The organism is Acinetobacter higginsii, assembly GCF_000369845.1.
GTDB lineage: Bacteria > Pseudomonadota > Gammaproteobacteria > Pseudomonadales > Moraxellaceae > Acinetobacter > Acinetobacter higginsii.
In genome coordinates, this window is the sequence record NZ_KB850211.1 from 61787 (window position 1) to 119457 (window position 57671).

Sequence of the window (57671 nt, forward strand, 5' to 3'; positions counted from 1 at the left end):
TTTAAATAAAACTGATTTGAATATTCATTTACAGGAAGATTCTAGAGAGGTGGTCCCACATGTTTGAACAACTAAAAGCTTATTTATAAGTGATACTCTGCTCTAGTTAAGCTACCTTATTTTGTTGTGGTAGCTGGTCATAGTAAAACTCATCTGGAGTCATTTTGTCCAGACTCGAATGAGGTCGTTTCAAATTATAAAATTCAAAATATGCGTTTAATTGCTTCTTCGCATCCAAAACATTGCTGTAGGCTTTGAGATACACCTCTTCATATTTAACGCTCCGCCATAATCGTTCAACCATCACATTATCAACCCATCGACCTTTACCATCCATGCTGATTTGGATGTCATTTGATTTCAATACATCAATAAATGCATCACTGGTAAACTGACTGCCTTGGTCTGTATTAAATATTTCAGGTCGACCATATTTTTCAATAGCTTCATTTAATGTTTCTATGCAAAATGTAACCTCCATACTAATCGATACTCTATGCGCAAGTACCTTGCGGCTATGCCAATCAATCACAGCACATAAATAAACAAAGCCTTTTGCCATAGGGATATACGTTATATCCGTAGACCACACTTGATTACTGCGCTGAATAGCCAATCCTTTGAGCAGATATGGATATTTGCGGTGAGCTTGATTAGCCTGGCTTAAATTTGGTTTGCAATATAACGCATTAATGCCCATTTTCTTCATTAAAGTACGTGTATGACGTCGTCCTATATGATGTCCTTGACGATTCAACAAATCACGCATCATACGGCTACCTGCAAAAGGGTATTGCATATGTAACTCATCCATACACCGCATCAGCTTCAGATCTGATGCACTCACAGGTTTTGGGCGATAGTAATAACAACCACGGGAGACTTTCAGCAGCTGAGCTTGCTTAGATACTGAAATCTGAAGTGAGTCATCGATTAACTTTTGTGGTTGAAGCGGCCCAGTTTCTTCAACACACCTTCTAAAAAATCAATTTCTAATGCCTGCTCACCGATTTTTGCATGTAGTTTTTTTAGATCGATGGGTGGTTCTGTTGGAGCTTTTGATTGATCGAAAGCTTGCGAGGAAGCTGAAATCAGTTGATTTTTCCAGTCGATAATTTGGTTTTGATGAACATCAAATTCAGCACTCAATTCAGCAAGTGTTTTTTCTGCTTTAATCGCAGCAAGTGCTACCTTAGCTTTAAAATCATTTGAATGATTTCTTCTTGGTCTACGTGCCATAAAATACTCCATATATTGATGTTTATAACATCATTTGGGGAGCAAAATATCACTTATAAGTGTTGTTCAAATTTCCTGATCCACCTCTCTAGCAAAGAAAATATACTAATACGTTTTGAAATGACAAGCCTTAGAGTACTTGAAAATGAGAGAGAGCGTATCTTTGAAGAAAATTATTCAGGTGATTTAGCACATAGAACTGGTAAGAAAGGTGGAGGTTTAGGACTTTATATATCTAGACAAGTATTGAAATTAACAAAAGGTGAGCTTCAATTTTATCCATCCATTACGTGTCAAACCCAAAAGCCTAAAAAGATGTTACAAGATGAATTTGAGGAAAATAATTTTGTAATAATTTTACCTAAAAAACCGAGCTAAAATTGAATAATATGTACTAGCTCAAACCTGATCTGACAGTTACCCATTTGTTAGCGTGTCTGTCAGGTTAAATTAGAGCTTAAATTTAGAAATTGAGTTATGCTGTTTTGTAACTAACCAAAAAATATATAGAAATACAAAATAAGCAATTTTCATGTGTCCGAATTGACTTCAATCCCCCTCACCATTATTCTTAGCATGCTGACCTACATTGTCAGTTGGTTTTGACAGACCAAGCGTATAGCGTATCAGGTACTTATATTCTTCCTGAGTATAAGTCTTGTGCGAAACCTTCTCGTCCCCCTTTGCGGTAGAACGGGAGGGGGACGCGTTCGCGCGTGCTGGTTCTATATGCCCAGTCTGTCAACCCCTTTTCGTTCTGCCACCATAATCAATTGACAGTGATTCGGTAGAACTTCTAATGCATATAGGAGTCCGTCATGGTCATTCAAAACATTCCCTTACTGTACTGAATTCTATTTCAAACAACTGACTTTTCACTAAGCAGTTGATGGGATTTATTCGTCTCATTTTATTCATATCCGCACATCTTCCTGACTCGGGAGGATGCGTCGTTGTGTCTTAAATTTTGATTTCAATACAGAACAATACCAGAGGGGAGCTTTATGAAAATTCAAACATTCAGCATGCTTGCTGTATTCCTTTTACCTATTTTATCTGCCTGTTCATCTACGGATGCCAAAGACCGTAAAGCCTATATCGAACAATGCATGTATCCCAACGTTGCCATTAAAACCGCAGTTGAAAGTGAAGAGGCCTGTAGCTGTCGCTATGACAGCATTCGTGAACAATACGGCAAGCCATTCTTTACTGTACCGATCACCAATGATGAAGACAGACGTCGTCTGGACTTTGCCAGAGGTTATACCGTGGGCAAATGCAGAGGGTAGAAACATGCAAAACAAAAAATTACTTTTCATCATTGCTGTTGCTTTGCTTACAGGCTGTACCTCCAAACAAGAGAAAGCCTGTCAGGAAGAAGCCAATGTAGCTGAAACTGTGATGCAGGCTCGTTTGACCTATGGCGGCTTTGCCGAGGCGACTTATATGCTTGCAGGCGATAACGATGAGCTGAGAGAACAACTCAGACCGATGATTCATGACGCCTTTGAATATAGTCGAGGTGGTACAGCAACTTTCGAAAAAACCAAACAAGTCTTCAAAGATAAATATTACCAACAATGCATGGATAGACCAGCATCTTGATGTGAATACCTAAGCATATAGGGGAGAGGGAGAAGAGATAAAATGAAAAAGATCATGATGTTGGCAACGATGGCTATGTTCACAGTCGGTTGTGGAAAGCAACCAGAAGCAGCACAAGCACAGAATACTGCAGTGACAACCGAAGCAGTCAAAGCAAAGGCTCAAACAGAAAAACTGACTGAGAAAGAACTACAGGATTTGGAGTCTTTAGAAAAATCGCCCAGTGAAGAAACCGCCAGTCTAGCAGGATACTATCTCAGTAATTTGGAAGTCACACCCGTTGCGGAAATACGAGAATTTATTGCCAAAGGCTGGGATGAATGGGAAACACTGAATAGACAAGAAGCGGAGAAGGACGCACAACAGGCACCATCCGACCAAGGCGATGCTTCAATGCAATATCGTATTGAAATCAAGAATCAGGTATTTGGTGGAAAGCATGAGGTTGAAACTGCCTATCTACATTTAATCTCACTATCCGATAGCATTACATTGGATCGAGTGGTGGTGAATCGGGGTAACTGTAGAGCGGATTATCGTGATGGTGCCAATCCTATTCTGTACGGGAAATCCATGCGCTTCTTCTTAAATTGTGATCCACGCAATGTCAGAGAGGTGGTTGCAGTATTGAAGGATGGACGTGAAATTGTGATGTCACCACAATAAGTTGAATGCGATATTTATTATACATACGCACCACGCACTATACAGTTGAATCGTTGAAGCTTTTGAGCGGATTGAAAGAAATTTCACTTATATAACATAAAGATGAATCAATACAAGAATGTGTTTATTGAACTTATTACATAGGGCTCAATGAGCATATTCACAAGACCAATCTAAATCAGGCTGCTGGGCTTCATTCCAATCAAGGGATGGGGTTCAGTAGCCTTTTTGTTTATAAGGACAAAACTCATGGCACATCAACTTGAACAAATGGCCTATGTAGGCGAAACCCCTTGGCATGGTTTAGGCAATCAACTCAGCCAAAACCAACCGATTGAAGTCTGGGCACAACAGGCAGGCATGGACTGGCGTATTGAATCTTCCAATGTCAGCTATATGGCACAAAATGAACGCAGGCAAAGCATCATTCTGCCCTATGAGGAACAGCGAGTACTTTATCGTTCCGATACCCATGCACCGCTTTCCGTGGTCAGTCAGCGTTATCAGGAAGTACAACCTAAAGAGATTCTACACTTTTATAAAGACCTGACCGAACAATCGGGCTTTGAATTAGAAACCGCAGGGGTACTTAAAGGTGGCAAGAAATTCTGGGCATTGGCACGTACAGGACAGACTTCAGCCTTAAAGGGTAAAGATGTCAGCAATGGCTATATTCTCTTAGCCACCGCTTGTGATGGTACTTTAGCCACCACAGCACAATTCACCAGTATTCGAGTGGTGTGTAACAACACCTTAGCCATAGCCTTGAAAGGACAAAACTCAAGTGCAGGCGTGGTCAAAGTGCCACACAGCACCAAGTTTGATGCTGAGAAGATTAAACAGCAACTCGGGATTTCAGTCCGTGCATGGGAAGAGCACATGTATGAAATGAAGCAACTGAGTCAACGTAAAGTCACCCAACAAGAAGCAGCAGCCTACTTTGATGCCGTGTTTAATAATACCAGTCTGAGTATGGCCGAACAGGATGACAGCATTATTCAGTTCTATCGTAATGTTGCCAGTCAAGCAGATTCCACAAAAGCCGAACCGAATGGACGAGCCATGTCTAAAGTGATGACCATGTTTAATGGACATGGGCGAGGGGCAGAACTGAGTTCAGCCAAAGACACCGCGTATGGGCTACTATGCAGTATCACCGAATTTGCTGACCATGAACGTCGTGCCATGAGTCAGGATCATCGACTGGATTCAGCATGGTTTGGTGCAGGGGCTGGCTTAAAACAACGTGGCTTAGAACAGGCTTTAAGGATGATTGCTTAAGTTTGCTTTAAGTTTTGAGATTAAATTAAAAATTGTCAATCAAGCAAAGTTTATGTTGCACCACCTCCAGAGCATAAACCCTTTATAGCCACATCACATGATGTGGCTTTTTTATGCCCGAAATTTACAAAATAGGAAATCATCATGAATACAGCACTAAACACACCTCTGAATGTAACACCGAGTCCAATGGTTAATATCCATACCCATCGTCCCAAACTGTTTACCGCTAAACGCTTTGTAGACACCAAGAAACTCAGCCAAGCCGAATGGTTAGCAGTACGTCGACAGGGTATCGGCAGTAGTGACTGCGCCGCAGCCTGTGGACTCAATCCTTATATGTCGATGTTGGAATTGTGGATGATTAAAACAGGAAGAATTCAACAATCGATTGAAGATGAAAGCGAAGGACATGCACCGTTGTACTGGGGCAAAAGACTTGAACCTTTAGTCGCTGAATACTACAGCATGCACACCAACTACAAAGTCCGACGGGTCAATGCCGTATTACAACATCCCGAAGCTGATAAACATTTCATGCTCGCCAACTTGGATTATTCGGTGGTGGGTGATGCCGATGTACAAATTCTAGAATGTAAAACCGCAGGGGAATATGGTGCCAAACTGTGGCGAGATGGTGTGCCTTTATACGTGCTGTGTCAGGTACAACATCAATTGGCAGTGACAGGTAAGAAAGCCGCGCATATTTGCGTACTGATTTGTGGACATGAAACTCGCATCTTTAAAGTCACCCGTTCAGAATCGGTGATTCAACACATCATCGATGCGGAGCGTTACTTCTGGGAATGTGTGGAAAAGGATACCCCACCTGAAGCCGATGCCAGTGAATCGGCAGCCAAAGCATTGCAACTACTCTATCCTGAACATGTACCACTCAGCACCACAGACCTCACTGAAGATACGCAAGCCAATCAACAGTTTGAACAATTGATTCAGTCTCGCAACCAAATCGAAAAGTATCAGGAGCAATTCGATCGACTCAAACACCAACTGCAAGCCAAGATGCAGCAGGCTGAACGCGCAACATTCACCAGTGGTTCAGTGACATGGAAAAAGGCTAAAGACTCAATCAGTTTAGACAGCAAGGCATTACTGAAACAGCATCCTGAATATTTGAGTCAATTTCCACAAAGCAAAACAGGCTCACGGCGTTTCAACATTTATGCCAATGATGATTGAAGCCGATTTAGCCTAAGCAAAATACAAGACACCACCTAAAAATCCCATGCCTCAGCGCATGGGATTTTTTATGTCCATTTCATTTTTAACCAAACAACACATTTAAACGACAGAGGAAATTATTATGATTAAAGGTTTAGCAATCACACCACCCATACTTGGCAGAATCAGTATCGGCAAGGTCGTGGAGAAGAATGGCAAACGACTGCCCGAAAAGGATGACCAATTTACCATTACTAGCCAAATTCAAGGCAAAGAAGGTTGGGTCAAGCATCCACTCGATGAACAACTTCGTGCGAAAGCACCGAACCAAAAGCTCAGAACCATACCAGTCCGTATGATCTTTAATGATCCTGAACTCAATCTACGTGCAGAGTACAGTTTATTTGATCGTCAAACAGGGCGTCCTGTTTGTGTGGGTAATGGAGAAACTTGCCAACGATTGACCAATCAAGGGGTGGAACAACATCCATGCCCATCACCTGATCTCTGTCCTTTGGCACAAGGTGGTCACTGTAAACCTTATGGGCGCTTGCATGTCAATTTAGATGAGTCGGATGAACTAGGGACATTCATTTTTAGAACCACGGGCTTTAACAGTATCAGAACTTTGGCTGCACGATTGTCTTATTACCATGCAGCATCGAATGGTTTACTTTCATGCCTACCAATGCAATTGACCTTGAGAGGCAAGTCCACGACGCAAAGCTATCGCACGCCTGTGTATTACGTGGATTTGACACTTAGGGATGGTGTCAATCTGCAACAAGCCATTCAAGTGGCGAAGGAGATTGACCAACAAAGCAAAACTTTAGGATTTAATCAACAGGCTTTAGATCAGACGGCATGGCAGGGTTATGGTAATGCACGGTTTGAGGTGAATTCAGAGGAAGGATTAGATTTGGTGGAGGAGTTTTATACAGATGAGCTTGTTGAATCTGAACAAATGAAACCTGAGTCGAAACCCAAGGTTAAAGCAAAGTTCAATCATGGGGATGGTTTTGTGCAGGATATTCAGCAAGGGTTGCAGGGGAGTGTGAGGGCAGTGAATTGAAGCTAATCGTAAAGAATCATTAGATTCTTTACGAGTTATACACTCGATTTATTTTTTATCATATTTAGTATCAATAGCTTATAGAGCTATCGTATTAAGTCTAAACTTTGTCTTTATTCAAGCTAAATTTTTCAATACACCACATCTATCAACTGTGCATGAACCATCGCATGTCTTTCTTATATCTAATAATTGTTCAATTAGTTTTTGCTGATTTTTGATACTTTCTTGTACATCTACAATATGTGCGTCAATTAATTCATTTACTTCTGAACAGTTTTGGGTGGGTAAATCTTTATAAGAAAGCAATCTTTTGATTTCATTAAGATTCATATTTAGAGAGCGGCAATTAACTATAAATTTTAATCGGTCGATATAAGCTTCGGAGTACATTCTATAGTTCCCCTCAGTTCTTTCAGGCTGAGGAATAAGACCCTCCTTCTCATAGAATCTAATAGTTAGTACTGAACAAGAAGTTTTCTCAGATAACTCACCTATTTTTAAAAACATTGAAATCAACCAAATCTAGCTTGACTCTATAGTAGCTATAGGGATTCTAATATGCAATAAGTGAAAATATGACTATAGGCACATCTATGAGTGGTTGCGGTTGTAATGACGGTTCTTGTGAAGACACTAAACCCAAACAAAATATATCTGAAACCGATTCTTGTAGTGGTACAGATTTAAATACTGAAACAAATAAAAAGTCTTGTTGTGATAAAGGTATTGCTAGCGAGTCTAAAGAGCAGATCACTGTAGATGCTTGTGGTGGTAGTCAGCCTTGTTCAGCAAAGGCTAAATCATGCTGTGGAACTGATACAAGTAATCAGCAACAAAATATAAATAAAGAAACAGGCAGAGCAGCCCTCATTAGCGACTATACCATTCCTAAAATGGATTGTTCCGCAGAGGAGCAGATGGTCAGAATGTCTTTGTCCTCTTTAGAAAGCGTTAATAGTTTAATTTTTGACTTACCAAATCGAAATCTAAAAGTTTTGCATGAAGGCAATACTGATTTAATTACGTCAAAACTTGAAGCACTCGGATTTGGAGCAAAGTTAAATTCAACTGAAATCTATAATGATAATAAAAACTCGAAACAGACCAGTACCTATATTATCCCTAAAATGGATTGTTCCGCAGAAGAGCAAATGGTGCGAATGGCTTTAGCACCATTGAGTGAGGTAAAAGCCTTAGTTTTTGATCTTCCGAATAGAAAATTACAGGTTTTCCATACCGATGGAATTTCAGAAATCACAACGAAACTTGAGGGACTCGGTTTTGGAGCTAAGCTTGAAAGTACTGTTGAATCAATAAGAACTTTACCAGATAGTCCTGATCCAACTCGGCAAGCTAAAGTGCTCAAAATACTACTCGCAATTAATGCAGTGCTTTTTGTCATTGAATTTATTAGTGGCATTATTGCCGCTTCCACAGGGTTAATTGCAGACTCTCTTGATATGTTTGCTGATGCTGCCGTTTATGGCATTGCACTTTATGCAGTAGGTAAAGCAGCAAAATATCAAGTGCGGGCAGCTCATTTCGCTGGTTGGATTCAGCTCATACTCGCTGTAATTGTAATTGTTGATGTCGTTAGACGATTTATGTTTGGAAGTGAACCTGAATCTAATCTTATGATTATTATCGGATTCTTTGCACTTATAGCGAATGTCAGTTGTTTGTATCTCATATCAGGGCATAAAGATGGTGGAGCTCATATGAAGGCAAGTTGGATTTTCTCAGCGAATGATGTGATCGTTAACATGGGCGTAATCCTCGCAGGCGCACTCGTTGCTTGGACAGGTTCAGCTTACCCTGACTTGATTATTGGAATTATTGTTTCTTTATTCGTGCTGAATGGTGCTCGAAAAATTTTGGCTTTGAAATAGGACGATTAATCATGAACTTATTTCAAGTGAAACCTAATCAGTTTGCAAAAATTATTGATCTCAAAAAAGGGGAACAATACAGCAACAACGATCCTGTACTTGAAAGGCTTGAGTTACTGGGTTTTAGAGTTGGTGAATCGCTGAAAGTCCTCGAAAAAGGTCTATTCGGTGGTGATCCGATCTTAGTCCAAATTGAAACATCGCGCTTTGCCCTAAGAAAAAATGAAGCTGAACGAATTTTTGTAGAGATTGTCAATGAACACTAAAAATATTGCACTCATTGGTAATCCCAATTGTGGTAAAACCTCACTGTTTAACACCCTTACTGGTACTCGGCAAAAAGTTGCAAACTATGCAGGTGTGACTGTTGAACGTAAGGAAGGTTTCTTTAAGTTACCTTCAGGAGACACTGTTCGAGTATTGGATTTGCCCGGGACTTATAGTTTAAAACCAAGTAGCTTAGATGAAGAAGTAACAAGAGCTGTCTGCTTCGGTGAGCTAAAAGGTGAAGTATTACCTGACATTTTTGTTTGTGTTGTTGATGCTACAAATCTTCACCTTCATTTAAGCCTAGTACTAGAGGTCAGAGCGTTAAATAGACCGATGTTACTCGTCTTGAATATGATGGATGAAGTAAAAAAACGTGGAATTTCAATTGACACCTCAAAACTATCACAACTTTTAGGAGTGCCTGTTGTTGAATCCGTCGCTGTGAAAACAAAAGGGATTCAGGAGCTATTAACGCAGTTAGATCAAAAAAATCTATTTGTTGCACCTTATCATTCTGAGCTAAATCATTTTGATCAGATTAAATACATTACTAAGCAAGTTATTTTAAAAAATGACAGTGGTGATAAACGAACTGCATTTTTAGACAAAATATTTTTACATCCTGTCTTTGGCCTACTAATTTTAACGCTGACCATGTTTGTCATGTTTCAGGCCGTTTTTATTTGGGCACAGCCTTTCATTGCTTTTATTGAAGACTCAATTACTTGGCTAAGTGGTGCAATTGGCCCCTTGATTTCGCATCCACTATTAAGAAGTTTGATTGTTGATGGTGTGATTGCGGGTGCAGGCAGCGTTCTAGCCTATATGCCTCAAATTCTTATCCTTTTCTTCTTTATTTTGATCTTAGAGGAATCGGGTTATTTGCCAAGAGCAGCCTTCTTATTAGACAAACTTATGTCTAAAGCAGGGTTAAGCGGTCGTTCATTCATTCCATTACTTTCCAGTTTCGCTTGTGCTATTCCCGGAGTCATGGCAACAAGAAGTATTAGCTCTGAACGAGATCGTTTAGCAACGATTATGATTGCGCCATTAATGACATGTTCTGCTCGACTACCTGTATATGCTTTATTAATAGCCGCGTTCATTCCTAATAAGTTGGTTTATGGGTGGCTCAGCTTACAAGGTTTAGTCCTGTTTGGACTTTACATGTCAGGAATCATATCTGCGCTATTGGTTTCTTTATTTTTAAAGTTAGTTCGAAAAGATAAAACTGAAAGCATTTTTATTTTTGAATTACCAACTTACCGTTTACCAGATATTAGAAATGTTGCATTAGGCCTATATGACAGAGCAACAATTTTCTTAAAGCGAGTTGGTGGAATTATTGTCGCTTTATCAATTTTGTTATGGGTACTCGTGACATTCCCTCAGCCACCAGATAACGCCACAATGCCTGCAATTAATTACAGCCTAGCAGGGCAATTGGGGCACATCATTCACCCTATTTTTGCCCCAATCGGCTTTACATGGGAAATTTGTATTGCGCTCATTCCTGCAATGGCAGCCCGTGAAGTAATTATTGCTGCATTAGGTGTGATTTACGCTATGTCTGGGGATGAAGATACAGTCACACAAACTCTGCTCAGTCAAATTTCTGGGCCTGATGGATGGGGACTTGCAACAGGCTTATCACTCTTGGTTTGGTTTATTTTTGCACCTCATTGTCTTGCAACATTAGCAACAATCAAGCGTGAAACAGGTAGTTGGAAACAACCAATTATTATGGCTACCTATCTGTTTTCACTAGCATATTTCTTCTCTTTTGTTACGTATCAGATTGCTAGCCGCATATAGTTAAGTTGAAAATCGAACAGCGGTGAAATTATCGCTGTTTGTATCTTCTTAATTAAAGTTAGAATTTTGAAGTAGAAGTTTTATTATGAAAATGGGTATATTGGGAATTGCATATATATGTTTATTCGTATATAAATATATTCAAAGATCCTGTTGAGTTTGAGCAAATGTCTGCTACTCCAAACGTTAAAATTTATCACAACCCTGAATGTGGTACATCACGTAATACATTGGCATTAATTCGTAATGCCAATATTGAACCTGAAGTTATTGAATATCTTGTCAATCCGCCATCTAAAAGTGAGCTTATTCAGCTGATTGCGGATGCGGGTTTAACAGTGAGAGAAGCGATTCGTAAAAATGTTGCTCCATATACAGATTTAGGAATTGATCAAGAGGATTGGACTGAAGATCAATTGCTTAACTTTATGCTTCAGTATCCAATTTTGATTAACCGTCCATTCGTGGTGACTGAACTAGGCACTCGCTTAAGCCGCCCGTCAGAAGTGGTTTTGGATATTTTGCCATTACCGCAAAAGGGTGCTTTCACTAAAGAAGATGGTGAACAAGTGATTGATGAAAATGGTCAGAGAGTAAATTAAAAAATTTAATTTTTGTATATGATTATCTGTATATCCAAATGAATAAATAGGTAGCAAAGATGGATCAAGTTAATTTTTTTAAATGTTTATCAGATGAAACCCGTCTCAATATCGTGACTTTAATTGCTGAGAATAAAGAACTCTGTGTCTGTGATCTGACAGAAAAGCTACAACTGAGCCAACCCAAGATTTCGAGGCATTTGGCGTTATTACGTTCTTCAGGATTGTTGCAGGACAGACGACAAAGCCAATGGGTGTACTACAGCATTAATCCACAACTACCAGCTTGGTGTTTTGAAATTCTAAGCACTTTACAAAAAACATCACCCAATCAAGTTGTGGTCGATACCAATATGTTTCCTATAAATAGTTATTGTGAGTAATAGATTATGAAATTCCTTTTTTTGTGTACTGGAAATAGTTGCCGTAGCATTTTGTCTGAAGTGCTGTTTAACAGTCGTGCGCCTGCAAGTTGGAAAGCGTACAGTGCAGGCAGTAAGCCATCTGGACAGGTACATCCATTGACCATTGAAACGTTAGAAAACTTAGGGCTTTCGACCGATGGTTTGTGGAGCAAAACCATTGATGATTGTGAACAATATCAGCCTGATGTGGTGATTACCGTGTGTGATTCAGCAGCGCAAGAAGCGTGTCCGCTTTATTTGGGTGGAGCGATCAAGGCACATTGGGGCTTGGCTGATCCATCACACTTAGACTTACCTAAAGAAGAAAAACTAAAAGCATTCCAAGTGACTGTAGACCATATCAATCGTCGTTTAGATGCATTGTTGGCACTGGATACAGCGCATATGTCTCGTCCTGAATTGATTGCTGCAATCAATCACATCTCAGATATTGAATGAGAACATCATGGCTCAACAAAGACTGTCATTTTTAGATCGTAACCTCACGCTATGGATTTTCATTGCGATGGGGTTGGGAATTGCGATCGGTGTGTTCTTTCCACAAGCCTCAGTGGCATTGGATAAAATGAGTGTGGATTCCGTCAATATTCCAATTGCGATTGGTTTGATTTTGATGATGTATCCACCTTTGGCAAAAGTGGATTATGCAGCGCTACCACAAGTGTTTAAAGACAAAAAAACCTTAACTTTGTCTTTGGTACAGAACTGGGTGATAGCACCAGTATTGATGTTTGCATTAGCCATTATTTTTCTACATAGCTATCCAGAGTATATGACAGGCTTAATCCTGATAGGACTGGCTCGTTGTATTGCGATGGTCTTGGTGTGGAACGGTTTGGCCTGTGGGGATAACCAATATGTTGCTGCATTGGTGGCCTTTAACAGTATCTTCCAAATTTTATTTTTCAGTACCTATGCTTGGTTGTTCTTGACCTTCTTACCACCGTATTTTGGTGTTGCAGGGCAAGTGATCAATGTGGATTTCTGGACGATTACCCATGCGGTACTGGTGTATTTAGGGATTCCATTTTTTCTTGGCTTTATGACCCGATTCATTTTAGTTCGTGCTAAAGGTTTGGCTTGGTATCAAAATGTCTTCTTACCTAAGATTAGTCCACTGAGTCTACTGGCTTTATTGTTCACGATTGTGGCGATGTTTAGCCTGAAAGGGAACGATGTGGTGAGCTTACCGATGGATGTCTTGCGTATTGCGATTCCATTGACCATTTACTTTATTGTGATGTTCTTCATCAGCTTCTTCATGAGCAAATGGATGGGGAACGATTATCCTAAAACCACAGCAATTTCTTTTACTGCTACGGGAAATAACTTTGAATTGGCACTTGCTGTAGCGATTGCAACTTTTGGTTTAGCCTCACCTGTGGCGTTTACCACTGTAATTGGCCCACTGGTTGAAGTGCCTGTGTTGATTGCTTTAGTTAGCGTGTCTTTATGGCTCAGAAAAAAGTTTTTTAAAGCAGAGGTGTAATTTCTATGACTCTCCCAAATGTAGATATGAATCTTTTGGATCAACCTACTTTAGAAAAAGTACAAGCTAAAGAGTTGGATCATCCACCGCGTATTTTACTGCTGTATGGTTCTAACCGTGAGCGTTCATACAGCCGATTGGCCGTAATGGAAGCAGGACGTATCTTGGAGCAGCTAGGTGCCGAAGTAAAAATCTTTCATCCTAAAGGGCTGCCTTTACCTGAAGATGCGGACACTGAACATCCAAAGGTTAAAGAGTTGCATGATTTACTCGCTTGGGCAGAAGGAATGGTGTGGTGCTCACCTGAACGTCACGGCTCAATGAGTTCAATTTTCAAATCGCAAATTGATTGGATTCCATTGGCAGGTGGTGCGATTCGCGCAACGCAAGGAAAAACTTTGGCATTGATGCAGGTCAGTGGCGGTTCACAGTCTTTTAACAGCCTAAACCAGATGCGTATTTTAGGCCGTTGGATGCGTATGATCACTATTCCGAACCAATCCTCTATTCCAAAAGCTTTTTTAGAGTTTGAAGAAGATGGACGGATGAAACCTTCATCCTTCTATGATCGAATTGTCGATGTCATGGAAGAACTATATAAGTTCACCTTGCTCACTCGTGGGCAAAGTCAGTACCTCACAGACCGTTATTCAGAGCGAAAAGAGTCGGCAGAAGAATTATCTAAGCGTGTCAATCAACGTAGCTTATAAACTTTAGGTGATCAGAAATGCAAAAGAGACATTCTAAATTAGTGATCTTAGGTTCAGGACCTGCGGGTTATAGTGCCGCTGTATATGCAGCACGCGCAAACTTAAAACCCACATTGATTGCAGGTATACAACTTGGTGGTCAATTAACAACGACCACTGAGGTAGATAACTGGCCAGGCGACCCAGAAGGTTTAACTGGTCCTGCACTTATGGAACGAATGCAAGCCCATGCTGAACGCTTTGGCACAGAGATTGTGTATGACCACATTAATGAAGTTGATTTAAGCGTCCGTCCATTTGTGCTTAAAGGTGACATGGAAGAATTTACTTGTGATGCACTGATTATTGCAACAGGTGCGACAGCACAATACTTGGGTCTTGAATCTGAAGCTAAATTCATGGGTCAAGGTGTCAGCGCATGTGCAACTTGTGATGGTTTCTTTTATAAGAATCAAAAAGTCATGGTCGTGGGTGGTGGTAACACAGCAGTTGAAGAAGCACTTTATCTTTCTAATATTGCTGAACATGTCACCTTAGTTCACCGTAGAGACAGTTTACGTTCAGAGAAAATTCTACAAGATCATCTTTTTGCCAAAGAAAAAGAAGGCAAAATTAGTATTCTTTGGAACAATCAAGTTGATGAAGTCTTAGGTGATAATACTGGTGTTACTTCAGTTCGCTTGAAGTCAACTTTGGACGAAAGCATACAAGATGTTGAAGTTCAGGGCTTATTTGTTGCTATTGGTCACAAACCGAATACAGGTATGTTTGACAGTCAACTCACTCTACGTGATGGTTACATTCAAGTACAAAGTGGTACTTCAGGCAATGCAACAGCAACTTCTGTGGCTGGGGTATTTGCTGCGGGTGACGTTGCTGACAGCATTTATCGCCAAGCAATTACTTCGGCAGGCTCAGGTTGTATGGCAGCTTTGGATGCCGAAAAGTATCTTGATCAATTGAGCAATTGAAAGGCTCATTTAAACGCTTGAAAACTGTATGAAATACGCCCAGTCTATTGCAGACTGGGCGTTAAATTTTGATTATGACAATAAATAATAGGAGATATACTTTGACTCAATTACAAGCTGAAGTCGATGTAGTCATTATTGGTGGTGGTCAGGCAGCACTTGCTACAGCTTATTTCCTCAAACGTAAGAAAATTCCATTTATTATTTTAGATGATCAATCTCAGGCGGGCGGTGCATGGTCACATGCTTGGGAATCGCTTCGTCTTTTTTCTCCAAATACTTGGAGCTCTTTGTCAGGTTGGATGATGCCAACAACTGAACAAACCTACCCAACGCGAAATGAAGTGATTGACTACTTGTCGGCATATGAGCAACGCTATCAATTTCCGATTATTCGACCAGTTCATGTCGATCATATCGAACAAAAAGATGGCTACTTAGACGTGTATGCTGGCGATCAATATTGGCGAGCTAAAGCGGTGGTCAGTGCTACAGGGACATGGAGTCAGCCTTATATTCCGCATTATAAAGGACGTGAACGATTTGAAGGATTACAAACGCATTCAGCACATTATGTGAATCCAGATCCTTTTATTAATAAAAAAGTGATCGTAGTTGGTGGTGGTAACTCAGGGGCACAAATTCTTGCCGAAGTCTCAAAGGTTGCAGATACCACTTGGGTCACAGCAACACCACCTCAATTTTTATCAGATGACGTTGATGGGCGGGTCTTGTTTCTTCGGGCAACTGAACGTTTAAAAGCTCAACAGGAAGGTCGTGTGATTGATCAACCCGTTGGTGGTCTGGGTGATATTGTCATGATAGACAGTGTCAAAGAGGCACGTGAACGTGGCGTACTACATAGTCGAGAACCCTTTACCTCATTTGAGGAGCATTCCGTTGTTTGGGCTGATGGTACAAGACAAGCGGTAGATGCTGTAATTTGGTGTACAGGATTCAAGGCTTCACTGGATCACTTAAGAAGTCTGGATGTTGTCAAACCTGATCAGACGGTTGATGTGAATGATGGACGCTCAATAAAAGTAAATAACCTTTGGTTGGTTGGCTATGGGGAGTGGACAGGCATGGCATCCGCTACACTCATTGGGGTTTCTAGAACAGCAAGAGCAGCGGTAGATCAAATATATGCTTATTTGGCTAATGTTTAAGAGCTATGCATTTAAGGCAGTGTATAGAAAGGTTTGCATTACCCCTCAATACTTTATGGATACTTCTTTATTGTGATGTTACTTCATTCAAGAAAATATAAACTCATTGCTGTTATGGGCTTTACACAGATTCTTGCGTGGAGCTCTACATTTTATCTACCCGCAGTACTGGCTAATCTTATTGCCAAAGACACAGGATGGTCTCTAACTTTAGCGATTGTAGGATTGTCTTGGGGATTTATTGTTACAGGTATTTGCTCTCCAAAAGTTGGACGGTTTATCGAGCAATTTGGTGGAAGAAAAGCACTCTCTATTAGTTCAATATTCTTCGCTATCGGACTGTTATGTTTAGGGCTTTCCTCTCATCTATTGGTTTATTATTTTGCATGGACAATGCTCGGTATTGGTATGGCTTTTGGCTTATATGATGCTGCATTTTCAACCTTGGGGCGATTACTTGGTCAAGATGCAAAAACAGCGATAGTAGGAGTAACACTATTAGGTGGCTTAGCCAGTACTATCGGATGGGCGCTCATCGTATTTTTAGAAGGCTTATACGGTTGGAGAATTACTTGCTTCATTCTTGCATTATTTCATCTGCTGCTTGGTTTACCGTTGCATTACTTTTTACTTCCTAGAGAAGAACAAAGCACGGAAGCTCATGCTAAAGAACTCAATAGCCAAACCAATCTACACAAAGAAGGTAATCGACTCTTTATGTTGGTAGCCGTTATTTTGACGGTACAATCTTTTGTTGTGGCGACAATTTCAGTTCATTTATTATCGATGCTAAAAACCATTGGTTTTAGTGTATCAACAGCCCTTGCGATCGGGATGATGATTGGTCCAGCGCAGATCATTGCGAGACTGCTTGAGTTCTCTTTGTTTAAAAACTTACATCCAAGTTGGTCGAGTCGTGTTGGAGTATTGATTAGTTTCTTTGGCATCATTTTTTTGTTTACGGATGGATATGCCTTAGCCTTGCTTGGCGCGGCTTTATATGGCGCAGGCAATGGTATTCTCACTATTATTCGAGGCACATTACCTCTTGCCTTATTTGGGCGAGAAGGCTATGCAACCAGAATGGGCTTATTAGGTCGGCCTATCATGATTGCATTGGCTTTTGGCCCTCTCATCTCTGCATTTATTCTTGAAAAGTGGGGAGTCAATATCTTATTGATAATTTTAACTACGTTAGTTTTTATCGCATTGCTTGGCACGTTGAAATTACCCATTCAGCAGGTCTAAGAAGTAGCAGGCTATACTTTGGCTGAGTTGATCCAATTGGTCGGATTAACCCATCGAGTAACGTTCCAAGGAATTATTTGAATCCTGCAATAGAAGTTGGTTTGGTCAAATGCACTATTCCAGATAAGCCGAAAAGTCCGAAGCAACGCTATAGGTTGAAATGATCAAATTTAGGTGTAGAGTTGAGATAAAATGAGCTAAATGCTACTATATTGATTAATAAACGAGCGCTTAAAATTAAAATAATAGTATAGTGAAATTGGACGAAATATGGACGTTATTTGCGCCTATTTTACGCCTAAAAATTTTAAAATTTCTAATAAGTTTTTGATTTAAATTAAAAATAAAATTTTACTGGTCCAATCCATCATCGGGGCGACGGAAATACGTGGCTTTAATGATTCAAGTGGTTGCATAAACGGTTCTCGGATGTGGACAAGAAAAGAAAGGGCAGCATTATACGAGTTTTGTGATCAATTCACCAATGCTGATCCCCGTCACTTCAGTTTTCACTATGCGGATGAATTGCTAGGAGGTGAGCATATTGTTTTTCTTCGTCAAAAGATGGTCGAAGAAACTAAACAACATACAGGCAAAGACCAGACTGATTCCAGCCAAACAGGTCATACTCCAGCCGCCGTGATTCCATGCAAAAATACCAAGGGCCGAACCACATGCACCCCCAGTAAAGTAGGCGGTCATATAAATAGCATTGATACGGGATTTTGCATCAGGACGTAAACGGAAAATCACACTCTGATTGCTGGTATGGACCAAGGCCAATGCCAACTGAATCAATGCAAAGCCGAGGATATAACTGAGTAACACGCTTTGCCCAAAATAGAAGCAGATCCAACTCACGATAAATAAAGCACAACCCATCCAAGTCAGTTGGCTGGTATAACCCTGATCGGCATATTTACCGATATATTGCGTAGAGAGCGCACCAAAGATCCCGACCAAAGGCACCATACCAATCAACAGATCTTGCAGATGGTGTGCTGAAGTCAACAGTAGCGCGATCGTTGAATATAGAATACTGACCGCAGCGAAAGCAAAACCGCCTGCAAGTGCACGCAAGAGCAAACGTTTCTCTTGCTTGAGTAACTGCGCCATCGAGACAAAGACTTGCCCATAATTCATTTTCATGCGCATGGCATAAGGTAAGCGGCTTTTCAATGCATAGGCCAAGATCAGCATCAGCACACCACTGACCACATAAATGACTTTCCAATGGAATAGATTAGAAAACAGACCTGCAAGACTGGTTGAGAGTAAAATACCCACCAGTAAGCCACTCATCAAGAAGCCAATTACTTCCCCCGTTTTTTCGGGTTTCACTGTCATGGTGGCAAGCGGAATTAAGACTTGAGCTGCTACCGAGAACAGTCCTGCCATGACGGTACCGAGCCAAAGCATCGGTAAGTTGACCGAGAAAGCGCTAATAAATAAACCTACAGCACAAAATACCATGAGCAAAGGAATGAATTTGGTTTTGTTCACTACATCGCCCATTGGGACAATAAACAGCAGGCCAAGTGCATAAGAGACTTGAGCAAAGGTTACCGTGAGCGCTGCTTGACCTTCAGTCACTGCAAAATACTGCTGAATCGAGTGAATCAAAGGCTGACTATAATAGTTGGCGCCCGCACATAAACCACATGCTGCAGCCATAAACCAAAGTAAGGTTTTATTTTGACTAATATCTTGAGGGGCAGACATAATTTTCTCTATCACTGGTTTATGCGGTATAGGCAGTTGCTTCAACTTCAATTTGCATCCCTGCTAATGCCAAGTGTGATACAGGAATAAGGGTACAGACAGGAAAGGCATGCTGCGACCATAAGTGTTGTATGGTTTGAGCCAAGATTTGAAGTTTCTCCGCATTATGGTCAACCACGAGCATACGTAAAACGGCAATATCTGATAGTTGTGCTTGGGCTGAAGTTAAAGCGTGTTGAATATTATAGAAGACTTGTTGTACCTGTTGGTCAAAATCTTTAGAAAGCTCACCATTTTTATTTTCACCACCCTGACCGGCAATATGAATGGTACGCATATTGGGTGGAACAATGCTTACATGACTATAGCCATTACTGTGTGGATCATAAAGTTCACTGGGATTGATCATTTTAAATGTCGGTTTCATCGTGACACATCACATTGAAGATGGAGATGACTCAGTATCAAAGCTCAATCTAACTTGAGGTCAAGAATATTTTGAACCTAAAGCCAGCAGAAGTCAGAATAAATGAGCGATTTCTCAGCATTTGGGTTTTTAAAAAATTAAATTGAAGAGATGGATTGAGTGGGTGTTTAATATTTGCACCAATATTGTGCAATAAAGCAGCTTTTGCTAGACAAAACCATACAAATATCACTTGAAAAAATGCCTATTTAAGTTTTTTTCATTCTTTTAAATTTTTCTGAGCAACTAACTTCATCTAATTCAGATTTACTGATAAGCAAAAATCGTCTTTCATTCTCACTCTTTGATGGCTTGTTATAAATTGTCAGATAAAAACTCGCCGAAAAGACCAATAAAAGTTCAGAGAAGCCAATCCCTCGCCACAACTGCATGATTATGATGCCGATTCAACCAATACATTGGTAGAGCGTCAAAGAAATAACCAATGTCGATGAAAATGGATTTGGTTAAACGCTCCTGATGATCAGGATGAGAGGTAGAGATGTTGAATAGATACCGCTGTGATCATCCAAATCAGGAAGGGCACAGTATAGAAATGAACCGATTCACGGTGTAAGCGGTCAGATTTGTATGTGAAGAAGAGATGAAAGATCTGCGTTGTTCGATCAAAAGGCAAACCTGCGGATCATACAAGCTCTAAATATAAATGTGAATCATCAGTTCAAAATATAGGTATTTATTAAATAAATATTGGGTGGAAATTTAAAAAAGTTCCATTAGAATCCAAATTTCTACAAAGAATACTCCTGGGGGAAACATTGCTATTTGCGATGTTTACTTAAGAAAAACTAGCTTGAGGAACGCTCATGCAGATCGGAATCCCAACCGAAACTGTTGCAGGTGAAAGTCGTGTAGCGGCTACACCAGAAACAGTGAAGAAGTTGATTAACGCAGGTCATAGTATTGTCATTCAACGTGGTGCTGGTGTTAAAGCTGCCTATATTGATAGTGCTTATGAACAAGTTGGCGCAACCATTACGGACGATGCATATACAGGCAGCCAAATTATTTTGAAGGTACGTGCCCCTAAAGGTGACGAAATTCAAAAGCTTGCGGCGAATACGACTGTAATTGCAATGTTTGACCCTTACCGCAATCCAGAATTAGACCAGTTTGCAACTCAGCAAGTGTCTGCTTTTGCGTTGGAATTACTGCCACGTACGCTATCGCGTGCACAAAACATGGACGTACTTTCTTCTCAAGCAAACTTGGCGGGTTATAAGTCTGTATTGTTAGCTGCGGCTGAATATCAACGTATGTTCCCAATGTTAATGACGGCTGCAGGTACTGTAAAACCTGCACGTGTTGTGATTATGGGTGTTGGTGTTGCAGGTCTTCAAGCGATTGCGACTGCGAAACGTTTGGGTGCAGTCGTAGAAGCAACTGACTTACGTCCAACAGCAAAAGAGCAGGTTGAATCTTTAGGCGGTAAGTGGCTCGATGTGCCAATGTCCGATGAAGAAAAACAACGTGCTGCTGAAGCTGCGAAAAGCGGCTATGGTTGGCAGCCGGGTGAGCAATACATCAAGGACCAAGCTGCGATTGTAGATAAAGCTGTATCAAATGCTGACATCGTAATCACCACTGCATTGATTCCGGGTCGTAATGCTCCGCGTTTAATTAAAGCTGAAACTGTTGCCAAAATGAAACCGGGTTCTGTCATTTTAGATATGGCAGTTGAAACGGGCGGTAACGTTGAAGGTTCTAAAGAAGGCGAAACAGTCACAACTGAAAATGGCGTGAAAATTTTGGGTATTCCAAATATTCCAGGCACAGTTGCGACTGAAGCATCTGCACTGTATGCACGTAACGTTTTTAACTTCCTTGAGACATTATTCGACAAAGACAAAGCCTTTGCGATCAATCAAGAAGAAGAAATCCAAAAAGCGTTACTCGTGACTCATGGCGGTCAAGTACTGCTCAAGCGCGGTTAAGGAGAGTTCTCATGGTTGAAACGATTACAATTTTCGTCCTTGCCATCTTCGTTGGTTATTACGTGGTGTGGGGTGTAACACCTGCGTTACATACACCATTAATGGCGGTAACCAATGCGTTATCTTCCATTATTGTGGTTGGCGCGATGATTCAAACAGTGGGTATGCCTGCGATTGGTGTAGATGCTAACGTTGCATTCCAAAGTGTAAACGTGGTGAGTATCCTTGGTGCGATTGCTGTGTTCTTGGCAAGTATCAACATCTTCGGTGGCTTTGCTGTAACTGCTCGTATGCTTGAAATGTTCAAGCCGAAGCAAAAGAAAAAAGAGGGCTAAGCAATGGAATTCATTCGAGACTATGCGGATTGGTTCTACCTGATTGGTGCTGTCCTCTTTATCTTAACTTTACGTGGCTTGTCTGGTCCTAAGACTGCAATTGCAGGTAATCGCTACGGTATGATCGCAATGGCGATTGCGGTAGTAACGACCTTCTTTGTTGCTGAACATCCTGTTGTTTGGATGATCGGTGGTGCAATGGTATTGGGTGCTGTCGTTGGTATCGCACGTGCGAAAACAGTGCCAATGACACAAATGCCTGAAACGGTTGCGTTGATGCACTCTCTTGTCGGTTTGGCTGCGGTATTGATTGCAATTGCGGCGATTCTGCACAACAACCAACTCAATGTTTTATTTGAACAAAATGAAGCTGCGTTAACAGCTGCTGGTGTTCAACATGCACATATGAGTTCAGTTCATTTATTTGAATTGTTTGTTGGCTGCTTCGTTGGTGCGATCACATTTACTGCATCTGTATTTGCTTACGGTAAATTGGCTGCGAAGAAATGGGCAAAAACAATTTCTGGTGCATGGGTTAAACCAGTTCAAGCAACCATCTTTATTGCGATGCTTGCATGTGGTTTCTACTTCTTCACTACGGGTAACATGACTGCATTCTGGGCAATGACAGCACTTGCACTTGCATTTGGCTGGGTGTGGATTGCACCAGTTGGTGGTGGTGATATGCCAGTTGTGGTATCACTTTTGAACTCATTCTCGGGTTGGGCTGCGGCAGGTATTGGTTTCACACTTGAAAACAATATGTTGATCGTTGCAGGTTCGCTTGTAGGTTCTTCTGGTGCGATTCTTTCTTACATCATGTGTAAGGCGATGAACCGTTCAATCATCAATGTATTGTTTGGTGGTGCAATGGGCGGTGCAGCAGTTGCATCGGCAGATAAGGGTGAACAAGTTCAACGTAACCACCGTTCTGGTTCAGCAGATGACGCAGGCTTCCTGATGTCAAATGCGGACAGCGTTGTGATCGTACCTGGTTATGGTATGGCGCAAGGCCGTGCACAGAATGCGGTGAAAGAATTGTGTGAAATCTTGAAAGAGCAAGGCGTAAAAGTTCGCTTTGCGATTCACCCAGTTGCTGGTCGTATGCCTGGTCACATGAACGTCTTATTAGCTGAAGCAGATGTTGCTTATGAAGACATCTTGGAAATGGACGAGATCAACTCAGACTTCCCCGCAACAGACGTGGTACTGGTCATTGGTGCAAACGACGTTGTGAACCCTGCGGCGAAAGACGATCCGACTTCACCGATTTATGGTATGCCGATTCTTGAAGCGCATAAAGCACGTACCATTATGGTGATCAAGCGCTCTATGGCGACAGGTTATGCTGGCTTAGACAATGACTTGTTCTACAATGAAAAAACCATGATGATCTTTGGTGATGCCAAGAAAGTTGTTGAAGACATGACCAAAGCAATCAATGGTGGTGGTCATTAATCTGACCCTGCTTGAGATTGAAAAAGCCACCTTCGGGTGGCTTTTTTTATCGGGAAATGGCGGTTGTAATTCATTCAATTTTCTCGAAAATAAAATTATTTCACTACATAAGGTTGGTGGTTTGATCAGTATTTTTAAAGTTTTTCATTTGAAAAAATGTTTGTATCTTATAAGCTAATACATACTGATAATAATGCACTCATGCATATCTTTACATCATGATTGAAGTCACAGTTCAAGAAGTACATGAAGACTATCCAATAAAAAAGATTATATTGAATGATTTAGATGTTGGTATGGAGCGATCTATTTGGCTATCTTCTAAAATTACCTGCTTAGATAAAGATAATAATTTTATTTATGAGGAAATAACCATAATTAATCGTTTAAATAGAATTGGTACAATTGAAATCTATGCGGGAGAAAATTATAAATTAGTTGCTTATCAAGAACTTTCAAATGATAGAACAAAAAATATGCCTAGAGTAGATCATTATATTTTTATGGATGATAAATTCATATTGATGGGGAGTGATATAACTGAATTTAATGAAGATTTATTAGGATCTAGAACTAACCACTTCGATAGAAATGGAAATTTATATTATTACGAAAGGTAATCCTCCCATAAATAACCGAAGTTAAAAGTAGAGGTTAAGCAGCCATTAGAGGTGGCTTTCCTTTGTTAGCTTGATGTGGTCTTTCATGGTTGTAATGCCACAACCAGTTTGTTGCATAATCTTGTACTTCATCCAAAGTATCAAATAAATGCTTGCTCAGCCAACTATAACGTATGGTCCGATTATAGCGTTCAATATACGCATTCTGCTGTGGCTTACCCGGTTGAATATATTCAATACGAATACCGTGCTCAGTAGCCCAGCGCACAAATTCGTGACTGATAAACTCCGGGCCATTGTCACACCGAATAACTAACGGCTTTTCTCGCCACTCCAGCAATTGATTCAACGTACGAATAACCCTGATTGTGGGCAATGAGAACCCTGCTTCAATGGCTAGGCCTTCGCGGCGGTAATCATCAATCACATTCAATAATCGAAACTTGCGACCATCGGAAAGCTGATCATGCATAAAATCTAATGACCAAACCTGATTTTCTCGGATTGGTTCTTTCAATGGTTCAGGCGCATGCCGTTTTAGTCTTCTTCTCGGTTTAATACGCAGATTCAGTGCCAACTCACAGTAAATGCGGTAAACCCGCTTGTGATTCCAGCAGCAACTCTCAACATGCCGTAAATACGAGAAGCACAAACCAAAGCCCCAATCGGAATTTTCCTCAGTGAGTTCAATGAGCTGTTCAGCAATGAGTGCATTGTCATCGCTGAGATTGGCTTGATAGCGGTAGCAGGTTTCACTAATACCAAATGCTTTACAAGCCAAACGAATACTAATGGCATGCTGGGCAACTGCCTGTTGTGCCATCTTACGCCGGCAAGATGGCTTTACCACTTTTTTGCCATCGCTTCCTGGATGATTTCGGCCTTTAATCGCTCTTCCGCATACATCTTTTTAAGTCTGGTATTTTCGGCTTCTAGCTCTTTCAGTCGAGCCATTAATGATGTATCCATACCACCATATTTGGCACGCCATTTATAAAAGGTAGCATTACTCATGCCGTGTTCACGGCAAAGGGTCGCTACAGGTGTGCCAGATTCTGCCTGTTTCAAGATGGACATGATCTGACTGTCAGTAAATTTAGATGTTTTCATGCAGAATCTCCTGCTCGTATCTTAAGAGAAAATTCTACTTTTAGATCCTATTATTTTTAGGGGGGATTACCGAAATAAGTAATTATGAACTACACCATTCTCAAGAATATGATAAGGATGGTAAGGAGCTAGGTTTTTGGAATCTGCATTTTATGGAGCATGAAGATGTTTATAGAACTACAGTTAGTGTAACTCGTGAGTTAGAACAGGCTGTAATTGAAAAATATAGAATTAATGATTAAAACTCTAAAGCAATCAATGGTGGTGGTCACTAATCTGACCCTAATCAGGATTGTAAAAGCCACCCTCGGGTGGCTTTTTATTTGGCTTATTCTTTAAAGAAACTTTTCGACCAGTTGCATAGATTGTTGATAAAGATCACGTGCCAATTGCTGATTTTTGGCATGTGAAGATTTCCAATCTGGCATATGCGCACTGACATACTCTCCATTACGATTTTTCCATTCATCGCCAATTGCCATTTGAGTAATCAGGTTTGCTGGAACAGAAGTAGGGACTAAGCCAAGTTTCATCGCCGCATAGACAGGTTTAGGCAGATCGCGATAAATATCCGAAGCGACGCCACCTGGGTGTAACGCATTATTGGTGATTGTGCTGTCAGCTAGTTGTTCTGCCAATGCATTGCTGAGCAGTAAATTCGCGAGTTTAGATTGTCCGTAATAAAATAGCGGATTATAAAAACCCTCTGCGCGGAATTTGTTGGGTTTGATTGAGCCTGCCCAATGTGCAATTGAGGCCAAATGCACAATACGTGCTTGAGGAGATTGTTTTAAAACGGGAAGCAGTTTTTGGGTCAATAAAAAATGACCGAGATAGTTGACGCCAAACTGTTGCTCAAAACCATCAGCAGTCAGTTGTTTGGTTTTGGCAAATAAGCCTGCATTGTTGATCAACACATCCAGATTGCCATAACGATCTGCGATGTCATCCGCTGCTTTTTGAGTCAGTTCAAGGCTGTTGAGGTCGAGGGAGATGAGATCGACTTGCCCTTGATCGAGTGCACGTAATTTGTTTTGTGCTTGTTGTGCTTTCTGTGGGTTTCGGCACGCCAGAATCACGTGTTGCCCTTGTTTGACCAACTGTTCTGCTGTGGCAAAACCAATGCCTGTATTGGCACCTGTAATCAGTATTTTCACTTCCTGTACTCCAGTTATGCTATTTCTTAGTGAGATTGCAAGAATCTGTATAGTGCTGCAATTTTGACAATTTGTCATGTCAAATTTAAAGGTGGGAGATGATTGGTATTTGCTAGTCCTTAGATAGCAAAGATGTTGTTTTTGGGGATTATGTTTTTTAATGGGTTTCAGAATTGAACGTTAGTCGAAATAAGTATTTTCGGGTAATTCTTGTAGTAACTCAAAAAATTGGTGGATTTGTGTTTCTGTAACACGAGCTGTCGAAATCGGTGGTAATTCATCCTTAGTAAAGAAACCCACCTCAGAGGTCTCGATGCTTGGCTTGAGTTCACCGCCAATCAGTTCACACCAGAAGAACGCTTTATAGACATGCAGAAACATAGCGGGGTGAGGGTGCTTTCTTCGGTCTGTGAGCGCGAGGAGTTTAACCGCTTTTACTTCTAATCCTGTTTCTTCAAGAACTTCTTTTTCCGCATTTTCGGCAGCGGAATATCCAACGTCTGCCCAGCCTCCTGGAATAGACCATAAGCCGTCCTGTGTTTCTTTGGCTAATAGAAGTTTATTGTCTTTAAATACAACAGCACGGACATCGATTTTGGGTGTTGCATAGCCAATATCTTGTAGTACGTTTGGGATAAAATGGGAGGTATCAATTTCTTTTAATTCAATCAGGGTACGGACGTGATCAAGTAGTTGCTCATAACGCTCTTTATCGTACACATCTTTGCTGTAGTACAAACCTGATTGCGCGAGTCCTGTAATCTTATTGAGTGTTTCAATCCATTCACTTGAATCTTTCATCTTATTTTAGCTGTGATTAAGCAGAGGATTTAATACTAGCATTGCTATTAAATTTTACAACGAGCAACAGGGGTAAGGATTGAGTCGGCTTATGCTTGCTTGTGTTTAGATCTCTTTTGATTGATGTATGTCGTATAAAAAAAGCGACCGATTCGGTCGCTTTTTTTGAGAGCTTTACGCTACAGATTCGGGTGCACGCCATAAGCTTTCTAAGTCATAGAACTTACGCGCGGTTGGTAACATCACATGTACCACAACAAAACCGAGGTCAATTAAGATCCACTCAGCATCGCGTTCACCTTCGACACCGATTGGGCGGAAACCTGCTTTACGTGCTTCATCAGCAACATTGTCTGCAAGGGCTTTAACATGACGAGTCGATGTACCGCTTGCAATCACAATTGCATCGGCAACATTACTGATCGTACTTACGTCAAGTTCAAGAATATCTTTGGCTTTTACATCAGTGAGAGCTTCATGTACAACGTTTAGGCACGCTTGTACATCTTTGTTCGCTGTTTTGATTTTTAGGTCGTGAGAATTAGAAGCGCTGGGCGATGGTTCTAAATTCATAGAGGGTATATTTTCCTGACAATTGCTCATTGTCAAATATACCGTTTTTCTCTAAAAAGTTCAAATTTTAGCAGTAACAGTTTATGTATTCACATCATTGGAAAAATACTTGTTTTTCCATGCAAAAGATTGATCTGATTGTGTTTTTGGTCTGTATTCTGCTGCAATTAGACCTCGGTAGTCACTTTGTAGCAACCAGTCAAAGATCTGTTTATAGGGGATATTTCCCGTATCGGGTTCATGGCGATCTGGGCAATCGGCAAATTGGATGTGCCCAATCTGATCGATATTTTCCTGTAATCCTGTTAATACATCTTCACCCATCATCGCCATGTGATAACAGTCATATTGCATTTTTAGGGCGGGATGGTTGATGGCTTCCAGCATTTCTTGGGCTTGGGCAATATTTTGAACCAAGAAGCGAGGCATATCGGTGCCATTAATCATTTCAAAAACGGGTTCGATACCTTGTTCGGTCAGCATGTGACAGGCCAGTTTTAGATTGTTTGCAAGCGTATTGAGACACGGCAGCAGATCGGCATCCAGCGGTTGTTTACCAGCGAGAATATTCACACGTGGCACATCCAGTGCAGTGGCGTAACGAATTGCCAGCTCAAGCGCTTGATGGAATTCAATTTCTCGTCCCGGCACACCTGCAAGCCCATTGCCGCCTAGCATCAAGTCACCCGCAGGGACATTAATCAGACAGAGGGAAAGATTGTGTTGTTCAAGTTGAGTTCGAATATCAATCACGTCGAGTTCATAGGGAAATTGAATTTCTACATGCTGAAAACCATGGGCGTGCGCTAAAGCAAAGCGCTCAATTAAAGGGACTTCAGTAAAAATCATGGATAAATTGACTGCAAGATGGCTCATTTTCAGACTCCCTGAATCAATAATTATTGTTCTGTAATTTTGATGATAGTCGCTAAATCCTTATCAGCAAAGCCATTTTCTTGGTGAGCTTGTAACTGTAATAGAGCTTTTTGTGCCACAGGTATCTTTAAGTTAAAACTCTGTGCCAGAAGTAATGCATTGTTTAAATCTTTTGATAGGGTTTGCACCTTCCATTGTACTGGCTCAAAGGTCTGTGTTGCCATACGCGGCGCAAGGATTTGAAAGGGTTTTGAGTCGGCAAAGCCACCCGCGAGTGCAGGTGCAAGTAATGCGGTGTCGACGCCTGCTTGGTCGGCAAGGGCGACAGCTTCTGCAATCAGGGTACTATTGGCGGCAACAATTAATTGATTGCAAATTTTAGTCGCTTGTCCTGTACCCGATGTTCCCATACGGGTGACACGCTGTGAGAGTACATTGTAAATTGGGGTGAGTTGCTCGATCGTCTTCGCATCACCGCCTGCAAAAATAACCAATGTACCTTGTTCGGCTCCCATGGTTCCGCCTGATACGGGAGAGTCGATCCATGTGACCTGTTGTTGTTGAGCAGACTGAGCCAATTGTTGCGTTGCAGAGACTGACAAGCTCGAGAAATCAACAATGATTTGCTCAGCTTTCAAATAGGGTTGAATTTGGGTGAAAACATTTTGCACTGCTTGATCATCGGCTAAACAGGTCAAAATAACAGGATAGCTGCCGATGTCATCGAGCTTTAAGTGTAAGGCACCTTGCTGCTGCAAAGGTTCACATGCAAGTGGGCTACGGTTCCAGACCGCCACAGGATAACCTGCTTGTAAGAGTCGGCTGGCCATACGTGTACCCATTAAACCCATCCCCAAGAAAGCGATTGGTGTTTTTTGATTCGCATGCATGTGAATGTACTCCGTCGGGATTATTTGTATTGACGTGGTAAGAATTGAACTTCTGGGTTCTTGTCCTTTTTACGCGCAAGACTACTGTTTTTACCTAAAAGTAGTTTGAGTTGCCAAAGTTTTTCTAAGCGTAATGCTTTTTCAGGTTGGTGTTCCATCGCATCTAAAACACGCTTCGCTGCCATAATGGCATCTGGTGAGCGTTGTAAAATTTCTTCGGCAATGATGTTTGCTTTTGCTAATGGATCATTGTCTAAATGGGTGACTAGACCAATTTGTTTGGCATATTCAGCATCAAAGATACGTGCAGTTAAGGTCAACTCTTTAGCCAAATCAACGCCAATCAGTCCTTTTAATGAGCGTGTTAGTCCCATATCTGGTACAAGACCCCAGCGACTTTCCATAATTGACATTTGTGTGCTTGGCGTCGCAATACGAATATCCGCTGCAAGTGCGAGTTGCATGCCTGCACCAAAGCAATAGCCTTCGATTGCTGCAATCACAGGGATCGGTAGGTTTTGCCAGATCAGGAACGCTTTTTGAAACAGACTTTGCCCTGGTTTGATCAGTTCCCAAGCGGCAAAAGCGGTATTTTTAGGATTGTTTAAATCAGAAAGGTCGATGCCTGCACTAAATACATTGGCTTCACCAGTGAGAATGACACAGCGGATTGAACGATCTTTTTCAATTTTTTTAGCAGTTGCCACCAGCTCTTTAAGTAAGGCAAAGCTCATTGCATTACGTTTGTCAGGTCGGTTTAGGGAAACTGTTGCGATTCCATTGTTCTTTTCAACGCGTAAAAGTGCCATCTGCCTTACTCTTATTGTGTTTGATGAGGCAGCATAGCACGAGTCTTTAGGTTGAAACATGACAGGGCAGTCACAAAAAAGACTGCCTGTATTTTAATCATTGATTATCCAATATTCCAACTTACAGTCTTATGAGTCATGAGCATGTAGAATCAAGTTGGCGGCTTGTCTCACTTGTTCAATTGCCGTGCTGAGTTCATTGAAACGATGCGTGGTTTCACGAATAAACACATCATCCGCTTTACGACGTTCTTTACGTAAGGTCGAGACAAATTGTTCAAACTCACCTGACACTTGCTGTAAGTTTGGCGTACCGACATAGCGGGTCGCGCCATAGAGGCGATGTAGGACATGTTCCAGTTGTGGAAAATCTTCCATCTCAATCAATTGCTGCATTTCCGCCAGTTCCGTATCAAAACTATCAACCAGCATATTTAATAAATCTTGCGCCAGATCTTCTTTGTTGGCTGCAAGCTGCACGCTTTGTTGCCAATTCAGGATTTGAGGATCAATTGATTCAATTGGTCGCTTGGGTTCAATGCTCGCCGGTTGGGCACTGAAGTTATTTTTGGTCCAATGCGTCAGAATCTGAATGATTTGCTCCATCTGAATCGGCTTGGTCACATAATCATTCATACCAACTTTAAGCAGTTTTTGCTTTTCATCGGCCAATGCATGTGCTGTGAGTGCAATAATTGGCAGTTGCATTCCATTATCAAGCGTTGATTCCAATGAGCGAATGGCGCGAGTGGTATCAATCCCCGACATCACTGGCATTTGAATGTCCATAAATACCAAATCAAACGGCGGCGATTTTTGTTCGATACGCTCTTGAATGATGTCGATGGCCTTTTGCCCACTTAATGCTTTGGTGGTGGTGACATTGAGCTCGCCAAGTAAGGCTTCAAGTACAATCAAATTAGGCAGATGGTCATCCACAGCCAAGATGTGTAAACCTTGGCCATTAAAGTCTTCTGGCTCTTGCTCAAAAACAGGTTCATTGCCAAGTAACTGGACCAACTCACGACGACTCAACGGTTGATACAGAGGGCGAGCACGATATTCATTGAGCATATTCGGCTCAAGACTCATCTGGTAACCATAAACCGCTAAGTTGCCATGATAGCGTTGACGAATCTCTTTGAGTAAGGCCTCTGTATCACCACTATGATCTACAATTAGCCACGTATTTTCCTGCTGGTTCAGATGATTTAAACGGCTAAATAGGTCCAGAATCGACTGGGTCTCAATATGTGAGACATGGTAATTCTCGAGGTATGAACGCAATACGCTGGCCGTTGCTGGGTGGGCAAGATACGACACCACTTGTAAATGATCGAAACGAGGGTGTTCAACAAATTCATCTTGTTCTTCAACTTTAAATGAAGCTGTGAACCAGAAGGTTGATCCTTTCTCTGTCGGTGCACGTTCTTGGTTATCTTCAAAGCCAATTTGACCGTGCATCAAATGTACCAGCTGTTTGGAAATGGCAAGACCAAGTCCTGTACCGCCGAACTGACGGGTAACTGAAGCATCACCCTGAGAGAACGATTCAAATAACTTTTTACGATCAGTGCCACTCAGACCAATACCACTGTCTTGGACACTAAAATGTAGTAAACATTGTCCGATCTCATCATCTTCCATACGTACACGGACAATGATTTCACCATCAGGCGTAAACTTGATCGCATTGGAGATCAGGTTGGTCAGGATCTGTTTAAAGCGTAGCGCATCACCGACCACATGTTTTGGAATGTTCTCTGCGTAATAGAAAGCCATGTTGATATGTTTTTGTGCCGCCAAAGGCGAAAGCATATCCATCACATCGAAAATGGCTTCTTCAAGATCAAACGGTGCGGTTTCGAGTTCTAATTTACCTGCGTCAATTTTAGAGAAATCTAATACATCGTTGATCAGTGCCAATAAGTGTGCAGATGATTTTCGGATGGTTTGCAAATAAAGATTTTGCTCATTACTCAGATTTTGCTGACGCAGTAGTAAATGAATAAAGCCATCAATACTGTTCAATGGTGTTCTAAGTTCATGGCTGATATTGGCCAAAAACACCGACTTGGATTGATTCGATGAAATCGCTTGGTCACGTGCTTGGCGGTAAGTAATGTTCTGGACTTCTAAGGTGTCCAGTGTTCGACGTAAATCTTCTTCGGTTTGCTCGGTATGTTCTTTTAATTCTAAGAAACTAAAGTGTAGGCGTTTCACCACATTGGCAATATCACGCTGTAGCAAACGCAGTTCACCGGTACTGTTCACCACAATATGCTGATCAAGGGTGTCGGCGTTGAGGCGTTGCATTTGCATGCGAATTTCATACAACGGTGCAAGCCAACGACGAGAGAACACGTTTAAACAGAACAGTAGAATCAGTATGGTGATCAGCCCAGTCACGACCAAGGACAGTAGAATTTTATAGCGAGCCAATTCGAGGGGTTGGTTGTCTAATTCAATCATGAGCCAAACAGAATTAGGGTCACCACTGTCGAGCTTCGAACCATAAATGCTGTTGTGATTATGCGCAATTGGACCAAAGAAGTTGCTGTTTTCTGGAAAGTTCGGCCAAAAGCGATTGTTTTGATAGCCAACGCTTAAATAAGTCTGACCACGATTATCAATCAGTACTGCGCGCTGTAGGTTTTTTTCATCAAACATTTTCTGCATGATGTTTTGAGCACGATCATATTGATCGGGTTGTTCTTGTACCAGTTTTAATAAATCATTCGCAGTTTGATGGTAGCGTGCCAAAATGGCTGAAGCATCAGAGCGTTGTTGTGATTTTGCGGAGCTGGTCGTTTCGGATAAAACCCAAAGAATACCAACACCTGTCAAGATGGCAATTGGCACTAAAATCAGTGCAATCAGTTGCCCATAAGCATGATTGAGGCGTAAGCGTTTCGATATGGTCTTATTGAAATTTGACATAGTACGGTCAGATTTATCATTCTGCGCAACATCTTAGCACGCTTTGTGAAAATCAAGGACATCTGCTTGCCAATAAAAAGCATAGTGAAAAGGTGCAGTATCTCTATTTTTTTCATACAATAGGCGCCACCTTGATATCGGTGTCGATCATGACGAATACGCAAACTGATTTTTTAGCAGATGAATTTTTACTGGACGATTATGTCGGTAAAACCCCTTTAGTACGTTTGCAACGTTTAGCGTGTCATACCCAAGCCACGGTATTAGCAAAATTAGAAGGTAATAATCCAGCAGGTTCGGTAAAAGATCGTCCAGCTTATAACATGATTGTGCAAGCGGAAAAGCGTGGACAGATTCAGCCAGGGGATACCCTGATCGAAGCAACCAGTGGCAACACAGGCATTGCTTTGGCGATGGTTGCGGCTATGCGCGGCTATAAAATGAAGCTGATCATGCCGAACAATATGAGCCAAGAGCGTAAAGATGCGATGTTGGCTTATGGGGCAGAGCTGATTGAAGTCACGCAGCAGCAAGGCATGGAAGGTGCACGTGACCTTGCTTTGCAAATGCAGGCAGAGGGCAAAGGCTTTGTGCTAAACCAGTTTGGTAATCCAGATAACGTCGAAGCGCATTACCTGACCACAGGTCCAGAAATCTGGAAGCAAACGGATGGGAAGATTACCCATTTTGTTAGCTCAATGGGGACAACGGGAACCATCATGGGTGTCTCTAAATATCTCAAAGAGCAGAACCCTGATATTCAAATTGTGGGTTTACAACCATCAGACGGTTCAAGCATTGCAGGGATTCGCCGTTGGCCGGAAGAATATTTGCCAACCATCTTTGATCGCAGTCGTGTTGATCGCATCATTGATATTCCACAGATTGAAGCGGAAAAAACCATGCGTAAGCTGGCACGTACTGAAGGCATCAGTGCAGGAACATCTTCTGGTGGTGCAGTTTGGGCTTCGATCAAGATTGCTGAAGAATATCCTGATGCGGTGATTGTCTGCATTATCTGTGACCGCGGTGATCGTTATTTATCAACGGGATTATTCTCAGTACAAGATGAAGATTAACATCTGGCCTTACACTGTTATAATTACAGCTCCCCCTTTATTGAAGAGAGCTGTAATGCAGTTCTGTAAGGGAATTCTAAGATGAATTTACGTTTTCCGATTTTAGTTTTTGATATTGAGACACTGACCGATTTAAAGGCAGGTGCACATCTTTATCATCTTGATTTACCCGAAGCAGATGTTGAACAGGCACTGACTAAAATCCGTCGTCAAGAGTCGGGGATGGATTTTCAACGCTTACCATTGCATGAAATTGTGTGTATTTCTGGATTGTGGGTCGATGAGAAAGGCTTTCGTCTATTTTCATTTAGTCAGGAGCAGCATAGCGAAGCTGAAATGTTGGCAAAATTCTTATCGATCTTTGACAAGAAACAACCCACATTAGTCAGTTGGAATGGTTCGCAATTTGATTTGCCTGTGATTCTATTTCGCGCTATGTACCATGGTTTGTCTGCACCGAGCCTGTTTGATCAAGGTGAAATTGATCATCAAAAGCGTTTTAATAATTATCAGAACCGTTACCACCATCGTCATGTTGATTTGATGGATGTGATGGCAATGTTTAATGGCCGTAATTTCCAAAAATTGGATGATATGGCTTGTTTACTCGGTTTCCCTGGGAAACGCGGTGAAACTGGCTATCACGTGCCTGAATATGTTCGTAATAAACAATGGTTAGAATTGACCAGTTATTGTGAAGGCGATGTATTGAATACATGGTTGCTCTATATTCGGTGGTTATTGTTAAAAGGCCAATTGAATCAACCAGATCACCAGCAGTTACTACAATCAACGATTGCTTATTTACAAACGCAAACGCAACAAACAGAATTTTTACAGGTATGGCAGCAAACATCGCAATATACTGTATTCACCGCAGATACTTTTGCGCCAAAAAATTAGGTTCATCTTTTGAAACACAAAGCCAAACAACGTCCAGCTCAATATCCAACATACACCTTTCAGATTGAAGCTTTTTCTCATGAGGGGCGTGGTATTGCGCATTATGGGACACATCCAGATCATCCTAAAGAAAAACACGGCAAGAAAGTTTTTATCCGTTATGCCCTTGTCGGGGAAACGGTGCAGGCAAAAATTACCAATCAAACTTCGCGTCTAGAAGAGGCGGATATGATCATGTTGGAAAGTGAAGCGGCTGAAAGTCGAGTCGATCCAATGTGTCCACATTTTGGGGTGTGTGGTGGCTGCAGCTTGCAGCACATTCATCCCGATGAACAGATTTTGTTAAAGCAGAATGTTTTAAAATCTCACTTACAACATTTTGCAGGCTTACAGCCTGAACAATGGTTAGACCCGATTCGTTCGGTTAAAGCAGATTATCGTCGCCGTGCCCGAATCGGGGTGCGCTATATTGCCAAGCAAAATCGTTTGGTGATGGGTTTTCGTGAGCATCATAGTAATCATTTAACTGAAATTCAGCAGTGTAAGGTACTTGATCAAACCTTATCTGAATGTTTACCAGAACTTAAGAAACTACTCGAAAGTCTTACAGGCAAAGCGCATATTGGTCATATAGAATTGGCGATGGGAGACTCTGAGGTTGCATTATTAATTCGCCACTTAGATGAATTAAATGTGTCGGATGTCAACCAATTACGTCAATTTACGTTACTCAAAGGATGGCAGTTGTATTTGCAGCCAAAAGGGGCGGATAGTTTACATCGCGTAGATGATTCACAGGCAGAAATGCGTTTGCATTACAGTTTGGATGATTTTGCAGTCAAATTTGCATTTTCACCGTTAGATTTTACGCAGGTCAACAGTGGTGTAAATGCACAAATGATTCAGTTGGCATGTGAATTGCTTCAATTACAGAAAGGGGAAAGAGTACTGGACCTATTCTGTGGATTAGGTAATTTTTCTCTACCGATTGCACGTTGTGTGGGTGAGGCAGGTCAAGTGGTCGGTGTTGAGGCGAGTGATGAGATGGTCAACAGAGCAACTGAGAATGCGCAAGCAAATCATTTGTCTCAGGCGGCGTTCTTTTCACAAGATTTAACAAAAGACTTTTCGCATCATTCTTGGGCGAAACAGGGATTTGATGCATTATTAATTGATCCTCCACGATCGGGCGCATTTGAAGTTATGCAATATGTACCTAATTTTGGAGCGAAAAGAATCGTTTATGTTTCATGTAACCCATCAACACTGGCAAGGGATGCAGGTGTACTGGCACAATATGGCTATCAATTGAAGAAAGCAGCAGTCATGGACATGTTTACGCATACTGAACATGTTGAATCGATTGCCCTGTTTGAAAAAGTTGAACGGCTTGAAAAAATCGAAGAGATAAACGATTAAAAAATGAGTTACATATCCAGAGGAGAAAGGTATGGTCACAGTACGTGAGCAGTTACCTGGACGGCTCCAAGAGCTGTCTGAGGAAGCGACTGTAGAACATGCCGCTGAAGCGCAAAGTAGTCTAGTCTCTTGGCTGGATCGAGTGCGTGGTATTTTGGATGGGGCAGAGCTGAAGCAACTTCAACAGGTTGCGGAGCTGACCTTAGCAAAAGAGTTACAAGCAACGGGAAATCATCGGATCAATACCTTTAGTACTGGTATTGGCATGGCGGATATTCTGGCCCATTTACATGTCGATGAAGACACGCTTTCAGCGGCGGTGTTGTATCGTAGTGTACGTGAAGGGTTGATTACCTTAGAGGATATTCAACAACAGTTTGGCGAGCAAGTTTTGGCTTTGGTCCAAGGCACACTTGCAATGGGTAAACTGTCTGAGTTGATTGAAAAGAATAAACGTCTAGAAGATCATTTTAATAATAACCAGCGCGAACATTTAAATGGCATTTATAAAATGCTGATTTCAGTGACGGAAGATGTTCGTGTTGTCCTGATCAAACTGGCAGAGCGGACCTATGCTTTGCGTGAGCTGGCAACAGCAAGCAAAGAGCGTCAGGAGCGTGTGGCACGCGAAATTCTTACCATTTATTCTCCATTGGCACACCGTTTAGGGATTGCCCAACTCAAGTGGGAATTGGAAGATCTTGCCTTTCGTTATTTAGCGCCAGAACGTTATAAAGAAATTGCATCTTTATTGAATGAAAAACGTTTGGAGCGTGAGCAGTATATTCAGTTTGTCATCGATAAATTGAAAACTGAATTGGCGGCTTATGATATTCAGGCCGAAATCACAGGGCGTGTGAAGCACATTTATTCGATTTATCGAAAAATGAAAAGCAAAAATCTGAGCTTCGATCAGCTTTATGATATCCGTGCAGTGCGTGTGTTGGTGAAAAGTGTCCCAGATTGTTATCACGCTTTGGGTATCGTACATCAGATATGGCGTCATATTCCCAACCAGTTTGATGACTACGTCACCAATCCGAAAGCCAATGGTTATCGCTCATTGCATACTGCGGTGATTGCTGAGAATAAGTCTTTAGAAGTACAAATCCGTACCTTTGAGATGCATAACGAAGCAGAGCTTGGGGTGTGCTCGCACTTTAACTATAAAGAAGGTGCCAAGAATACAGACCATTCCTTTAATGATCGTTTGCATTCATTACGTGCCGTGCTTGAGCATTATCAAGAGCGTACTGAAACCACCCCACATGGTGAGGATGACGAGTCGAATGGCATTGATCAAATTCAAGATTTTGAGAATTTTGAAAAGATCTATGTGTTTAGTCGTGATGGGGACATTAAAGAGTTGCCACGTGGCTCAACTGTTCTCGACTTTGCGTATCATGTGCATACCGAAGTCGGCAATAAGTGCTATGCCGCCCGTGTGAACCAGCGTTATGTGCCTTTAACCTACACCTTAAAGACCGGTGAGCAGGTTGAGATTTTAACCAAGAAAGATCGTGAACCGAACCGTGACTGGTTGGTGAACTCGCTGGGTTATATCAAAACCGCACGTGCACGTGACAAGCTACGTCATTGGTTTAGACAACAAGATCGCAGTAAGAATGTTGAAGTTGGGCGTGAGTTACTCAATAAAGAGTTGGCCCGTTTAGCGATTCACCCGAAAAGTATTGATCTCAAAGATTATTCATCACATTTCAACCTGAAATCTGGTGATGATATTCTGGTGGCATTGGTTAGTGGTGATATCAGTTTGCATGCCTTGATGAATCAAGTGAATCGCCAGATGCACTTGGATCAAGACGAGCCAGAACTGGTGTTAAAACCTGCATTAAACCCACGTGCTAGTCATACATTATCGGCACATGGGATTCTAATTGATGGTTTGGATAATGTTGAATTGCATATTGCACAATGTTGTCAGCCGGTACATGGCGAGTCGATTGGCGGCTATATCACCTTGAATCGTGGGGTCAGTATTCACAAGATTGCGTGTCCAGACTACTTACGTATGACCACCCAAGAACCTGAACGTGCTGTTGAAGCCGATTGGGAAATGCAGCCGACCCGTGGTCAGAGCGTTCAGATCGTGGTGGAAGCTTATGATCGCCGTGGTTTACTGAAAGATCTGACACAAGTGATTTTCTCAGACCAAATCAATATTCGTCAGGTTAATACCATTTCTGAGGCGGATGGTATCGCCAATATGAAGTTGTTGATTGAAGTGAAAGGTTTGGCACAACTGTCACGTTTGTTGGCTCGTTTAGAGCAGCAACCAGGGATTATCAGTGCCAGACGTTTGGTTCAAGGAAGCTAGACAATAAAATAAAAAAGCTGCATTTCGATGCAGCTTTTTTATATCTAACGTTTCGCTAAAAAGATATTGGTGAGTCGGTTTAAAAACTGTGGGCTAATACTGGAGAGCTGATACATCAATTTGGTTTTTATCCCAACAGGTGTGTGGGTTGGGATTAGGGCATGGTCTTTTTGTTGTGCTAAATGCAATACCTGTTTCGCCACATCAGCAGGGGTTAAATCCACACCAATATTTTGAATACTGCCCGCATCCATGTCTTTCACCATATTGGTTTGTACAAATAGCGGCATAACGTCTAAGACGCGAATATTATACTTTTGCCATTCGACATCCAAGGCTTCCGTTAAACCGCGAACTGCAAATTTGCTGGCAGAGTAAGATGCTAAATCAGCTTGACCATAAATCGCGGATGCTGAAGAAAGGTTAATCACACGAGCATAGTGGGCTTGTTGCAGATGGGGCAAGGCTGCATGACAACCATTCAAAACGCCTTTAACGTTAATATCAATGGTGCGGTGATGTGATTGAATGGAGGTGTTTTCAAACGCACCTGAATAGAGAATTCCTGCATTATTGATCAAGATATTCAGTTCACCGGCCCAGCTTTTAAATTCTTGTAGTGCGATCTGCCATTGACGATGATTACTGACATCGAGATAACCTGCCTTGGCATTCTCTCCAAGTTGTTCAGCTAAGACTTGAGCTTGTTCTTCGTTGATATCATAGATGCCAACTTTGAAACCTTTTTTGTGAAATAAACGTGCGATTTCAGCACCAATTCCTTGTGCGGCCCCACTAATAAAAACACTATATGGCATGACTTTCCCTTGCTTTATATTGATAATTTTTGCGTGCGTGTATATTACGCATATGCAGCTTGGTGCTGCAACAATTTGCTTATTTGGGTTTGGAGATCATCATGGAAAAATTATTGGCAATCATGCAAGAGTTAAGACAAAAATGCCCGTGGGATCAACAACAAACCCCAGAAAGTTTGACACGATATGCCATTGAGGAGGCATATGAAGTTGAGGCTGCAATTCGCTCTGGTGAAGTGGATGAAATCCGCAATGAACTCGGTGATTTATTATTGCAAGTGGTGTTTCAATCTCAAATGTTTGATGAAAAAGGATTATTTAACTTTCAAGATGTGGTGGAAGCCATTAGTGAAAAATTAATTCGTCGCCATCCGCATGTATTTCAGGCTGAAAAATATCAAAATTTGGATTCCGAGCAGGTCGGTGAGTTGTGGAAACAAATCAAACAGCAAGAAAAACAAGGTAAAATACAGTCAAGGTTAGATGAGATTAAACATGCGCCAGCCTTGGTTCAGTCACATGAAATTCAGAGCAAAGCCGCTCAGTTAGGCTTTGATTTTGAAAGTGTGGATGATGCCTATGCCAAATTAGATGAAGAGTTAGAAGAGTTACAACAGGCGATAACAAGCCAAGATGTTGATCATATTCAAGAAGAGTTCGGTGATTGTTTATTTTCTTTAATCAATGTGGGGCGAAAGTTGGGGGTGTCGAGTGAGACCGCACTACTGGCAACAATCCATAAATTTAGAAGCCGTTTTGCTTTTATTGAACAACAAGCTCAACAACAACAGAAAGACTTGCAAGCAATGAGTTTGGCTGAAATGGACGAACTCTGGGAGCAAGCTAAACAACAATTAAAATCTCAGGAGAAAGACAATGAAGTTGCCGCATCTCCGCAGCAAACTTAATTTTTTTATAGGTTTTATTCTTTGCTTGGGAGGTGCTTCACACCTCCACGCACAGCAGTTTGACCAATCTTATCAGCAATGGAAAGCACAGCAGCAAGCGCGTGATCAGCAATTGGCGAAGCAGTCAGACAATAATTATTATTTATCTCGACCAACGCAGCAGCACACTTCAAAGCAAGTTCCATCATCTATAAATCTTCAGGGCGATAAAATCAGCTTGAACCAAGCAAGTTTACAGCAATTACAGCTGTTAAATGGTGTTGGCGAGAAAAAGGCGCAAGCCATTATGGAGTATCGGCAAAAAAATGGTGGCTTTAAACAAGTTGATGAGTTAATGAATATCAAAGGTATTGGGCCAAAATTACTTGAAAAAAACAGAGCAAGGCTCATGTTATGAACTTAGAACTGTCGAAATCGGATTGATTAGGCAGACTGAACTGTTGAAACTTCCAACAGAATAAATTGCCCTTTGTGTGTGTTAGAGCTATGATTAGCGACAAATTGTTATTTACGTCCTGACGTAGGAGACAGTGTCTTTTGCAAACTTTGCGTGCGTCAAAATGTGGTTTGTCCACAACTCAACTCCCTTCCTCAATTCTAGATGTGATTGATAGCCTGACAAAAGCAGGCTACGAGGCATATATTGTGGGTGGTGGTGTTCGAGACATGATGTTAGGTCTTAATCCAAAGGATTTTGACGCGGTTACTAATGCTACACCAGCCCAAGTCAAAGAGGTTTTTGGTCGACGTTGCCGGATTATCGGACGACGTTTTGAGTTAGCACATGTCTATTCTGGTCGCGAGCTGATTGAAGTCGCGACATTCCGTGCTCCGCCGAAAAAAGCAGTCACCAGTGCATCTGGGATGATTCTTCGTGATAATAACTGGGGGACGATTGAGCAAGACTTTGCTCGTCGAGACTTTTCGATCAATACCTTGTACTACCAGCCACGAAAAGGGGTTGTACTTGATTTCTGCCATGCAGTAGATGATATCAATACGCGGACCTTACGTTTTCTTGGTGAACCTGCACAGCGTTTTGAAGAAGATCCTGTGCGTATGTTGCGTGCTTTGCGCTTTGCCGCAAAATTGAATTTTAAAATTGATCAATCCATTCTTGATGTTTTTGATGCTGAGATGACGCAATTGTTGCGTGATGTCTCGCCACATCGTTTATATGATGAGTCTCAAAAACTATTCACTATGGGACATCTGACCCGTGTTCTACCGATGTTGATTGAGTTTGGTGTTTGGAAACAGCTGTTTGCTGAAATTCCACCGAATCTTACCGCTTTTATTGAGCGTGCAGCACGGAATACCGATCAGCGAATTCAAGTTGGTAAAACCATTAATCCAGCATTTTTCTATGCTGTATTGTTGTGGAAACCCTTTCTAGAGCGTTGTGATGCCTATCTAAGTAAAGGGGTTGTGCCTGCGGAAGCGCGTGCACAAGCTGGTTTGGATGTGTTGAAGCGTCAAGCGACGCGCACCATCATTCCGCGTTTTGCTGAAACCTTTATTCGTGAAGTTTGGGAAATGCAAACCCGTTTGCTCAATCCAAAACCACAACAAATCGAAGCACTGGCTGGACATGCGCGTTTCCGTGCAGGCTTTGACTTCCTACTGTTGCGGGAAAAATCAGGTGATAGCAGTACTGAAGGTATGGGCGTTTGGTGGGAAGCCTACCAAGAAATGACCACAGACCAAAAAGAAGCTGTGATTCGTCAATACAACCGTCAACGTAGTAAGACACGTCGTAAAGCAGCTGAGGTGGATGAGCCGAAGACTACTGAAATTGAGCCTTTGGTCAATGTACCTGAGCCGAGAAGTCGTCGAGGCAAAAAAGAGCGTGTTAGAGCTGATGAATCGGCCAGTCGTTTTATTGAGAAAGCATCTTCGACTTCAGGTCAAATCAATGCCGATCACCCGATCCTCAAGCGTAAACGTGTACAACGTGATCTTAGCCAAGTGGTTTTTGGGCCAACGCAATGACCATTCGTACTTATATTGGTCTAGGCAGTAACTTAGGCGATTCGCAGCAGATTTTGCGTGAAGCTGTTGCGAAGCTCGCGACCTTGGGAGCTGTACAGGTATCGCGACTGTATCAAAGTCCGCCGATGGGGCCGCAAGATCAACCCAACTATTTAAATGCCGTTGTTCAATTGGACACCACGCTAGCACCACTTGCTTTACTTGATCAATTACAACAATTTGAGCAAGAGTCTGGACGTGTCCGGTTACGACGTTGGGGAGAACGGACCCTTGATCTGGATTTATTAATCTATGGTCAAGCGCAGATCCAAAATGAACGTTTGACCGTGCCGCACATGGGTCTCTTGCAACGTGATTTTGTGATTATTCCCTTATTAGATTTAGATGCTCATTTACAATTAAATGGACATTCATTAAAAGATTTAGAACTGGTGCAGCAAGCAAACTTGACTGTAATAGCAGACCAGTCTTGGGCAACTGCTTAAGACTGTTTCGTTCTGGAAACGCCTGTAGAGGACATCATCATGATTAGTCTAAGTGACTTAAGAAAGTTTAAAGCCGAAGGACGCAAGTTCTCATGTCTTACTTGCTATGATGCAAGTATGGCTAAAGCTATGGAATTGGCTGAAATTGATACGATTTTAATCGGTGACTCTCTAGGAATGGCGATTCAAGGCAGAGACTCTACACTTCCTGTCACTGTCGAAGATATGGCTTACCATACCGCAGCTGTACGTCGTGGTAATGCGCATGCCTTAATCATGACTGATCTACCATTTATGAGCTATGCAACGCTTGAAGATGGCTTGAAAAATGCCAAGACTGTAATGCAAGTCGGTGCACAAATGGTCAAGATTGAAGGTGGGGCTTGGCTTAGCGAGTTGGTGACGGTATTAACCCGTAATGGTATCCCTGTGTGTGTCCATTTAGGTCTAACACCACAATCTGTGCACGTGTTTGGCGGCTATAAGCTTCAAGCAAGAACACGCGAAGCCGCGGATCAATTGATTGCTGATTGCCAAGCGGTGGTTGATGCGGGCGCGGCGGTTTTATTGCTTGAATGTGTCCCAGCTCAACTCGGTAAAGAAATTGCTGAATTATTCCCGAATACGCCAGTGATCGGAATTGGCGCGGGCAATGAAACTGATGGTCAGGTTTTGGTGGTACAAGATATGCTCGGTTTGACCTTTGGTCGCGTAGCACGTTTTGTGCGCAACTTTATGAAAGAACAAGCGGGTGAAACCGCGATTGTTGATGCGTTTAAATCGTACCATGCCGCAGTGCAAGACCAGTCGTTTCCAGCCAAGGAACATACTTTCCAAGTTGAGCTTTAATTCATGAAAACTGAAACAACAATACAAGGCTTAACTGCATCACTTGCGCCTGCGCGCAGTTCAAAAAAATTGATTGGTTTTGTGCCAACTATGGGGAACTTGCACGAAGGTCATTTGACCTTGGTGCGTGAAGCAAAAAAACTGTGTGATGTGGTGGTGGTGAGTATTTTCGTCAATCCAATTCAATTTGGTGCAGGCGAGGATTTTGATAGCTATCCACGTACTTTAGAGCAAGATAGCCGTTTATTGGCAGATGTTGGTTGCGATATTATTTTTGCCCCAACGGTTGAGCAAATGTATGGCACTCAACCACGTTTGACCAATATCAGTGTGGGTCAAATTACCGATGACTTGTGTGGGAAATCACGTCCAGGTCACTTTGACGGCGTTGCAGTTGTGGTCACCAAACTGTTCAATATCGTCCAACCTGATTTTGCTTTCTTTGGTCAAAAGGACTATCAGCAATTGGCGGTGATTCGCCAGTTGGTACAAGACCTGAATATGCCATTAGAAGTCATTGGTGTGCCGATTGTCCGTGCTGAAGATGGTTTGGCTTTAAGCTCGCGTAATGGGTATTTGACTGAACAGCAACGTGTTGTTGCACCGACGATTTACCAATTGCTCAAACAAGCCGAACAGCAATTGCATGAAGGACAAGCTTTGTCACAAGTGTTAGAAAATATCTCTGCTCAATTGACACAAGTGGGTTTTGTTGTGGATTATGTGGAAGCTCGACAAACCAACTTGCAACCTATTCAACAATTTGACCAAAACTTGGTGTTATTTATTGCAGCCAAGCTTGGTTCAACACGGTTGATTGATAACCTACAAATCGACTTTAAAACATAAAAAATGAAGGGCAAAACGCCATGAAGCGTATTCTTATCGTTACAGGTCAATCCGGTTCAGGAAAATCATCTGCACTGCAAGTGCTTGAAGACTTGGGCTATTATTGTATAGATAATTTACCTTTGGCGTTATTGCCTGAAATTGTGGCAAAACTTGATCATGAAAATAATCTGGAGCAACTCGCATTAGGCGTCGATATCCGAAGTACCCGTGCGGATATGCAAGAGTTTGATCATGTGTTTCAGCAGTTACAACGGCACGGCACGGTTGATATTATTTATCTAACCACACAGGATCAGGACTTGATTGCGCGCTTTAGTGCATCACGTCGACCACATCCTCTGGCCAGTCGCTTTAATAGTCTGTTGCAATGTATTCAGGAAGAGAAGCAATTGCTCATTCCGATACAATTCCGTTCCACGGTGCATATTGATACAACGGATAAAAGTGTTCATGATTTAAAACATATTTTATTGTCTAAGCTTGGACAGTCAGATAATTTAATCGTCATTTTACAGTCCTTTGGTTATAAGCATGGTATTCCGTTAGACGCAGATTATGTTTTTGACGTACGACATTTACCAAATCCGCATTGGGATTTAGAATTACGCCGTTTTTCAGGTTTAGATGAGCCTGTACGCCGCTTTTTAGAAGGTAGTCAACAAACCAATGAGATGTTTGAAGATATTTATACTTTTCTAGACAAGTGGTTGCCTGCTTTTGCAGAAGGGCATCGCCATTACATGACCATTTCTGTGGGATGTACAGGCGGGCAACATCGTTCGGTTTATATCGTAGATAGACTCAAACAAGCCCTTGAGGCAAAATGGGCTGTCCAAATCTTACATAGAGAAATGAAGCACTGGTCATGATAGACACAACAATTGATGTAATTAATAAACTCGGCTTACATGCTCGCGCATCTGGTAAACTAATTGAAGTGACGACCAAGTTTCGTTCTTCTATCCAAATTGGTAAAGGCGATAAATTAGTTGATGCAAAAAATATTATGTCATTGTTGATGTTGGGTGCTGGTAAAGGCACTACATTAAGATTGGTGATTGAAGGTGCTGATGAAGATAAGGCACTGGAAGAAATTCAAACGCTGTTCGCAGCAAAATTTTACGAGGCAGAGTAATAGTGGCACGTGGTACCCAACGTTATACCGATGAAGATTTTGAGTCATTAGAAGGACGTGCGAGTAGAACTGAGCAAAAAAAAGCTGTGCAGCGAATGGCAGCTTTGGGTGAGCAATTGGCTCAACTGAATAAAAAACAGATTCAGAAACTTCCAGTTGATGAGCGTCTTATTGATGCTTTACTTGAAATACAAAATATTAGTGCGCATGAAGCACGCCGTCGTCAATTTTTACGTATCGGTAAATTATTGCGAAATGAAGATGAAACTGTCATTTTATCTTATTTAACACCGCAGCAAGGTGCTAAAAAACAAATGCAATTAATGCGTTGGGTTGATCGTATGATTGACCAAGGTGATCCAGTGATCAATGAGTTTAGTAAGGTGTTTAATGCATCTGAACGCCATACCTTACGTCAGCATGTATTGCGAATTCACCGTGATATGAAACAACAGGTGAGAGAAGAAGACCTTGCAGCTTCTAAGCTTAAATTTGTGAATTACGTACAACAAGTTGCTTTGTTATCTGAACAAGGTTAAAACTAAAAAAGAAGTTTCCAAGGAAACTTCTTTTTTTTGATTATGAGTTTGCTGAGCTATCTGCTGCCCGTTCCTTTGCCCATTCTCTTAAAATAAATTTCTGTAATTTCCCTGTCGAAGTTTTTGGGATGTCAGTAATGACCACATCTTTTGGGACTTTAAATCGAGCGAGTTCTTTTTGACAATGGGCAATGATCTCCTCAGCCGATGCGGATGCTCCTTGTTTGAGTTCAATAAAAGCACATGGCACTTCTTGCCAGCGTTGATCAGGTTTGGCTACCACTGCGGCAGTAAGCACAGCAGGGTGGCGATAAAGCACATCTTCAACTTCGAGCGAGGAAATGTTTTCTCCACCTGAAATAATAATATCTTTCGAGCGATCCGTAATTTTGGCATAACCATCAGGATGACTCACAGCTAAATCACCTGTGTGAAACCAGCCACCTTTAAAGGCTTCTTCTGTGGCTTGGGCATTTTTCAAATAACCTTTCATCACGATATTGCCACGGAACATGATTTCACCCATGGTTTGTCCATCATTGGGCACCGGTTGCATGGTGTCTGGATCAAGCACACGCATGCTGTCTTGCAAAGGATAAGGGACACCTTGACGAGAGTGGAGTTGCGCTTGCTCCTGAATGGATAAATCGCTCCAGCCAGCCTGTGAAGCACATAAGGCAGAAGGACCGTAGGTTTCAGTCAAACCATAAACATGATTGACGTTAATACCGATATTGCGCATCCCCTCAATGATTGCTACAGGTGGTGCAGCACCTGCCACCATAACTTCAACATGATGCTCAAAAGCCGTTTTCTGTTCGCTTGGCGTGTTGATGAGCATGGACAATACAATTGGTGCGCCACAGAAATAATCTACTTTGTATGCTGCAATGTATTTGAAAATTAATGCCGGATCGACACGACGCAGACAAATATTAGTACCGCCACTGGCTGCAATTGACCAAGCAAAGCACCAGCCATTGCAATGAAACAGAGGTAAGGTCCAAAGGTATACAGCACGAGGTTTCATACCACAGGCCAAAATATTACTTGCGGCATTCAGATAAGCACCACGATGATGATAGACCACACCTTTAGGATTGCCTGTGGTACCTGAGGTATAACTCAGACTAATTGCATCCCATTCATCTTGAGGCAGTAACCATTCAAAGGCAGGATCACCTTGTGCTATCCATGCTTCATATTCAAATTGACCAATTGCAATTTGTTCACCATCAAACTCAGTATCAAAGACATCAATCACAATAATGTCCTGTGGAACAAGCTGAAGTGCTTCTTCAGCAACCTGACGAAATTCAGGATCGACCAATAGCACTTTAGCTTCCGCATGTTCCAGCATAAAGGCAATGGTCTTGGCATCGAGACGGGTATTCAAGGTATTCAGAACTGCGCCAGCCATCGGCACGGCAAAATGTGCTTCAATCATGGCAGGGATATTGGGCAATAGCACTGAAACTGTATCGTTCTTTTGGATACCTAAATGACGGAGCTGATGCGCAAACTGACGGCAGCGCTGATAAGTCTGTTGCCATGTGATTTGGCGTTGGCCATGGATAATTGCAGCTTGATTGGGATAAATATAAGCAGCCCGTTCCAAGTAGCGTAAGGGTGATAAAGCAACAAAATTTGCTGGATTTCTGGGTAGTTCGTCATATGCACTTACCATGTGTCTTGCTCCATTTCCGTTTTTTTCATTTATTGGTATTAACCTAGACTGTCATCGAGTCTAAATCATTTAGGCTTTAGTCGGAGATGAATCTGAACTGATCTCGGGTTTTTCTGGTTCAGAGGTTTCATCCATAGCTAAACCCGTGTAAAATCTTCGATACTTTTTTATCCGCCGTTTTTTATTTTTTGAGGCTTGCCTCAATACATAATCTCGCGGTGATATGCTCCTTCGTATAGGGCATCACTCCTTAAGGATTTTATTATGCCAATCATTACTTTACCAAATGGTGATCAGAAACAGTTTGATCATCCGATTTCTGTGATGGAACTTGCTCAGAGCATTGGTCCAGGTCTTGCAAAGAATACTGTTGCTGGCCGTATCAATGATCGCTTGGTGGATGCTTGTGATTTAATCACAGAAGATGCGACAGTTCAGATTATTACCCCTAAAGATGAAGAAGGTTTAGAAATTATTCGTCACTCATGTGCGCACTTGGTAGGACATGCCGTTAAGCAATTGTTCCCAGAAGCGAAAATGGTGATCGGTCCTGTGATCGAAGAAGGTTTCTACTACGACATCTGGATGCCACGTCCATTCACTTTGGATGATATGGCTGCGGTTGAAGAGCGCATGAAAAAGCTCATCGATCAAGACTATGACGTCATCAAAAAGATGACACCACGTGAAGATGTGATCGCTGAATTCACAGCACGCGGTGAAGAATACAAGTTACGCTTGATTGCAGACATGCCAAATGAAACTCAAATGGGCTTGTACTACCATCAAGATTATTTAGATATGTGCCGTGGTCCGCACGTACCGAATACTAAATTCTTAAAATCATTCAAACTCACTAAAATCTCTGGTGCTTACTGGCGTGGTGATGCGAAGAATGAACAGCTACAACGTATTTATGGTACTGCTTGGGCTGATAAAAAACAGTTAGCTGCTTATATCAAACGTATTGAAGAAGCTGAAAAGCGTGACCATCGTAAAATTGGTAAAGCATTAGACTTGTTCCATATGCAAGAAGAAGCACCAGGTATGGTGTTCTGGCATCCGAACGGTTGGACCATTTACCAAGTGCTCGAACAATACATGCGTAAAGTTCAGCAAGACAATGGCTATCAAGAAATTAAGACACCGCAAATCGTAGACTTTACGCTTTGGGAAAAGTCAGGGCATGCGGCAAACTATGCTGAAAATATGTTTACGACTCACTCTGAAAGTCGTAACTATGCAGTGAAGCCAATGAACTGTCCATGTCACGTACAAGTCTTTAATCAAGGCTTAAAGTCTTACCGTGATTTACCAATTCGCCTAGCTGAATTTGGTTCTTGTCATCGTAATGAACCATCAGGTTCTTTGCACGGCATTATGCGTGTTCGTGGCTTTACTCAAGATGATGCACATATCTTCTGTACCAAAGAACAGATTGGTAAAGAAGTTGCAGACTTTATTAAGCTGACTTTGGATGTATATAAAGACTTCGGTTTTGAAGACGTGCAAATGAAATTGTCTACACGTCCAGAAAAGCGTGTGGGTGATGATGCACTTTGGGACTTGGCTGAAAAATCTTTAGCAGATGCTTTAGATGATGCTGGCTTGGCTTGGGACTTACAACCAGGTGAAGGCGCATTCTACGGTCCGAAAATTGAATTCTCATTGAAAGACTGCTTAGGCCGTATCTGGCAATGCGGTACAATCCAGTGTGACTTCAACTTACCAATCCGTTTAGATGCATCTTATGTCACTGAAGACAATGATCGTGATCAACCAGTCATGCTTCATCGTGCAATTCTTGGCAGTTTCGAGCGTTTTATTGGTATACTAATTGAACACTATGCGGGCTTCATGCCACCATGGCTTACACCAATCCAAGCTTGTGTCATGAATATTACGGATTCACAAGCGGAAGCAAGTGAGCAAGTGGTCGCAAAACTCAAAGAAAATGGTCTTCGTGCTATTTCTGACTTGAGAAATGAAAAGATCGGATTTAAGATTCGTGAGCGTACCCTAGAGCGTATTCCTTACCTTCTTGTTCTCGGTGATCGAGAAGTTGAAGAAGGTACAGTCAATGTGCGTACTCGCTCAGGAAAAAATTTAGGTACTATGTCAGTAGATGCATTTATTGACTTAGTGAAATCTGCCGTTGCCGAACGTGGCCGGTATATCGTGGAGTAATAAAGATTAAACAGCCTGACCGTAACCAACAACAAGGTGCTAAAAGTAACCGTCCTGCAATTAACGATGAGATCCGTGCGAAAGAAGTACGCCTCGTCGCTGCAGATGGAGAACAAAAAGGTGTTGTTTCATTAAATGAAGCATTGCGTGCTGCAGAAGAAGCTAATCTTGACCTTGTTGAGATTGTGGCGAATGCAGAACCACCTGTTTGTAAAATCATGGACTACAACAAGCACTTATTTGACTTAAAGCAAAAGCAAAAAGATGCGAAGAAAAAACAGCATCAAGTGCAAGTGAAAGAAATCAAATTACGTCCTGCAACGGATGTAGGTGATTACCAAATTAAATTGCGTGCAATTTTACGTTTCCTTGAAGAAGGGAATAAGGTAAAAATCACTTTGCGATTCCGTGGTCGTGAGATGGCACATCAACAGCTTGGTTTGGCTCAATTGCAAAAAATTGAAGCAGACGTTGCTGAATTTGGCGTGATTGAACAAGCGCCGAAGATGGAAGGTCGTCAAATGGGCATGTTAATTGGTCCGAAAAAGAAAAAGTAATTTTTCTTATAAAAAGCACCGCTCTCAGCGGTGCTTTTTTTATGCCTAAAAATGTATAACCTAATTCGAGATAAATCTGTTAAAAAAATTCTCAGCATCATTGGAACAGATGAAAACAAGCTATGATAGGGTTTGTTGATAATTACACTATTTGAAAATAGGAATAAGACATGTCTACAATTACTGGTACTCAACAACTCTCTGAAATTAATCAAAAAGTGCTACAAGAAGGCGAGGTTTTACCACAAGTCACATTGAAAGATGGTAGTCGAGTACAAACCGGTACCGTCGCGACCATGCTGCACAATATTAATTTATATAATGCAGGTGTTCGAGGTACGGTTGAAGAAGAGTTGATTTTAGCGGTGCCCACCTTATTTAAAGTGGGGATGTTTGATTTGTTCTCTGTGGAAGAGTGGATCAATGGCAGTAATGCTGGTCGTAAATTCGTTGGAGAGAAAGCCAAAGAACTCTTGAATAATCAAGCTTAAATCTTTGCAACATTGTCTTTGAAAACACCGCTTTATTGTTTCTTTTCGTGCTTGTCTACTGATCAATAAGTAGGAAGTGTGCTATAACGCAACAACAGTCAAGATAACGATGAATAGGACAATATAAAATGATTGACTTATATTATTGGGGTACACCCAATGGGCATAAAATAACAATCGCCTTAGAAGAAATGGGACTTGAATATCAGATTTTTCCAATCAATATTTTGGAAAATGATCAGTTTCAACCTGATTTTCTAAGAATCTCTCCCAATAATAAAATTCCAGCAATTGTCGATCAAAATGGTCCAAGAGGTGAACCGATTTCAGTATTTGAGTCGGGTGCGATCTTACAATATTTAGGTCGAAAAACAGGTTTGTTCTATCCGACCGATGAGCAAGAGCGGGTCGAGGTTGAACAATGGTTGATGTGGCAAATGGGTGGATTTGGTCCAATGCTTGGGCAAAATCACCACTTCAATAAGTTTGCCTCTGAACGTATCCCATATGCGATTGATCGTTATGTCAATGAAACCAAGCGTTTGTATAGTGTCTTAAACAAACAGTTGATTGGTCAAAAGTTTGTAGCAGGCGAATACTCGATTGCGGATATGGCGATCTTACCTTGGGCATTGCGTTACGAATGGCAGGGCATTCAACTTGAAGACTATCCGTATGTGCAAGATTATATTGAACGCTTAACAGCTCGCCCTGCAATACAAAAAGCCTTGTCGATCAAAGTTGGATGAATCAGGGGATTGGACGACACTGCTACTTAAAGCATTGGGCGATTGCGATGGGATTGTTGTTGCTTACAGCAATCCTTTGTGCTCAGTTGCAAAAGCTCTATTCAGAGAGTCATTTAGCGGTTTTGGTATTTGCTTTTATTACTGTTTTAGGGCTCTTATTTTCTACACTCTTTGCTTGGCTACAGCTAGAGACCAAAAATTCATATTGGAGTAGCTGGTTTTTTGCTGGCTTTTTAAGTTTATCCTTAGTGTTATGTAGCTATCTTGATCATACGGTCTCTATTGACTGGGTAGCGATTTCTGCGGGGGAAATGCAACTTAGCCTGTACCAAAAAATTATTAGATCTGATCTTACCTTTTGGCTGTTATTTGTTTTTCCATTCATTTTTTCAGTTATGTATTTTTCTATTCGATCTAAAAAAGCGAAAACTAAAAATTAATCTTTGGAAAAGCCATGATTTAGGGCATGTAAGCCTGACTATTTTATAATTGTGTAATTTTTCATCTAGTCGATACATGTTCAAGCTACGATGATTTAAGTTCATCAAAGATAAAGCCTCATGCAAGCAAAAATATCAGCCCTTTATTTAAAAAAGCTTGGTTTTAAAGGAGATTTCTCTCCAACTTTGGCCAATTTAAAAAGCCTATTAAGTCTTCATGTGCAAGCTATTCCTTTTGGTAACTTATCCTCTTTTTTAGGAGAAGAGGTTTCATTAGCGTCAGACCCACTTGCGCAAAAATTATTGATTGAAAATCGTGAAGGCTATTGTCTAGAACACAGTACCCTAACCAGAATTGTTTTAACTGAACTGGGTTATGAAGCATATAACGTACTCGGTCGAGTGTATTATCAAAGTTCGCCTGTCAGTACTCCGGTGAGAACTCATTTGGTCACACTGGTACGTATTGATCAGCAATTATTTTTGTATGATCCTGGATTTGGAGGGATGACGCCGACCACGGTTTTATCTTTTGATAAGATCGGTGAAACACAGCAGACACCGTTAGAGCCTTTTAGATTTGTTGAAGCTGCCCAGAGCGGTTTAGATGTGACAGTGCTGACGGAAATGAAATATATGCTGCAAGTCTGTATTCATGATCAATGGATCAATGTCTATGCGATTAACCCTCAACAGCAAATTGCAGATGCAGATGCTGTAATTGCAAACTGGTATATTTCCACCTCGTCTGAATCCTTATTTACCCAGTATTTGATGTTATCTACTGCCAATACAGAAATGCGAATGACCTTAAAAGATCGTGTTCTAAGAACACATGGCAAAGGAAGCTCTGACAAGAAAGAGTTAAATACCTTTGATGAATTTGAACAAACCATTAAAAGCGTTTTTCGGATTGATATTTCACAGGAGATACTCAAAGAGACTTGGGCAAAATTAACCTTGAATCCATAGCATTCACGTTATATGGTCTACTCTTGATGATGTGTGGCTCCGAGTTTAAGAGAACCTTGTTTTGATGTCTTATTTGTTATTGTTTCTCTCAGCCTTTGGTGCTGCCACCTTATTGCCTTTACAGTCTGAAGCGGTATTAATGACCTTGCTGATACAAGGTTTATCCAATCCTTTTTATCTCATCTTGGTTGCGACCATTGGCAATGTCTTAGGTTCCTGTGTGAATTGGTGGCTTGGATTAAAAATTGAGCATTTTAAAGATAAGAAATGGTTTCCTGTTTCAGAACAACGGTTGTTACAAGCACAGCAGATTTATCATAAATATGGCTTTTATTCCTTACTCCTAAGTTGGACTCCTGTGATTGGTGATCCCATTACCTTGATTGCTGGGTTGATGAAAGAGAACTTTTGGCGATTTTTATTGATTGTCACCATCGCCAAAGGTGGGCGCTATTTAACGTTATATGCTTTATATCTCGGGCTCTTTTAATGAGGAAGGGAAAGATGGGCTCTTTCCCTTTTATTTAGTGATCCGAACCTTTCGTAATATCGACTTTGAATAAGTCATTGGTTTTAAACCAGCAATAACTCACTACGGCAAGTGTCATACAACCGCCAAGAATAGTTGCAGTGATTGTGCCGAGGTATTTGGCTGCGAGACCCGATTCAAAAGCCCCTAGTTCATTACTTGAAGAAACAAACATCCCATTCACTGCTGCGACACGACCTCGCATATTTTCGGGCGGGAAAATTTGCAAGATGGTTTGACGAACCACGACAGAAACACTGTCACAAGCACCGGTCATGGCTAAGGCAAATAATGAAAGCCACATATGATTTGAGAAGGCGAACAGAATGGTAAAAATACCAAAACCGGCTACCGCTAATAACATATTTCGCCATGCATGTTGCATCGGAGGAAATTTGGTGAGTGCAATCATGGTGATGAGAGCACCAATAGACGGGGCGGCACGTAAATAGCCAAGACCTTCAGGGCCGACTTTTAGGATTTCCTCAGCGAAAATTGGCAATAACGCAATCACACCACCAAATAGAACCGATACTAGATCAAGTGAGATTGCCCATAAAACGATTTTAGTTTTCCAGATAAAGCGGAAACCATCAGTCAGGCTTTGTAGTACATTCTCAGTTTCCATTTTAGGGAAAGTACGATTTTGTAAACGCGTAATTAAGATGAAGCAGGTGGCCAATAAAGCCGTAACAGCAAATAAGCTGGTTTCACGTCCCAGAAATGCCAGCATAAAACCACCGAGCATAGGACCGATGATCACACCACTTTGCCATCCAATTGTAGTCCATGTTGCACCATTGGCATACAGTTCACGCGGAATTAGAAAAGGTTTGAGTGAGGTTGCCGATGGGTTATAAAAACCTCGAATGGTCCCTAAAGCAAAAATCACGGCATAGATACCCCAAGACAGCGTGCTGATACCAATTTTTTCTAAACCATGTAAGTGGAACAGCGCCCAAAGCACTAAAGGTAAAGGAATGGAAAAGAATAAGCAGATTTTCATAATGGTCTGCTTATTTAATTTGTCGGCGAAATAGCCGCCCCATAGGGACAGGGTAATGAATGGAATCGCTTCTGCCAGACCAATGAAACCCAAGGTAAGTGGATCACGGGTGATTTGATAAAGTGAATAGGCGACGATAATTTCCTGAATCAAAATTGCCAGTGTTAGGCAGAATTGATTAACGGTCACAATAGAGAAATCTCGGTACCGTAATGCAGCGAAAGCATCATTTTGTATAGTCATATTCTTTTGAATTTAAGAGCTTGTATTTATTATAGGTGTTAATTTTATGGATGTTTCTCGTAATTTGAGAATTGGTTATAGAAAATAACGTTTATAGAAAAGAGATGATTTACTATCAAAAAATGAGCATTTTACTTTCGTTTTAGCTTGCTATGCTTTAGAATACTGGCTCCCTTACCTGCAGGTCGTTTTTGCAATGGTGCAAACGTTCCGAACAGGTGTTCAAAAGAGGTTGTTATGCCTAAGATGAAAACTCGCCGTGGTGCAGCTAAACGCTTCAAAGCGACTGCAAACGGCTTTAAGCGTAAACAAGCGTTCAAACGCCACATTTTGACCAAAAAATCTGCTAAGCGTATCCGTCAATTGCGCGGCTGTGTAATGGTTCACGTAAGTGACGTTGCATCAGTTCGTGCTATGTGCCCATACATCTAAGGAGATTATAAATGGCTCGTGTAAAACGTGGTGTAGTGGCTCATCGTCGTCACAAAAAAATTCTTGCTCGCGCTAAAGGTTACTATGGTGCTCGTTCACGCGTTTATCGCGTAGCGTTCCAAGCGGTAATCAAAGCTGGTCAATACGCTTACCGTGACCGCCGTCAAAAGAAACGTCAATTCCGTGCTTTATGGATTGCGCGTATCAATGCTGGTGCTCGTCTTAACGGTTTGTCATACAGCCGTATGATCGATGGCTTGAAAAAAGCTCAAGTGATCATCGACCGTCGCGTATTAGCTGACATCGCTATGCATGATGCAGTTGCATTTGCTGCTTTAGCTGAAAAAGCTAAAGGCGCATTAGCTGCATAAGCTTAGAGATTCAAAGAAGGCCGCTTTTTAGCGGTCTTTTTTATTTTTAGTGAATTGGATTTTCAATAATAGATAATAATCAGAGATAGATAATGCGAGATGAACAATTTTTAAATGATTTAATTCAACAAGTCCAACAAGGTTGCCCATTTAAATATTTATATTTCTGGGGACATACCCCAAAGCAAACCAACCATGTAGACAAAAGCTGTTTTAGCCAGTGGTTTCCATCGCCATTCAAACAGGAGGGTGTTGAATATCTCACAGCGGAACATTATATGATGGCGCAAAAAGCAAAACTCTTTAACGATGAAGATGTTTTTGCACAAATCTTAAAAGTTAAGCATCCCAATGATGCAAAGCAGTTAGGGCGCAAAGTGCACAACTATGATGAGCAGATTTGGCAAGAAAAACGTTTTGATATTGTGGTACAGGCAAACTTTGCCAAATTTTCACAGCATCCTGAATTGAGAGATTTCTTGATTGCCACGCATGCTCGTATTTTGGTTGAAGCATCGCCTGTTGATAAGATTTGGGGGATTGGTATGGCACAAGATCACCAGCATATCCAAGACCCGAGCCAATGGCAGGGATTAAATTTACTTGGTTTTGCACTTATGCAGGTGCGTGCTCAGTTGCTATAGGCACAAAATGAAAAAGACCGCTTTTTAGTGGTCTTTTTCATTGGCTAATTTTTTAAGTACTTTATATATGGCATAGATAAAAGCAAGAACCAGAATAAAAAGATTACCCCAATCAACTGCGAAATAAGCTAAGGTCCATAACGCACAATAACACCATAGCATGGACCATAGAAATTTTATGATTCCTGACCAATGAAAGTGGGGTTGAGGTTCTGTGAATGAAAAAGTTTCATGCTCTGCTAATGGGAGAGTGTTTTTTGAAAAATCGACAGAATCTATAGATTTAGGATGAAATTTAAAAGCATTGTGTTGATCATGGTAATCACTGATATTTGAGTTCTGATATTGGTTGGCCGTATATTTAAAGATAAGGACGTGGAATTCTTCGAGTGTATTACGTGCAGTATCAAATTCTAGTTTTTCAGTTTCAGACATGTGCCAGTAATCACCATTGTCATTTTTGATATGAGATTCATTATCAAACTGACTTTTTAAGCGAGCAGCATTGAGCATTAAAATACTGGCATAATTCTTTTTCAGATTATAGGGGAGTACAGGGAACTGTTCTTCAATTTGATACATATCGCCTTCATAGCAATTATTATCAGTCAACGGAATAGGGTAACTTCCAAAGCGTCGAGCCACTGCAAAATGATAGATTTTTTCTTGGTATTCATTGAAAAAGCTTTGCCAAGAGA

Annotated in this window: 62 protein-coding genes and 1 pseudogene (2 of these 63 running past the window's edge); 47 read left to right on the forward strand and 16 right to left on the reverse strand. The window is 41.4% G+C overall.

Annotated features, from left to right (window positions below; all coding sequences use genetic code 11):
- Positions 1 to 67: the 3' end of an ATP-binding protein gene (locus F885_RS19695; protein ID WP_005312157.1), read on the forward strand. It extends 737 nt beyond the left edge of the window; only the last 67 of its 804 coding nucleotides appear in the window; the start codon falls outside the window, past its left edge; the stop codon is at positions 65 to 67.
- 39 nt (positions 68 to 106) lie between these two features.
- Here the strand turns inward: F885_RS19695 and F885_RS20405 are convergent.
- Positions 107 to 1251, reverse strand: a protein-coding gene (locus tag F885_RS20405; RefSeq protein ID WP_085944219.1) for an IS3 family transposase whose coding sequence is annotated in 2 segments (ribosomal slippage) — positions 107 to 987 and positions 987 to 1251 — 1146 coding nt in all. Because the reading frame shifts where the segments join, the coding sequence is not laid out codon by codon here.
- A 108-nt stretch (positions 1252 to 1359) separates the two neighbouring features.
- Here F885_RS20405 and F885_RS19680 point away from each other — a divergent pair.
- The 7 genes from F885_RS19680 to F885_RS19650 all read left to right on the forward strand — a co-directional run bounded on the left by F885_RS19680 (position 1360) and on the right by F885_RS19650 (position 7045).
- The gene (locus F885_RS19680; protein WP_005312163.1) at positions 1360 to 1617 is read left to right on the forward strand and encodes a hypothetical protein; all 258 of its coding nucleotides are present in this window, start codon (positions 1360 to 1362) and stop codon (positions 1615 to 1617) included.
- Between the two features lie 626 nt (positions 1618 to 2243).
- The gene (locus F885_RS19675) at positions 2244 to 2528 is read left to right on the forward strand and encodes a hypothetical protein (protein WP_005312165.1); all 285 of its coding nucleotides are present in this window, start codon (positions 2244 to 2246) and stop codon (positions 2526 to 2528) included.
- 4 nt (positions 2529 to 2532) lie between these two features.
- Positions 2533 to 2844 carry a hypothetical protein gene (locus F885_RS19670; RefSeq protein WP_005312171.1) on the forward strand — a complete coding sequence of 104 codons (312 nt, stop codon included), beginning with the start codon at positions 2533 to 2535 and terminating at the stop codon, positions 2842 to 2844.
- Between the two features lie 42 nt (positions 2845 to 2886).
- Positions 2887 to 3510 carry a hypothetical protein gene (locus F885_RS19665; protein ID WP_005312175.1) on the forward strand — a complete coding sequence of 208 codons (624 nt, stop codon included), beginning with the start codon at positions 2887 to 2889 and terminating at the stop codon, positions 3508 to 3510.
- 249 nt (positions 3511 to 3759) lie between these two features.
- On the forward strand, positions 3760 to 4791 hold the full coding sequence (locus tag F885_RS19660; RefSeq protein WP_005312178.1) for a DUF932 domain-containing protein: 1032 nt from the start codon (positions 3760 to 3762) through the stop codon (positions 4789 to 4791).
- 144 nt (positions 4792 to 4935) lie between these two features.
- Positions 4936 to 5991: a YqaJ viral recombinase family nuclease gene (locus tag F885_RS19655; RefSeq protein ID WP_005312181.1), complete on the forward strand. Its 1056-nt coding sequence runs from the start codon at positions 4936 to 4938 to the stop codon at positions 5989 to 5991.
- A gap of 124 nt (positions 5992 to 6115) precedes the next feature.
- The gene (locus F885_RS19650; RefSeq protein WP_005312184.1) at positions 6116 to 7045 is read left to right on the forward strand and encodes a recombination directionality factor; all 930 of its coding nucleotides are present in this window, start codon (positions 6116 to 6118) and stop codon (positions 7043 to 7045) included.
- Between the two features lie 117 nt (positions 7046 to 7162).
- On the opposite strand, the gene cadR is transcribed toward F885_RS19650, so the two are convergent.
- Positions 7163 to 7555, reverse strand: a complete 393-nt coding sequence (gene cadR, locus F885_RS19645; RefSeq protein WP_005312186.1) for a Cd(II)/Pb(II)-responsive transcriptional regulator — start codon at positions 7553 to 7555, stop codon at positions 7163 to 7165.
- Between the two features lie 86 nt (positions 7556 to 7641).
- Here cadR and F885_RS19640 point away from each other — a divergent pair, with 86 nt between their 5' ends.
- From F885_RS19640 to F885_RS20410, 12 genes and pseudogenes are all read left to right on the forward strand, one after another.
- Entirely contained in the window at positions 7642 to 8937 is a 1296-nt protein-coding gene (locus F885_RS19640; protein WP_005312188.1) for a cation efflux transmembrane domain-containing protein, read from the forward strand.
- An 11-nt stretch (positions 8938 to 8948) separates the two neighbouring features.
- Complete coding sequence (locus tag F885_RS19635) at positions 8949 to 9203, forward strand: FeoA family protein (protein WP_005312191.1); 255 nt, start codon at positions 8949 to 8951, stop codon at positions 9201 to 9203.
- Positions 9193 to 11022, forward strand: coding sequence for a ferrous iron transporter B (feoB, locus tag F885_RS19630; protein ID WP_005312195.1), 1830 nt, complete (start codon positions 9193 to 9195; stop codon positions 11020 to 11022). The genes F885_RS19635 and feoB overlap by 11 nt, the downstream gene beginning before the upstream one ends.
- 167 nt (positions 11023 to 11189) lie before the next feature.
- Positions 11190 to 11624, forward strand: coding sequence for an arsenate reductase (glutaredoxin) (arsC, locus tag F885_RS19625; RefSeq protein ID WP_005312198.1), 435 nt, complete (start codon positions 11190 to 11192; stop codon positions 11622 to 11624).
- A 59-nt stretch (positions 11625 to 11683) separates the two neighbouring features.
- Entirely contained in the window at positions 11684 to 12007 is a 324-nt protein-coding gene (locus F885_RS19620; RefSeq protein ID WP_005312201.1) for a metalloregulator ArsR/SmtB family transcription factor, read from the forward strand.
- Between the two features lie 6 nt (positions 12008 to 12013).
- Positions 12014 to 12487 carry an arsenate reductase ArsC gene (locus F885_RS19615; RefSeq protein ID WP_005312203.1) on the forward strand — a complete coding sequence of 158 codons (474 nt, stop codon included), beginning with the start codon at positions 12014 to 12016 and terminating at the stop codon, positions 12485 to 12487.
- Positions 12488 to 12494: 7 nt separating this feature from the next.
- Positions 12495 to 13538: an ACR3 family arsenite efflux transporter gene (gene arsB, locus F885_RS19610; protein WP_005312206.1), complete on the forward strand. Its 1044-nt coding sequence runs from the start codon at positions 12495 to 12497 to the stop codon at positions 13536 to 13538.
- Positions 13539 to 13543: 5 nt separating this feature from the next.
- Positions 13544 to 14248 carry an arsenical resistance protein ArsH gene (gene arsH, locus F885_RS19605; protein ID WP_005312209.1) on the forward strand — a complete coding sequence of 235 codons (705 nt, stop codon included), beginning with the start codon at positions 13544 to 13546 and terminating at the stop codon, positions 14246 to 14248.
- A gap of 17 nt (positions 14249 to 14265) precedes the next feature.
- The gene (gene trxB / locus F885_RS19600) at positions 14266 to 15219 is read left to right on the forward strand and encodes a thioredoxin-disulfide reductase (protein ID WP_005312212.1); all 954 of its coding nucleotides are present in this window, start codon (positions 14266 to 14268) and stop codon (positions 15217 to 15219) included.
- A gap of 101 nt (positions 15220 to 15320) precedes the next feature.
- Positions 15321 to 16388, forward strand: a complete 1068-nt coding sequence (locus F885_RS19595; RefSeq protein ID WP_005312214.1) for an ArsO family NAD(P)H-dependent flavin-containing monooxygenase — start codon at positions 15321 to 15323, stop codon at positions 16386 to 16388.
- Positions 16389 to 16463: 75 nt separating this feature from the next.
- Entirely contained in the window at positions 16464 to 17636 is a 1173-nt protein-coding gene (locus tag F885_RS19590; protein WP_050560226.1) for an MFS transporter, read from the forward strand.
- 12 nt (positions 17637 to 17648) lie between these two features.
- Positions 17649 to 17800 (forward strand): annotated as a pseudogene (locus F885_RS20410) (Fic family protein); the annotation flags it as partial.
- 364 nt (positions 17801 to 18164) lie between these two features.
- Here the strand turns inward: F885_RS20410 and F885_RS19585 are convergent.
- A complete protein-coding gene (locus F885_RS19585) occupies positions 18165 to 19358 on the reverse strand; it encodes an MFS transporter (protein WP_005312220.1) in 1194 nt (397 codons plus the stop codon).
- A gap of 19 nt (positions 19359 to 19377) precedes the next feature.
- Positions 19378 to 19785 (reverse strand): RidA family protein, encoded by a 408-nt coding sequence (locus F885_RS19580; RefSeq protein WP_005312223.1) that lies wholly within the window; start codon positions 19783 to 19785, stop codon positions 19378 to 19380.
- Between the two features lie 866 nt (positions 19786 to 20651).
- Here F885_RS19580 and F885_RS19575 point away from each other — a divergent pair.
- The 4 genes from F885_RS19575 (at position 20652) to F885_RS19560 (ending at position 24192) form a co-directional block, all read left to right on the forward strand.
- The gene (locus F885_RS19575; RefSeq protein ID WP_004804441.1) at positions 20652 to 21779 is read left to right on the forward strand and encodes a Re/Si-specific NAD(P)(+) transhydrogenase subunit alpha; all 1128 of its coding nucleotides are present in this window, start codon (positions 20652 to 20654) and stop codon (positions 21777 to 21779) included.
- A gap of 11 nt (positions 21780 to 21790) precedes the next feature.
- Positions 21791 to 22114 carry a proton-translocating transhydrogenase family protein gene (locus F885_RS19570; RefSeq protein WP_004655717.1) on the forward strand — a complete coding sequence of 108 codons (324 nt, stop codon included), beginning with the start codon at positions 21791 to 21793 and terminating at the stop codon, positions 22112 to 22114.
- A gap of 3 nt (positions 22115 to 22117) precedes the next feature.
- Positions 22118 to 23572: an NAD(P)(+) transhydrogenase (Re/Si-specific) subunit beta gene (locus tag F885_RS19565; protein ID WP_005184817.1), complete on the forward strand. Its 1455-nt coding sequence runs from the start codon at positions 22118 to 22120 to the stop codon at positions 23570 to 23572.
- Positions 23573 to 23790: 218 nt separating this feature from the next.
- A complete protein-coding gene (locus F885_RS19560) occupies positions 23791 to 24192 on the forward strand; it encodes a hypothetical protein (protein WP_005312226.1) in 402 nt (133 codons plus the stop codon).
- 34 nt (positions 24193 to 24226) lie between these two features.
- Here the strand turns inward: F885_RS19560 and F885_RS19555 are convergent.
- The 8 genes from F885_RS19555 to F885_RS19515 all read right to left on the reverse strand — a co-directional run bounded on the left by F885_RS19555 (position 24227) and on the right by F885_RS19515 (position 33348).
- A protein-coding gene (locus F885_RS19555) for an IS3 family transposase (protein ID WP_085946061.1) occupies positions 24227 to 25302 on the reverse strand; the annotation gives its coding sequence in 2 pieces (ribosomal slippage) (positions 24227 to 25050 and positions 25050 to 25302; 1077 coding nt in all).
- A 335-nt stretch (positions 25303 to 25637) separates the two neighbouring features.
- Positions 25638 to 26459 (reverse strand): SDR family NAD(P)-dependent oxidoreductase, encoded by an 822-nt coding sequence (locus F885_RS19545; protein WP_005312233.1) that lies wholly within the window; start codon positions 26457 to 26459, stop codon positions 25638 to 25640.
- A 180-nt stretch (positions 26460 to 26639) separates the two neighbouring features.
- Positions 26640 to 27260 carry an NUDIX hydrolase gene (locus F885_RS19540; protein ID WP_005312236.1) on the reverse strand — a complete coding sequence of 207 codons (621 nt, stop codon included), beginning with the start codon at positions 27258 to 27260 and terminating at the stop codon, positions 26640 to 26642.
- A gap of 174 nt (positions 27261 to 27434) precedes the next feature.
- Complete coding sequence (gene rsfS, locus F885_RS19535) at positions 27435 to 27833, reverse strand: ribosome silencing factor (protein WP_004655709.1); 399 nt, start codon at positions 27831 to 27833, stop codon at positions 27435 to 27437.
- 81 nt (positions 27834 to 27914) lie between these two features.
- Positions 27915 to 28709: a hydroxypyruvate isomerase family protein gene (locus F885_RS19530; protein WP_005312240.1), complete on the reverse strand. Its 795-nt coding sequence runs from the start codon at positions 28707 to 28709 to the stop codon at positions 27915 to 27917.
- Between the two features lie 23 nt (positions 28710 to 28732).
- Complete coding sequence (locus F885_RS19525) at positions 28733 to 29599, reverse strand: NAD(P)-dependent oxidoreductase (RefSeq protein WP_005312243.1); 867 nt, start codon at positions 29597 to 29599, stop codon at positions 28733 to 28735.
- 20 nt (positions 29600 to 29619) lie between these two features.
- A complete protein-coding gene (locus F885_RS19520) occupies positions 29620 to 30408 on the reverse strand; it encodes a crotonase/enoyl-CoA hydratase family protein (RefSeq protein ID WP_005312247.1) in 789 nt (262 codons plus the stop codon).
- Positions 30409 to 30537: 129 nt separating this feature from the next.
- Positions 30538 to 33348 carry a GacS-like sensor histidine kinase gene (locus tag F885_RS19515; protein ID WP_004804447.1) on the reverse strand — a complete coding sequence of 937 codons (2811 nt, stop codon included), beginning with the start codon at positions 33346 to 33348 and terminating at the stop codon, positions 30538 to 30540.
- A gap of 149 nt (positions 33349 to 33497) precedes the next feature.
- Between F885_RS19515 and cysM the strand changes: the two genes are divergently transcribed.
- The 4 genes from cysM (at position 33498) to F885_RS19495 (ending at position 39087) form a co-directional block, all read left to right on the forward strand.
- Complete coding sequence (gene cysM, locus F885_RS19510; protein WP_005207044.1) at positions 33498 to 34427, forward strand: cysteine synthase CysM; 930 nt, start codon at positions 33498 to 33500, stop codon at positions 34425 to 34427.
- A gap of 81 nt (positions 34428 to 34508) precedes the next feature.
- The gene (locus tag F885_RS19505; protein ID WP_005312250.1) at positions 34509 to 35330 is read left to right on the forward strand and encodes a 3'-5' exonuclease; all 822 of its coding nucleotides are present in this window, start codon (positions 34509 to 34511) and stop codon (positions 35328 to 35330) included.
- Between the two features lie 9 nt (positions 35331 to 35339).
- A complete protein-coding gene (rlmD, locus tag F885_RS19500) occupies positions 35340 to 36749 on the forward strand; it encodes a 23S rRNA (uracil(1939)-C(5))-methyltransferase RlmD (protein ID WP_005312253.1) in 1410 nt (469 codons plus the stop codon).
- 31 nt (positions 36750 to 36780) lie between these two features.
- A complete protein-coding gene (locus tag F885_RS19495) occupies positions 36781 to 39087 on the forward strand; it encodes a RelA/SpoT family protein (protein WP_004804453.1) in 2307 nt (768 codons plus the stop codon).
- 44 nt (positions 39088 to 39131) lie between these two features.
- Here F885_RS19495 and F885_RS19490 read toward each other — a convergent pair whose 3' ends face one another.
- Positions 39132 to 39905 carry an SDR family oxidoreductase gene (locus F885_RS19490; protein ID WP_005207049.1) on the reverse strand — a complete coding sequence of 258 codons (774 nt, stop codon included), beginning with the start codon at positions 39903 to 39905 and terminating at the stop codon, positions 39132 to 39134.
- A 101-nt stretch (positions 39906 to 40006) separates the two neighbouring features.
- Between F885_RS19490 and mazG the strand changes: the two genes are divergently transcribed.
- The 9 genes from mazG (at position 40007) to yjgA (ending at position 46665) form a co-directional block, all read left to right on the forward strand.
- On the forward strand, positions 40007 to 40813 hold the full coding sequence (gene mazG, locus F885_RS19485) for a nucleoside triphosphate pyrophosphohydrolase (RefSeq protein WP_005312258.1): 807 nt from the start codon (positions 40007 to 40009) through the stop codon (positions 40811 to 40813).
- On the forward strand, positions 40782 to 41210 hold the full coding sequence (locus F885_RS19480) for a ComEA family DNA-binding protein (RefSeq protein ID WP_005312261.1): 429 nt from the start codon (positions 40782 to 40784) through the stop codon (positions 41208 to 41210). Before mazG ends, F885_RS19480 begins: the two co-directional genes overlap by 32 nt.
- Before the next feature lie 140 nt (positions 41211 to 41350).
- The gene (pcnB, locus tag F885_RS19475) at positions 41351 to 42805 is read left to right on the forward strand and encodes a polynucleotide adenylyltransferase PcnB (RefSeq protein ID WP_005207055.1); all 1455 of its coding nucleotides are present in this window, start codon (positions 41351 to 41353) and stop codon (positions 42803 to 42805) included.
- The gene (folK, locus tag F885_RS19470) at positions 42802 to 43290 is read left to right on the forward strand and encodes a 2-amino-4-hydroxy-6-hydroxymethyldihydropteridine diphosphokinase (protein ID WP_005312264.1); all 489 of its coding nucleotides are present in this window, start codon (positions 42802 to 42804) and stop codon (positions 43288 to 43290) included. The genes pcnB and folK overlap by 4 nt, the downstream gene beginning before the upstream one ends.
- Positions 43291 to 43329: 39 nt before the next feature.
- Entirely contained in the window at positions 43330 to 44139 is an 810-nt protein-coding gene (gene panB, locus F885_RS19465) for a 3-methyl-2-oxobutanoate hydroxymethyltransferase (protein ID WP_004655682.1), read from the forward strand.
- 3 nt (positions 44140 to 44142) lie between these two features.
- On the forward strand, positions 44143 to 44988 hold the full coding sequence (gene panC, locus F885_RS19460) for a pantoate--beta-alanine ligase (protein ID WP_004804463.1): 846 nt from the start codon (positions 44143 to 44145) through the stop codon (positions 44986 to 44988).
- A gap of 20 nt (positions 44989 to 45008) precedes the next feature.
- On the forward strand, positions 45009 to 45860 hold the full coding sequence (rapZ, locus tag F885_RS19455) for an RNase adapter RapZ (RefSeq protein WP_004804464.1): 852 nt from the start codon (positions 45009 to 45011) through the stop codon (positions 45858 to 45860).
- Positions 45857 to 46126 carry an HPr family phosphocarrier protein gene (locus tag F885_RS19450; protein WP_004804467.1) on the forward strand — a complete coding sequence of 90 codons (270 nt, stop codon included), beginning with the start codon at positions 45857 to 45859 and terminating at the stop codon, positions 46124 to 46126. Before rapZ ends, F885_RS19450 begins: the two co-directional genes overlap by 4 nt.
- Positions 46127 to 46128: 2 nt before the next feature.
- Positions 46129 to 46665 (forward strand): ribosome biogenesis factor YjgA, encoded by a 537-nt coding sequence (yjgA, locus tag F885_RS19445; RefSeq protein ID WP_005312268.1) that lies wholly within the window; start codon positions 46129 to 46131, stop codon positions 46663 to 46665.
- Positions 46666 to 46705: 40 nt separating this feature from the next.
- Here yjgA and F885_RS19440 read toward each other — a convergent pair whose 3' ends face one another.
- Positions 46706 to 48352 carry an acyl-CoA synthetase gene (locus tag F885_RS19440; RefSeq protein WP_005312271.1) on the reverse strand — a complete coding sequence of 549 codons (1647 nt, stop codon included), beginning with the start codon at positions 48350 to 48352 and terminating at the stop codon, positions 46706 to 46708.
- Positions 48353 to 48616: 264 nt separating this feature from the next.
- On the opposite strand from F885_RS19440, the gene thrS reads away from it, so the two are divergent.
- The 7 genes from thrS (at position 48617) to F885_RS19405 (ending at position 54238) form a co-directional block, all read left to right on the forward strand.
- Positions 48617 to 50539 carry a threonine--tRNA ligase gene (gene thrS / locus F885_RS19435; RefSeq protein WP_005312273.1) on the forward strand — a complete coding sequence of 641 codons (1923 nt, stop codon included), beginning with the start codon at positions 48617 to 48619 and terminating at the stop codon, positions 50537 to 50539.
- Between the two features lie 5 nt (positions 50540 to 50544).
- Positions 50545 to 51096, forward strand: coding sequence for a translation initiation factor IF-3 (gene infC, locus F885_RS19430; protein WP_081400781.1), 552 nt, complete (start codon positions 50545 to 50547; stop codon positions 51094 to 51096).
- Between the two features lie 170 nt (positions 51097 to 51266).
- Positions 51267 to 51587, forward strand: a complete 321-nt coding sequence (locus F885_RS19425) for a DUF7709 family protein (protein ID WP_005312275.1) — start codon at positions 51267 to 51269, stop codon at positions 51585 to 51587.
- A 128-nt stretch (positions 51588 to 51715) separates the two neighbouring features.
- Positions 51716 to 52336: a glutathione S-transferase N-terminal domain-containing protein gene (locus F885_RS19420; protein ID WP_005312277.1), complete on the forward strand. Its 621-nt coding sequence runs from the start codon at positions 51716 to 51718 to the stop codon at positions 52334 to 52336.
- Positions 52333 to 52776 carry a hypothetical protein gene (locus F885_RS19415; RefSeq protein ID WP_004804478.1) on the forward strand — a complete coding sequence of 148 codons (444 nt, stop codon included), beginning with the start codon at positions 52333 to 52335 and terminating at the stop codon, positions 52774 to 52776. Before F885_RS19420 ends, F885_RS19415 begins: the two co-directional genes overlap by 4 nt.
- Before the next feature lie 120 nt (positions 52777 to 52896).
- Positions 52897 to 53748, forward strand: a complete 852-nt coding sequence (locus F885_RS19410; RefSeq protein ID WP_005312279.1) for an arylamine N-acetyltransferase family protein — start codon at positions 52897 to 52899, stop codon at positions 53746 to 53748.
- Between the two features lie 64 nt (positions 53749 to 53812).
- Positions 53813 to 54238, forward strand: a complete 426-nt coding sequence (locus F885_RS19405) for a YqaA family protein (protein WP_005312281.1) — start codon at positions 53813 to 53815, stop codon at positions 54236 to 54238.
- A gap of 34 nt (positions 54239 to 54272) precedes the next feature.
- Here F885_RS19405 and F885_RS19400 read toward each other — a convergent pair whose 3' ends face one another.
- A complete protein-coding gene (locus F885_RS19400) occupies positions 54273 to 55526 on the reverse strand; it encodes an MFS transporter (protein ID WP_005312283.1) in 1254 nt (417 codons plus the stop codon).
- Between the two features lie 237 nt (positions 55527 to 55763).
- On the opposite strand from F885_RS19400, the gene rpmI reads away from it, so the two are divergent.
- From rpmI to F885_RS19385, 3 genes are all read left to right on the forward strand, one after another.
- The gene (gene rpmI / locus F885_RS19395; RefSeq protein WP_004804484.1) at positions 55764 to 55958 is read left to right on the forward strand and encodes a 50S ribosomal protein L35; all 195 of its coding nucleotides are present in this window, start codon (positions 55764 to 55766) and stop codon (positions 55956 to 55958) included.
- Between the two features lie 11 nt (positions 55959 to 55969).
- Complete coding sequence (gene rplT, locus F885_RS19390) at positions 55970 to 56329, forward strand: 50S ribosomal protein L20 (protein ID WP_004664213.1); 360 nt, start codon at positions 55970 to 55972, stop codon at positions 56327 to 56329.
- A 92-nt stretch (positions 56330 to 56421) separates the two neighbouring features.
- Positions 56422 to 56973, forward strand: coding sequence for an NADAR family protein (locus F885_RS19385; protein ID WP_005312286.1), 552 nt, complete (start codon positions 56422 to 56424; stop codon positions 56971 to 56973).
- Between the two features lie 24 nt (positions 56974 to 56997).
- Here the strand turns inward: F885_RS19385 and F885_RS19380 are convergent, their stop codons facing one another.
- Positions 56998 to 57671, reverse strand: partial view of a hypothetical protein gene (locus F885_RS19380; RefSeq protein ID WP_005312288.1) — the 3' portion only. Its footprint extends 496 nt past the window's final position; the window shows 674 of its 1170 coding nt (coding positions 497-1170); its start codon lies off the right edge, out of view; its stop codon occupies positions 56998 to 57000.

Coding starts and splice junctions, on each gene's coding strand:
- F885_RS19440 (WP_005312271.1), bottom strand. CDS start 48,352: ATGGTAAGTGCATATGACGAACTACCCAGAAATCCAGCAAATTTTGTT.
- arsH (WP_005312209.1), top strand. CDS start 13,544: ATGACTCTCCCAAATGTAGATATGAATCTTTTGGATCAACCTACTTTA.
- arsC (WP_005312198.1), top strand. CDS start 11,190: ATGTCTGCTACTCCAAACGTTAAAATTTATCACAACCCTGAATGTGGT.
- F885_RS19590 (WP_050560226.1), top strand. CDS start 16,464: ATGTTACTTCATTCAAGAAAATATAAACTCATTGCTGTTATGGGCTTT.
- rsfS (WP_004655709.1), bottom strand. CDS start 27,833: ATGAATTTAGAACCATCGCCCAGCGCTTCTAATTCTCACGACCTAAAA.
- F885_RS19540 (WP_005312236.1), bottom strand. CDS start 27,260: ATGAAAGATTCAAGTGAATGGATTGAAACACTCAATAAGATTACAGGA.
- F885_RS19665 (WP_005312175.1), top strand. CDS start 2,887: ATGAAAAAGATCATGATGTTGGCAACGATGGCTATGTTCACAGTCGGT.
- trxB (WP_005312212.1), top strand. CDS start 14,266: ATGCAAAAGAGACATTCTAAATTAGTGATCTTAGGTTCAGGACCTGCG.
- F885_RS19615 (WP_005312203.1), top strand. CDS start 12,014: ATGAAATTCCTTTTTTTGTGTACTGGAAATAGTTGCCGTAGCATTTTG.
- folK (WP_005312264.1), top strand. CDS start 42,802: ATGACCATTCGTACTTATATTGGTCTAGGCAGTAACTTAGGCGATTCG.
- F885_RS19680 (WP_005312163.1), top strand. CDS start 1,360: ATGACAAGCCTTAGAGTACTTGAAAATGAGAGAGAGCGTATCTTTGAA.
- F885_RS19385 (WP_005312286.1), top strand. CDS start 56,422: ATGCGAGATGAACAATTTTTAAATGATTTAATTCAACAAGTCCAACAA.
- F885_RS19660 (WP_005312178.1), top strand. CDS start 3,760: ATGGCACATCAACTTGAACAAATGGCCTATGTAGGCGAAACCCCTTGG.
- F885_RS19415 (WP_004804478.1), top strand. CDS start 52,333: ATGAATCAGGGGATTGGACGACACTGCTACTTAAAGCATTGGGCGATT.
- F885_RS19570 (WP_004655717.1), top strand. CDS start 21,791: ATGGTTGAAACGATTACAATTTTCGTCCTTGCCATCTTCGTTGGTTAT.
- F885_RS19620 (WP_005312201.1), top strand. CDS start 11,684: ATGGATCAAGTTAATTTTTTTAAATGTTTATCAGATGAAACCCGTCTC.
- mazG (WP_005312258.1), top strand. CDS start 40,007: ATGGAAAAATTATTGGCAATCATGCAAGAGTTAAGACAAAAATGCCCG.
- cadR (WP_005312186.1), bottom strand. CDS start 7,555: ATGTTTTTAAAAATAGGTGAGTTATCTGAGAAAACTTCTTGTTCAGTA.
- F885_RS19565 (WP_005184817.1), top strand. CDS start 22,118: ATGGAATTCATTCGAGACTATGCGGATTGGTTCTACCTGATTGGTGCT.
- F885_RS19585 (WP_005312220.1), bottom strand. CDS start 19,358: ATGTCTGCCCCTCAAGATATTAGTCAAAATAAAACCTTACTTTGGTTT.
- rplT (WP_004664213.1), top strand. CDS start 55,970: ATGGCTCGTGTAAAACGTGGTGTAGTGGCTCATCGTCGTCACAAAAAA.
- F885_RS19575 (WP_004804441.1), top strand. CDS start 20,652: ATGCAGATCGGAATCCCAACCGAAACTGTTGCAGGTGAAAGTCGTGTA.
- F885_RS19450 (WP_004804467.1), top strand. CDS start 45,857: ATGATAGACACAACAATTGATGTAATTAATAAACTCGGCTTACATGCT.
- F885_RS19410 (WP_005312279.1), top strand. CDS start 52,897: ATGCAAGCAAAAATATCAGCCCTTTATTTAAAAAAGCTTGGTTTTAAA.
- F885_RS19515 (WP_004804447.1), bottom strand. CDS start 33,348: ATGTCAAATTTCAATAAGACCATATCGAAACGCTTACGCCTCAATCAT.
- panB (WP_004655682.1), top strand. CDS start 43,330: ATGATTAGTCTAAGTGACTTAAGAAAGTTTAAAGCCGAAGGACGCAAG.
- F885_RS19505 (WP_005312250.1), top strand. CDS start 34,509: ATGAATTTACGTTTTCCGATTTTAGTTTTTGATATTGAGACACTGACC.
- F885_RS19650 (WP_005312184.1), top strand. CDS start 6,116: ATGATTAAAGGTTTAGCAATCACACCACCCATACTTGGCAGAATCAGT.
- rpmI (WP_004804484.1), top strand. CDS start 55,764: ATGCCTAAGATGAAAACTCGCCGTGGTGCAGCTAAACGCTTCAAAGCG.
- F885_RS19400 (WP_005312283.1), bottom strand. CDS start 55,526: ATGACTATACAAAATGATGCTTTCGCTGCATTACGGTACCGAGATTTC.
- F885_RS19530 (WP_005312240.1), bottom strand. CDS start 28,709: ATGAGCCATCTTGCAGTCAATTTATCCATGATTTTTACTGAAGTCCCT.
- rapZ (WP_004804464.1), top strand. CDS start 45,009: ATGAAGCGTATTCTTATCGTTACAGGTCAATCCGGTTCAGGAAAATCA.
- F885_RS19405 (WP_005312281.1), top strand. CDS start 53,813: ATGTCTTATTTGTTATTGTTTCTCTCAGCCTTTGGTGCTGCCACCTTA.
- F885_RS19675 (WP_005312165.1), top strand. CDS start 2,244: ATGAAAATTCAAACATTCAGCATGCTTGCTGTATTCCTTTTACCTATT.
- thrS (WP_005312273.1), top strand. CDS start 48,617: ATGCCAATCATTACTTTACCAAATGGTGATCAGAAACAGTTTGATCAT.
- F885_RS19420 (WP_005312277.1), top strand. CDS start 51,716: ATGATTGACTTATATTATTGGGGTACACCCAATGGGCATAAAATAACA.
- cysM (WP_005207044.1), top strand. CDS start 33,498: ATGACGAATACGCAAACTGATTTTTTAGCAGATGAATTTTTACTGGAC.
- F885_RS19495 (WP_004804453.1), top strand. CDS start 36,781: ATGGTCACAGTACGTGAGCAGTTACCTGGACGGCTCCAAGAGCTGTCT.
- F885_RS19425 (WP_005312275.1), top strand. CDS start 51,267: ATGTCTACAATTACTGGTACTCAACAACTCTCTGAAATTAATCAAAAA.
- F885_RS19480 (WP_005312261.1), top strand. CDS start 40,782: ATGAAGTTGCCGCATCTCCGCAGCAAACTTAATTTTTTTATAGGTTTT.
- arsB (WP_005312206.1), top strand. CDS start 12,495: ATGGCTCAACAAAGACTGTCATTTTTAGATCGTAACCTCACGCTATGG.
- F885_RS19655 (WP_005312181.1), top strand. CDS start 4,936: ATGAATACAGCACTAAACACACCTCTGAATGTAACACCGAGTCCAATG.
- F885_RS19520 (WP_005312247.1), bottom strand. CDS start 30,408: ATGGCACTTTTACGCGTTGAAAAGAACAATGGAATCGCAACAGTTTCC.
- F885_RS19525 (WP_005312243.1), bottom strand. CDS start 29,599: ATGCATGCGAATCAAAAAACACCAATCGCTTTCTTGGGGATGGGTTTA.
- F885_RS19670 (WP_005312171.1), top strand. CDS start 2,533: ATGCAAAACAAAAAATTACTTTTCATCATTGCTGTTGCTTTGCTTACA.
- F885_RS19490 (WP_005207049.1), bottom strand. CDS start 39,905: ATGCCATATAGTGTTTTTATTAGTGGGGCCGCACAAGGAATTGGTGCT.
- feoB (WP_005312195.1), top strand. CDS start 9,193: ATGAACACTAAAAATATTGCACTCATTGGTAATCCCAATTGTGGTAAA.
- F885_RS19640 (WP_005312188.1), top strand. CDS start 7,642: ATGAGTGGTTGCGGTTGTAATGACGGTTCTTGTGAAGACACTAAACCC.
- F885_RS19560 (WP_005312226.1), top strand. CDS start 23,791: ATGATTGAAGTCACAGTTCAAGAAGTACATGAAGACTATCCAATAAAA.
- F885_RS19635 (WP_005312191.1), top strand. CDS start 8,949: ATGAACTTATTTCAAGTGAAACCTAATCAGTTTGCAAAAATTATTGAT.
- F885_RS19580 (WP_005312223.1), bottom strand. CDS start 19,785: ATGAAACCGACATTTAAAATGATCAATCCCAGTGAACTTTATGATCCA.
- panC (WP_004804463.1), top strand. CDS start 44,143: ATGAAAACTGAAACAACAATACAAGGCTTAACTGCATCACTTGCGCCT.